Origin of the sequence: Streptomyces sp. L-9-10, from assembly GCF_004151105.1 — a bacterium.
In the GTDB taxonomy this organism is placed as follows: Bacteria; Actinomycetota; Actinomycetes; order Streptomycetales; family Streptomycetaceae; genus Streptomyces.
On sequence record NZ_PHRF01000115.1, the window covers coordinates 34,436 to 91,221 of the forward strand.

General features: G+C 69.9%; 57 protein-coding genes and 1 pseudogene (1 of these 58 cut by a window edge). 25 read left to right on the top strand and 33 right to left on the bottom strand.

What is annotated here, in order from left to right:
• Positions 1–318: hypothetical protein (locus CU044_RS27175; protein ID WP_129771464.1), on the bottom strand; the 318-nt coding region annotated here is incomplete at its 3' end.
• A gap of 15 nt (positions 319–333) precedes the next feature.
• Positions 334–894 (bottom strand): hypothetical protein, encoded by a 561-nt coding sequence (locus tag CU044_RS27180; protein ID WP_129771399.1) that lies wholly within the window; start codon positions 892–894, stop codon positions 334–336.
• Between the two features lie 187 nt (positions 895–1,081).
• Between CU044_RS27180 and CU044_RS40085 the strand changes: the two genes are divergently transcribed.
• Together CU044_RS40085 and CU044_RS27185 are read left to right on the top strand one after the other, a co-directional pair.
• Positions 1,082–1,207 carry a hypothetical protein gene (locus tag CU044_RS40085; protein WP_275670227.1) on the top strand — a complete coding sequence of 42 codons (126 nt, stop codon included), beginning with the start codon at positions 1,082–1,084 and terminating at the stop codon, positions 1,205–1,207.
• Positions 1,208–1,258: 51 nt separating this feature from the next.
• Positions 1,259–2,650, top strand: coding sequence for an LCP family protein (locus CU044_RS27185; protein WP_240045866.1), 1,392 nt, complete (start codon positions 1,259–1,261; stop codon positions 2,648–2,650).
• Positions 2,651–2,726: 76 nt separating this feature from the next.
• Here CU044_RS27185 and CU044_RS27190 read toward each other — a convergent pair whose 3' ends face one another.
• From CU044_RS27190 to CU044_RS27240, 11 genes are all read right to left on the bottom strand, one after another.
• Positions 2,727–3,950: a serine hydrolase domain-containing protein gene (locus CU044_RS27190; RefSeq protein WP_240045867.1), complete on the bottom strand. Its 1,224-nt coding sequence runs from the start codon at positions 3,948–3,950 to the stop codon at positions 2,727–2,729.
• Positions 3,947–4,870, bottom strand: coding sequence for a hypothetical protein (locus CU044_RS27195; RefSeq protein ID WP_129771400.1), 924 nt, complete (start codon positions 4,868–4,870; stop codon positions 3,947–3,949). The genes CU044_RS27190 and CU044_RS27195 overlap by 4 nt, the downstream gene beginning before the upstream one ends.
• Positions 4,871–4,970: 100 nt before the next feature.
• A complete protein-coding gene (locus tag CU044_RS27200) occupies positions 4,971–5,708 on the bottom strand; it encodes a hypothetical protein (protein WP_129771401.1) in 738 nt (245 codons plus the stop codon).
• Positions 5,705–5,887, bottom strand: a complete 183-nt coding sequence (locus tag CU044_RS27205) for a hypothetical protein (RefSeq protein WP_129771402.1) — start codon at positions 5,885–5,887, stop codon at positions 5,705–5,707. Before CU044_RS27205 ends, CU044_RS27200 begins: the two co-directional genes overlap by 4 nt.
• Positions 5,888–6,004: 117 nt before the next feature.
• Entirely contained in the window at positions 6,005–7,846 is a 1,842-nt protein-coding gene (locus CU044_RS27210; RefSeq protein ID WP_240045873.1) for an APC family permease, read from the bottom strand.
• A 661-nt stretch (positions 7,847–8,507) separates the two neighbouring features.
• Positions 8,508–9,473 (bottom strand): ABC transporter substrate-binding protein, encoded by a 966-nt coding sequence (locus tag CU044_RS27215; protein WP_240045874.1) that lies wholly within the window; start codon positions 9,471–9,473, stop codon positions 8,508–8,510.
• Positions 9,474–9,585: 112 nt separating this feature from the next.
• Positions 9,586–10,338, bottom strand: a complete 753-nt coding sequence (locus CU044_RS27220; protein ID WP_129771468.1) for an amino acid ABC transporter ATP-binding protein — start codon at positions 10,336–10,338, stop codon at positions 9,586–9,588.
• A 74-nt stretch (positions 10,339–10,412) separates the two neighbouring features.
• On the bottom strand, positions 10,413–11,411 hold the full coding sequence (locus CU044_RS27225; protein ID WP_129771404.1) for an amino acid ABC transporter permease: 999 nt from the start codon (positions 11,409–11,411) through the stop codon (positions 10,413–10,415).
• Between the two features lie 16 nt (positions 11,412–11,427).
• Positions 11,428–12,393, bottom strand: a complete 966-nt coding sequence (locus CU044_RS27230) for an ABC transporter substrate-binding protein (protein ID WP_240045868.1) — start codon at positions 12,391–12,393, stop codon at positions 11,428–11,430.
• Positions 12,394–12,397: 4 nt separating this feature from the next.
• Positions 12,398–12,928 carry a GNAT family N-acetyltransferase gene (locus CU044_RS27235; protein WP_129771405.1) on the bottom strand — a complete coding sequence of 177 codons (531 nt, stop codon included), beginning with the start codon at positions 12,926–12,928 and terminating at the stop codon, positions 12,398–12,400.
• A complete protein-coding gene (locus CU044_RS27240; protein ID WP_129771406.1) occupies positions 12,928–14,061 on the bottom strand; it encodes an LLM class flavin-dependent oxidoreductase in 1,134 nt (377 codons plus the stop codon). Before CU044_RS27240 ends, CU044_RS27235 begins: the two co-directional genes overlap by 1 nt.
• Before the next feature lie 621 nt (positions 14,062–14,682).
• On the opposite strand from CU044_RS27240, the gene CU044_RS27245 reads away from it, so the two are divergent.
• Both CU044_RS27245 and CU044_RS27250 read left to right on the top strand, forming a co-directional pair.
• Positions 14,683–15,738: an amino acid ABC transporter permease gene (locus CU044_RS27245; RefSeq protein ID WP_129771407.1), complete on the top strand. Its 1,056-nt coding sequence runs from the start codon at positions 14,683–14,685 to the stop codon at positions 15,736–15,738.
• 116 nt (positions 15,739–15,854) lie between these two features.
• Positions 15,855–16,388 (top strand): type 1 glutamine amidotransferase domain-containing protein, encoded by a 534-nt coding sequence (locus tag CU044_RS27250; RefSeq protein ID WP_129771470.1) that lies wholly within the window; start codon positions 15,855–15,857, stop codon positions 16,386–16,388.
• Between the two features lie 99 nt (positions 16,389–16,487).
• On the opposite strand, the gene CU044_RS27255 is transcribed toward CU044_RS27250, so the two are convergent.
• Entirely contained in the window at positions 16,488–16,868 is a 381-nt protein-coding gene (locus CU044_RS27255) for a VOC family protein (RefSeq protein ID WP_129771408.1), read from the bottom strand.
• Between the two features lie 153 nt (positions 16,869–17,021).
• On the opposite strand from CU044_RS27255, the gene CU044_RS27260 reads away from it, so the two are divergent.
• A complete protein-coding gene (locus CU044_RS27260) occupies positions 17,022–17,399 on the top strand; it encodes a hypothetical protein (RefSeq protein ID WP_240045869.1) in 378 nt (125 codons plus the stop codon).
• A 101-nt stretch (positions 17,400–17,500) separates the two neighbouring features.
• Here the strand turns inward: CU044_RS27260 and CU044_RS27265 are convergent, their stop codons facing one another.
• Complete coding sequence (locus CU044_RS27265; protein ID WP_240045870.1) at positions 17,501–18,025, bottom strand: DUF5709 domain-containing protein; 525 nt, start codon at positions 18,023–18,025, stop codon at positions 17,501–17,503.
• 237 nt (positions 18,026–18,262) lie between these two features.
• On the opposite strand from CU044_RS27265, the gene CU044_RS27270 reads away from it, so the two are divergent.
• From CU044_RS27270 to CU044_RS27290, 5 genes are all read left to right on the top strand, one after another.
• Positions 18,263–19,585 (top strand): NAD(P)/FAD-dependent oxidoreductase, encoded by a 1,323-nt coding sequence (locus CU044_RS27270; RefSeq protein WP_129771409.1) that lies wholly within the window; start codon positions 18,263–18,265, stop codon positions 19,583–19,585.
• An 82-nt stretch (positions 19,586–19,667) separates the two neighbouring features.
• Positions 19,668–21,518: a transketolase gene (locus tag CU044_RS27275; RefSeq protein ID WP_129771473.1), complete on the top strand. Its 1,851-nt coding sequence runs from the start codon at positions 19,668–19,670 to the stop codon at positions 21,516–21,518.
• A 441-nt stretch (positions 21,519–21,959) separates the two neighbouring features.
• Positions 21,960–22,253: a WhiB family transcriptional regulator gene (locus tag CU044_RS27280; RefSeq protein ID WP_240045875.1), complete on the top strand. Its 294-nt coding sequence runs from the start codon at positions 21,960–21,962 to the stop codon at positions 22,251–22,253.
• Between the two features lie 239 nt (positions 22,254–22,492).
• Positions 22,493–23,902 (top strand): NADP-dependent succinic semialdehyde dehydrogenase, encoded by a 1,410-nt coding sequence (locus tag CU044_RS27285; RefSeq protein ID WP_129771411.1) that lies wholly within the window; start codon positions 22,493–22,495, stop codon positions 23,900–23,902.
• Between the two features lie 36 nt (positions 23,903–23,938).
• A complete protein-coding gene (locus tag CU044_RS27290) occupies positions 23,939–26,344 on the top strand; it encodes a phosphoketolase family protein (RefSeq protein WP_129771412.1) in 2,406 nt (801 codons plus the stop codon).
• A 50-nt stretch (positions 26,345–26,394) separates the two neighbouring features.
• On the opposite strand, the gene CU044_RS27295 is transcribed toward CU044_RS27290, so the two are convergent.
• On the bottom strand, positions 26,395–26,739 hold the full coding sequence (locus CU044_RS27295; RefSeq protein ID WP_129771413.1) for a tetratricopeptide repeat protein: 345 nt from the start codon (positions 26,737–26,739) through the stop codon (positions 26,395–26,397).
• Between the two features lie 115 nt (positions 26,740–26,854).
• On the opposite strand from CU044_RS27295, the gene CU044_RS27300 reads away from it, so the two are divergent.
• A complete protein-coding gene (locus tag CU044_RS27300) occupies positions 26,855–27,820 on the top strand; it encodes a pirin family protein (RefSeq protein WP_129771414.1) in 966 nt (321 codons plus the stop codon).
• A gap of 568 nt (positions 27,821–28,388) precedes the next feature.
• The gene (locus CU044_RS27310) at positions 28,389–29,417 is read left to right on the top strand and encodes an AbrB family transcriptional regulator (protein ID WP_275670228.1); all 1,029 of its coding nucleotides are present in this window, start codon (positions 28,389–28,391) and stop codon (positions 29,415–29,417) included.
• A 355-nt stretch (positions 29,418–29,772) separates the two neighbouring features.
• Here the strand turns inward: CU044_RS27310 and CU044_RS27315 are convergent, their stop codons facing one another.
• On the bottom strand, positions 29,773–30,111 hold the full coding sequence (locus CU044_RS27315) for a recombinase family protein (RefSeq protein ID WP_205124111.1): 339 nt from the start codon (positions 30,109–30,111) through the stop codon (positions 29,773–29,775).
• Positions 30,112–30,120: 9 nt separating this feature from the next.
• Between CU044_RS27315 and CU044_RS39235 the strand changes: the two genes are divergently transcribed.
• Positions 30,121–30,462, top strand: a complete 342-nt coding sequence (locus CU044_RS39235) for a hypothetical protein (protein ID WP_205124112.1) — start codon at positions 30,121–30,123, stop codon at positions 30,460–30,462.
• Here CU044_RS39235 and CU044_RS27325 read toward each other — a convergent pair.
• Positions 30,435–32,141, bottom strand: a complete 1,707-nt coding sequence (locus tag CU044_RS27325; protein ID WP_240045871.1) for an FAD-dependent oxidoreductase — start codon at positions 32,139–32,141, stop codon at positions 30,435–30,437. The two genes, CU044_RS39235 and CU044_RS27325, sit on opposite strands and share 28 nt — an antisense overlap.
• A 382-nt stretch (positions 32,142–32,523) precedes the next feature.
• On the opposite strand from CU044_RS27325, the gene CU044_RS27330 reads away from it, so the two are divergent.
• From CU044_RS27330 to CU044_RS27340, 3 genes are all read left to right on the top strand, one after another.
• Positions 32,524–32,844: a hypothetical protein gene (locus CU044_RS27330; RefSeq protein WP_129771416.1), complete on the top strand. Its 321-nt coding sequence runs from the start codon at positions 32,524–32,526 to the stop codon at positions 32,842–32,844.
• A 144-nt stretch (positions 32,845–32,988) separates the two neighbouring features.
• Positions 32,989–33,447 carry a MarR family transcriptional regulator gene (locus CU044_RS27335; RefSeq protein WP_129771417.1) on the top strand — a complete coding sequence of 153 codons (459 nt, stop codon included), beginning with the start codon at positions 32,989–32,991 and terminating at the stop codon, positions 33,445–33,447.
• Positions 33,448–33,465: 18 nt separating this feature from the next.
• Positions 33,466–34,260 carry an ABC transporter ATP-binding protein gene (locus tag CU044_RS27340; RefSeq protein ID WP_129771418.1) on the top strand — a complete coding sequence of 265 codons (795 nt, stop codon included), beginning with the start codon at positions 33,466–33,468 and terminating at the stop codon, positions 34,258–34,260.
• Here the strand turns inward: CU044_RS27340 and CU044_RS27345 are convergent.
• Together CU044_RS27345 and CU044_RS27350 are read right to left on the bottom strand one after the other, a co-directional pair.
• Positions 34,257–34,493, bottom strand: a complete 237-nt coding sequence (locus CU044_RS27345) for a ferredoxin (RefSeq protein WP_129771419.1) — start codon at positions 34,491–34,493, stop codon at positions 34,257–34,259. The two genes, CU044_RS27340 and CU044_RS27345, sit on opposite strands and share 4 nt — an antisense overlap.
• Entirely contained in the window at positions 34,490–35,683 is a 1,194-nt protein-coding gene (locus tag CU044_RS27350; RefSeq protein WP_129771420.1) for a cytochrome P450, read from the bottom strand. Before CU044_RS27350 ends, CU044_RS27345 begins: the two co-directional genes overlap by 4 nt.
• A gap of 183 nt (positions 35,684–35,866) precedes the next feature.
• Here CU044_RS27350 and CU044_RS39765 point away from each other — a divergent pair.
• Positions 35,867–36,052: pseudogene (locus CU044_RS39765) on the top strand (helix-turn-helix domain-containing protein); the annotation flags it as partial.
• Positions 36,029–36,541, top strand: a complete 513-nt coding sequence (locus tag CU044_RS39770; protein ID WP_345790157.1) for a MarR family transcriptional regulator — start codon at positions 36,029–36,031, stop codon at positions 36,539–36,541. The pseudogene CU044_RS39765 and the gene CU044_RS39770, both read left to right, overlap by 24 nt.
• Before the next feature lie 128 nt (positions 36,542–36,669).
• Here CU044_RS39770 and CU044_RS27360 read toward each other — a convergent pair whose 3' ends face one another.
• Positions 36,670–37,536, bottom strand: coding sequence for a helix-turn-helix transcriptional regulator (locus CU044_RS27360; protein WP_129771422.1), 867 nt, complete (start codon positions 37,534–37,536; stop codon positions 36,670–36,672).
• A gap of 986 nt (positions 37,537–38,522) precedes the next feature.
• Here CU044_RS27360 and CU044_RS27365 point away from each other — a divergent pair.
• Positions 38,523–38,978, top strand: coding sequence for a hypothetical protein (locus tag CU044_RS27365; protein WP_129771423.1), 456 nt, complete (start codon positions 38,523–38,525; stop codon positions 38,976–38,978).
• Between the two features lie 164 nt (positions 38,979–39,142).
• On the opposite strand, the gene CU044_RS27370 is transcribed toward CU044_RS27365, so the two are convergent.
• A complete protein-coding gene (locus tag CU044_RS27370) occupies positions 39,143–40,126 on the bottom strand; it encodes a phosphotransferase (protein WP_129771424.1) in 984 nt (327 codons plus the stop codon).
• 513 nt (positions 40,127–40,639) lie between these two features.
• On the opposite strand from CU044_RS27370, the gene CU044_RS38765 reads away from it, so the two are divergent.
• Positions 40,640–40,792 carry a hypothetical protein gene (locus CU044_RS38765; RefSeq protein WP_165371981.1) on the top strand — a complete coding sequence of 51 codons (153 nt, stop codon included), beginning with the start codon at positions 40,640–40,642 and terminating at the stop codon, positions 40,790–40,792.
• A 54-nt stretch (positions 40,793–40,846) separates the two neighbouring features.
• Here CU044_RS38765 and CU044_RS38770 read toward each other — a convergent pair whose 3' ends face one another.
• Complete coding sequence (locus tag CU044_RS38770) at positions 40,847–41,011, bottom strand: hypothetical protein (protein ID WP_165371982.1); 165 nt, start codon at positions 41,009–41,011, stop codon at positions 40,847–40,849.
• 180 nt (positions 41,012–41,191) lie between these two features.
• Between CU044_RS38770 and CU044_RS27375 the strand changes: the two genes are divergently transcribed.
• Both CU044_RS27375 and CU044_RS27380 read left to right on the top strand, forming a co-directional pair.
• Positions 41,192–43,024: an alpha/beta fold hydrolase gene (locus CU044_RS27375; RefSeq protein ID WP_129771425.1), complete on the top strand. Its 1,833-nt coding sequence runs from the start codon at positions 41,192–41,194 to the stop codon at positions 43,022–43,024.
• A complete protein-coding gene (locus CU044_RS27380) occupies positions 43,021–43,623 on the top strand; it encodes a hypothetical protein (protein ID WP_129771426.1) in 603 nt (200 codons plus the stop codon). The genes CU044_RS27375 and CU044_RS27380 overlap by 4 nt, the downstream gene beginning before the upstream one ends.
• A 23-nt stretch (positions 43,624–43,646) precedes the next feature.
• Here the strand turns inward: CU044_RS27380 and hisG are convergent, their stop codons facing one another.
• From hisG to CU044_RS27415, 7 genes are all read right to left on the bottom strand, one after another.
• Positions 43,647–44,549: an ATP phosphoribosyltransferase gene (hisG, locus tag CU044_RS27385; RefSeq protein WP_129771427.1), complete on the bottom strand. Its 903-nt coding sequence runs from the start codon at positions 44,547–44,549 to the stop codon at positions 43,647–43,649.
• Between the two features lie 9 nt (positions 44,550–44,558).
• The gene (locus tag CU044_RS27390) at positions 44,559–45,263 is read right to left on the bottom strand and encodes an SDR family NAD(P)-dependent oxidoreductase (RefSeq protein ID WP_129771428.1); all 705 of its coding nucleotides are present in this window, start codon (positions 45,261–45,263) and stop codon (positions 44,559–44,561) included.
• A complete protein-coding gene (locus CU044_RS27395) occupies positions 45,250–46,005 on the bottom strand; it encodes a phosphoribosylaminoimidazolesuccinocarboxamide synthase (protein WP_129771429.1) in 756 nt (251 codons plus the stop codon). Before CU044_RS27395 ends, CU044_RS27390 begins: the two co-directional genes overlap by 14 nt.
• A gap of 83 nt (positions 46,006–46,088) precedes the next feature.
• Entirely contained in the window at positions 46,089–47,246 is a 1,158-nt protein-coding gene (locus tag CU044_RS27400; protein WP_205124113.1) for an adenosylhomocysteinase, read from the bottom strand.
• A gap of 87 nt (positions 47,247–47,333) precedes the next feature.
• The gene (locus tag CU044_RS27405; RefSeq protein ID WP_129771431.1) at positions 47,334–48,539 is read right to left on the bottom strand and encodes an MFS transporter; all 1,206 of its coding nucleotides are present in this window, start codon (positions 48,537–48,539) and stop codon (positions 47,334–47,336) included.
• On the bottom strand, positions 48,536–49,612 hold the full coding sequence (locus CU044_RS27410; protein WP_129771432.1) for a hypothetical protein: 1,077 nt from the start codon (positions 49,610–49,612) through the stop codon (positions 48,536–48,538). The genes CU044_RS27405 and CU044_RS27410 overlap by 4 nt, the downstream gene beginning before the upstream one ends.
• Positions 49,606–50,769 (bottom strand): NAD(P)-dependent oxidoreductase, encoded by a 1,164-nt coding sequence (locus CU044_RS27415; protein ID WP_129771433.1) that lies wholly within the window; start codon positions 50,767–50,769, stop codon positions 49,606–49,608. Before CU044_RS27415 ends, CU044_RS27410 begins: the two co-directional genes overlap by 7 nt.
• 726 nt (positions 50,770–51,495) lie before the next feature.
• Here CU044_RS27415 and CU044_RS27420 point away from each other — a divergent pair.
• Complete coding sequence (locus CU044_RS27420; protein WP_165371983.1) at positions 51,496–52,458, top strand: LacI family DNA-binding transcriptional regulator; 963 nt, start codon at positions 51,496–51,498, stop codon at positions 52,456–52,458.
• A 50-nt stretch (positions 52,459–52,508) separates the two neighbouring features.
• On the opposite strand, the gene CU044_RS27425 is transcribed toward CU044_RS27420, so the two are convergent.
• Positions 52,509–54,041, bottom strand: a complete 1,533-nt coding sequence (locus tag CU044_RS27425; RefSeq protein ID WP_129771435.1) for an ABC transporter permease subunit — start codon at positions 54,039–54,041, stop codon at positions 52,509–52,511.
• Positions 54,042–54,153: 112 nt separating this feature from the next.
• Here CU044_RS27425 and CU044_RS27430 point away from each other — a divergent pair, with 112 nt between their 5' ends.
• Entirely contained in the window at positions 54,154–55,320 is a 1,167-nt protein-coding gene (locus CU044_RS27430; RefSeq protein WP_129771436.1) for an ATP-binding protein, read from the top strand.
• Positions 55,317–55,988, top strand: coding sequence for a response regulator transcription factor (locus CU044_RS27435; RefSeq protein WP_129771437.1), 672 nt, complete (start codon positions 55,317–55,319; stop codon positions 55,986–55,988). The genes CU044_RS27430 and CU044_RS27435 overlap by 4 nt, the downstream gene beginning before the upstream one ends.
• On the opposite strand, the gene CU044_RS27440 is transcribed toward CU044_RS27435, so the two are convergent.
• Both CU044_RS27440 and CU044_RS27445 read right to left on the bottom strand, forming a co-directional pair.
• Positions 55,958–56,461, bottom strand: coding sequence for a hypothetical protein (locus tag CU044_RS27440; RefSeq protein ID WP_129771438.1), 504 nt, complete (start codon positions 56,459–56,461; stop codon positions 55,958–55,960). The two genes, CU044_RS27435 and CU044_RS27440, sit on opposite strands and share 31 nt — an antisense overlap.
• Positions 56,445–56,786, bottom strand: partial view of an RNA polymerase sigma factor gene (locus CU044_RS27445; protein WP_129771439.1) — the 3' portion only. The gene runs 150 nt beyond the window's last position; the window shows 342 of its 492 coding nt (coding positions 151–492); the start codon falls outside the window, past its right edge; the stop codon is at positions 56,445–56,447. Before CU044_RS27445 ends, CU044_RS27440 begins: the two co-directional genes overlap by 17 nt.

Below are 56,786 nucleotides of genomic sequence, written 5' to 3' on the forward strand. Positions count from 1 at the left end.
CAGTTGGCCGACATCGACATAGCGGTAGACCAGCAGCAGCGCCAGGCCACCGGCCGCCACAGACCACGCGAAGAGGTCTCCGGGCAGCCGCTGCCAGACCAGCACGAACAGCGCCGCGAGCGACGCCAGGCCGGCCTCGATACGGAAGAGGTCGCCCTGGCTGATGGTCGCGGTGACCACGTCGTACTGGTCGGCCAGATAGGCGTGCAGATAGGCGTCCCACGCCAGAGCGGCGGCGGCCAGCAACCGGGCCGTTCCGCGCAGCAGACGGAGTTTCCGGCCGGAACCCGAGCGGACGCCGGAGGGCGCTGAGGACATCACTTCTCCCGGGGTTTAGTAGCCGCCGCCGGTGTTCTGCTGCGGAGTGGTGTTCTTCTTGCCTGATGTGCCGAGGACGTACCAGGTGTCGTGGGACCAGAAATCGCCCTGGCCGTTGGTGTCACCGGGCTTGTGGTCGCCCGTGAACCGGTACAGGGGGTGGCCGTTGTAGGTGACCTGCTTCGCCCCGTTGTCGCGCGTGGTGGTGGAGAGCAGGTTCCCCTTCACCCCGCCGGTTCCCGCCTCGGGCTTTCCGGTGACGATCAGGGGCGGCCAGATCTTCACACAGTCACCCGTACAGGTGGACTTGTTCCGCTTGTCCGCCTCGAAGAGATAGAGGGTCCGCCCCTCGCCGTCGACCAGGATCTTTCCGAGGGACGTGGACCTCGCGGACACCTTGCCGACCGCCGTGGCCGAGGGGGACGGGCTCGCGGTGGCGGACGCGAGTCCCTCGGGCGCCCCGCTCGTCCTCGCCGGCGTACCGGCGCCGCCGGCGCCGCCCGAACATCCGGCGACCGCCGCCGCGCACAGCAGGGCCAGGGCCATCGCGGTGGCATGCCCGGTGTTGGTCCCCATGAGACTCCTCGGATCCGGCCGCTCCTCGGGCGGCGGACCGCCCGCCCGTTCACGGCGGTACCACCCACTACACGCCACGCCCCGCCACGTGGCCACCGGACAGAGCCGTCCGCATGTACGGGGCGAGGTGCGGTGGAGAGGCGCGTGGCGTGACGCGTCTGAGGTACGTCGTGAGGTACGCCGTGAGGTGCGTGGCGACGACCGCGCCGCCTGCCGGACGACGACGTCCGGCACGAAGATGCCCCGGATGGCCGTGCCCAGCGGGCCGGGTCCGCTGTTCACCACACGGGAGTCCGACGGCGCGCCGCTCTGATCCGGACCCCGGGGACCGATCCCCATCCTCGTCCGAAAGGGGCTTGACGCCGTGAACGCAGCAACCATGAGCCCGAGGGGCCGTCCCGCCCCCTCACCACGTGGCCGGCCGAGCAGGCGGGACCAGTACCGCCGGGCCGGCCGCTGGCTCGCCCTGACCGCCGCCGCCCTGGTGCTGGGCACGGCCGCGGCGGGTGGCTGGTTCTACACCGCGCTGAGCGGAAACATCCGTGGCGCGGGCGTGGACGACGCCCTCGGCGACAACCGCCCCCGGGCCAGCCGGGGCGAGAACGTCCTGATCATCGGCTCCGACAGCCGCGAGGGGCAGGGCGGTGCCTTCGGCAGGAACCTGACCACCATGCAGTCGGACACGCTGCTGCTGCTGCACATCGGCGGCAGCGGAGAGTGGGCCACCGTGGTGTCGTTCCCCCGTGACTCGTGGGTACGGATCCCCGCGTGCGGCCAGGGAGACGGCGCCGTCTCCACGCCCCATCATTTCAAGATCAACCAGGCGTTCGCGATCGGTGGTTCCACGGGCGACACCGCCAAGGCCGCCGCCTGCGCGATCAAGACCGTCGAGCAGAACACCCGTGTCCGTGTCGACCACTTCATGATCGTGGACTTCCGCGGATTCACCGGCATGGTCGACGCCCTGGGCGGCGTCGAGGTCTGCCCCCCGGTGCCCATCCACGACACGAAGGCCCATCTCGACCTCCGCGCGGGCTGCCAGACGGTGAAGAACGGCGAGGCCCTCGGCTACGTACGCGCCCGCTACAGCCTCGGCGACGGAACGGACATCGGACGGATCGGCCGCCAGCAGGAGTTCATGCGCGCCCTCGCCACCAAGGCCAGGGCCCAGCTGTACCAACCGCGGGCGCTCTACGGATTCCTCGACTCGGCCACCGAATCGCTGACCACCGACCCCGAACTGGCCGGCCTCAAACCCCTGTACGACCTGGCGTCCGGCATCAAACGCATGCCCACGGAACGGATCACGTTCCTGACCGTCCCCCACTATCCCCGGGCCAGGGACGTCCCCGGCGACACGGCCAACGTCGTCTGGAACCCGCCCGCCGCCCAGCAGTTGTTCAACGCCCTCATCCACGACCGGGAGATGACCAGTGCCCGCCTGCTGGAAGCGGCGGAGCAACTGCCCCCGGCGGCCGGCACCGTCCAGGTCACCGTCCTCAACGGCACCGAGGTCCCCGGCAAGGCCCGCGAGACCGCCGAACAGCTGCGCGCGCTCGGCTTCCGGATCAGGGCGACCGGCAACGCCCCCGCCCCGGCCGGGCGGAGCACGCTCGTCTACCCCGAGGGCTTGGCGGAACAGGCCCGGTCCCTGGCCGCGAGACTCCCCGGCCTCGACCCCGTCCCCTCGGCGGGGGCCGGGCACGGCACGCTGACCCTCACCATCGGCCCCGATCTGCCCGATGTCAGGGGGTGACCCGCGACTCCGCCGGTCAGAGGGTGCCCCACGACACCGCCGGCCAGGGAGGTGACCCGCGACTCCGCCGCGCTCGTCAGACGGGCCGCGGCAGTGACAGCAGCGCGTGGTACGCGCCCTGGATGAACGTCTGGCCGGCGGCCGGGCTCACGTTCGTCAGCGCGACCAGTGCGGTGCGGTGGCGCGGGCTGAACCCGGCGAAGGAGCTGAATCCGCGGGTGCCGCCGGAGTGGTGGTAGACATCGCCGTCCGGACGGACGCGGATGTTCCAGACCAGCGCCAGCCGCTTGCCGCCGTCGCGCAGGGCGAGCCGGGGGCGGACCACGTCCACCAGCGCGGTACGCAACGTGTCCGGCACCGGCAGCGGCGCCGATGGCGCGGCACTCGACGGGACGTCCGGCGCGGCGTCGGGCGCGGCGTCGAGCACGACGTCGAGGAGCCTCAGCAGATCGCGCGCGCTGGACCGGAGCGCTCCGGCGCCCGCGAGCCCGGGGATCAGCCACGGCGGCCTGGCGCGTCCGTGCCAGTAGCCGGTGGCCTGCGGAAGGTCGGGCCCGCAGCTGGTGCGGCTCAGCCCGAGCGGGCCGAGCACCCGGGCCGCGAGGAGGTCCCCGTACCCCGGTCCGTCGCCGGGCGCGGCGCGGGTGAGGAGATGACCGAGCAGCCCCACACCGAAGTTGGAGTACCGCACTCGCTCGCCGGGGCGGGCGTGCGGACGTGTCCTCGCCAGGGCGCGCAGCAGATCGGCGGTGGAGAGATGGGCGTACGGATTGGAGAACCAGTCCGCCGCCGCGCCGCCGAGGAACCCCGGGGGCAGCCGGGGCAGCCCCGAGGTGTGGGTGGCCAGATGAAGCAGCGTGATGGGTCCGCCGCGCGGCCGGGGGAGGGCTCCCGGCGGCAGGAACCGGTCCAGCGGATCGCCGTACGCCACCTCGCCCCGGGCCACTTGCTCGGCGAGCAGCAGCGCCGTGAGGCACTTCGTGAGGGAACCGATCTCGAACCGGGTGTCCGCCGTGACGGGGATCCCGCCGTGGTGCGAGGTGCTGCCGTACGTCACGACGGCCCGCCGGTCGCCGTGGCGCAGCGCGACCGCGACCGCGCCGGTGCGCGGCGCCGCCGCCCTGATGGCGTCGGCGGGACGACGTGCCCAGTCGGGCGGAAGCGGCCCGCCGTCGGCGTTCGCCACGTACATCGCGGTCCCGCCCGCCCCGGCGCCCTCGCCCGTCCCCGCGGTCTCATCCGTCCCCGCCGGCCGCGCCGTTCCGGTCGCCTCCTCCGCCCCCGCCGCGCCCAGCGTCACGACCGGGCGCCGAGGGCACGGGAGACGGCGAGGGTCCCGGCGACCACCGCGACCACGGTGGTGTGGTGGTGCGCGGCGAAGCGCTCGGCGGGATCGTCACCGACGGGGTGGCCGTCACGGGGCATCAGCCCGTCCTCGTGCTGGATCACGGCCAGCCGCTCCCACGCCGCCGGATCGCGGTGCGGCTCGGGGAGACAGTCGCCGACGATCAGCAGCTCGGCGACCAGGTCCCATTCGCCGATCTCGAGCCAGATGTCGGTCCAGGCGGGCAGCCAGCGAGTGAGGTACTGGGCGACATCGCCCGGCAGCCCCGAGGGCAGCCGGCCCCAGTCGGTGAGATGGAAGACCGTGTGTGTCATGCAGTAGGCGGTCATCCAGTCGATGAGCCAGGGCTCCGGGCACGCGCCCAGCCAGGTGGCGCGGGACAGCGTGGCCCAGTCGGTGGCGAGGCCGCCCCGGTCGAATCCGCCGATCCGCGCCGCGTTGGCGACGGCGAGGCGGCGGTTCGGCAGCATCTCCGCAGCCCGCGCCGAACGCAGCGAGGTGGTGTGCGTCAGCAGCCGGTCCAGTGCTTCATGGCGGTAGCCGCAGCGGGCGAAGTGGGCGTACGTCTCCAACGGGTCGGTCATCAGCGGATAGCGCAGCAGCCGCTCGTGGAGCATGGCACCGCCCCCGAGCTGCTTCCAGCTGAAGTCCAGCAGCTCGCGGGCGAGCCGTAGTTCGGCGGAGCCGGCCACGCCCTCGCGCAGGACGAGCGAGGCGGCGAGCGCGGTCTCGCCCAGCGGCTTGTACACGCTGTCGGGCTCGGCGAGTTCGGCGGTGGTGTCGGGCGGCAGGGCGCCGTGCTCCCGCTGGGTGTGGAGCCAGGTCAGCGCCTGGGAGGCGATCCGGTGGGCGGATTCTGTGACGGGCATGGCCATCGGGTCTCGGTCCGATCGGGTGTGAGTGCGGGATCCGGGTGGCTTGTGCGGAGGATCAGAGGGGCCGGAAGGTGAGCGGGGACAGGGGGCCGGGGCCGGGTCACATGGCGATCAGCCGACGGGAGATCGCCGTGTCGAGCGCCAGTCGCTCCCCGCAGGCCAGCAAGCCGATGTGCTCCACCAGCGGAGCCGCGTCGAGCGGCAGTCTCAGGCCGTCCGAGCGCAGCCAGGCGAGCCAGCGCGCGATCCGGGCGGCGGTGGGGTAGTCCCGGCGCAGTACGGCACGGGTCGCCCCGCGCGCGAGAGCCAGCGGTGATCTGCGGGCGGCGTCATGCACAGGACCGTCCAGCCCTGGCAGCGCCAGTGTGGACAACTGCCCCATTCTGACGGACCATTCGGCCCACCCCGCCGCGTCGTCGGCCGGCGCGGAGTCCGCCGGGTGGGCCGGCCGCGGCGCCGTCAGCCGCACGCCGTCACCGCCCGTGAGCACGGTCAGCAGGGTGACGGTGCCCCAGTCGCGCCAGGCCATCAGCCAGGGGCCCTCCGGTCCGGCGGGCGGCGGGAGCGGCGCGTCCATCGCGGGCGGCAGCGCGGCGAACGCCAGGGCGATGGCCTGCGCGTCCTCGTGGTGGAGCGGGGCACCCGCCAGCACGACCGGCGCGAAGGTATCGGCGCCGAGGATCCGGATGGCGGCCAGCGCGGCCCCGGGGTCCTGGGCGCTCTCGACATGGGCGGCGACCATGGCCGTGCCCTCGGTGCCCCGCAGGGCACCGAGGGCACGTCGTGCCAGGCCGGCCGCTGATTCCTGATAAGCGGTCCGCGACCGGTCGGGGTTCACAGGCCCTTCGGCTCCTTCGGCTCCTTCGGCGAAAGGAGCGCCAGCAGGAGCAGCAAGCCACCCGCTTCCGGCGCGTAGGCAGGAGCGTCGCTGAAGGGTGCCTCGGGTTCTGCCATCGCCATGGTCAACGCGTGGTGGTCCAGAGTGATTTCTCTCGGCCGGACGGTCTGAGAAAGCATCGATGGGCTCCTCATGTAGATGCCTAATGCCCTGTCTGGGCAATGCACCGCCCACGCTAAGTGACAGGTCACAAACCGGCCAATTGGGATGATGGATGGTCATTCCGCACCCATGACTCAGACATGGAACGGAACGGTGGTCACCACGATCTTCGGGAGCGACCGGAGCGCGCGCCGCAGCCGTCCCGCCAGCGGGCTGTGGAGCAGACGGTGCCACCAGTGCCGTTCGACGATCTCCGGCAGGATCACCGTGATGGTCAGATCGGGGCGCTGGTGGTGCAGGGATTCGAGGTAGCTGATGAGCGGCGCCACCGTAGCCCGATAGGGGGAGAGGACGATCCGCAGCGGAAGATGGTCGCCCCACAGCTGCCAGGCCTCGCGGAACCGCTCGGCGTCCTCGTCGCTGGGGCTGACATGCAGCACCAGGAGGGGCTGCTGGAGGGAGGCGGCGTACGCCAGCGCGCGCATGCTCGCCTGATGCAGCGCGTCGACCGGGACGACCGAGAGATGGCGGATCTCCTCCGGTGTCTCCTCGGTCTCCGGGTACTTCGTCCTGGCCGACGGGGCCTCGGCACCGGACGGCGGCTCCGCGCACGGCTGCGGTGTGATCGTCCGGCTGGGGACCTCGATCGTCTGGGGATGCAGCCGCAGCGCCTCCGCGACCTGGTCGTAATGACGCCGGATCCGCGTCGTCACCAGAAGGAACAGGGCGACGGTGAGAATCGCGAGCCATGCTCCCTCGGTGAACTTGGTGATTCCGGCGGTGATGAAGACGACCGCCGAGAGCAGCGCGCCGGTGGCGTTGAAACAGAGGCTCTTGCGCCAGTGCCGGTCGCGCCTGCGCCACCAGTGCATCACCATCCCGCTCTGCGACAGCGTGAAGGCGAGGAACACCCCGACGGCGTACAGCGGAATCAGCGAGGCCGTCTTCCCCTCGAACGCCACGTAGACGCACACCGCCGCCACGGAGAGCAGGATGATCCCGTTGCTGAAGGCCAGCCGGTCGCCGAGACGCAGAAAGATCCGTGGTGCGTGGTTGTCGCGCGCCAGCAGGTACAGCACCCGGGGGAAGTCGTTGTACGCCGTGTTCGCCGCCAGCAGGAGCACCAGCGCGGTCGCCGCCTGCGTGAAGACGTACATGGCGCCCGAACCGAAGCTGCGATGGGCCAGTTGGGACAGCACCGTCTCCTGCGACTCCGGGATCACACCCTCCAGATAGACCATCGCCATCGTGCCGGCGAACAGTGCGATGAGCAGCCCGATCATCCAGGACAGTGTCGTGCGCGCGTTGCGCCAGGAGACCGGTTTGAAGGCGGGCACCGCGTTCGAGATCGCCTCGATGCCGGTCATCGCCGTCGACCCCGAGGCGAAGGAGCGCATCACCAGCAGCAGACCGACACCCTCGACCGCGTGCAGCGGCGGGGTCGGTACGGGTTCGAAGTCCCGGCCGGCCGCGTCGTACACACCGACGGCGACCAGCGCGGCGATGGCGATGATGAAGGCGTAGGTGGGCGCGGCGAACAGCGCCCCTGCCTGCCGGACACCCCGTAGATTTCCCGCCAGCAGTACGGCGATGACCAGCACACCGATCAGCACGGCGTCATCCGCCAGCCCGGGGACCGCGGAGGTGACCGCCGCCATCCCCGAGGAGACCGAGACGGCGACGGTCAGCACGTAGTCCGTCATCAGACCGGCCGCCGCCACCAGCCCCGGCACCCGCCCCAGGTTGTCCGTGGCGACGATGTACGAGCCGCCCCCGTGCGGGTACGCCCGGATCGTCTGACGGTACGACAGCCCGACGGCCAGCATCAGGAAGATGATCGCGAGGGCCACCGGCACCGAGTACGCGAGCCCCGCGGTACCTCCGAGCACCAGGACGGCCAGCAGCGCCTCGGGTCCGTACGCCACGGACGACAGCGCGTCGGCGGAGAGCACCGGCAGCGCGATCAGCTTGCGCATCCGCTCCCGCGCGATGGCCGTGCTCTTCAGCGGCGCCCCCAGAGTCACCCGCCGGACGAAGGCGCCGAACCGGCCGAGAGGCGTGACGATCTCGCTGTCCGCGGCCTCGGACGGCGGCGCGCTGAGCACGGGCACCTGCACGAAACGGCCGAAGCGGGCCGGGACGATCTGCGCCGGCTCCGGATAGCTGCCGGTATCGGGGTCCACGGGCAGCACACGACGCCAGGCGTCGGGGGTGGCGGACACCCGCTCCCACTCCCGCCCGACCAGCCGCAGCATCGTGGACTGCTCGGCGTCGAGCTCCGGCACGGAGAGCGGCGCGGGGGAGGTGTCGCCCTGGTCCTTGCCCCCACCGTCCGGGCCTTCGTGCCCCTGGGGTCCCTGGGTATCCGTCACACCCGCGAGTCTCTTCGGCGGACCGTGCCACCGGCCCCACCCGCGCCGGACGACACACGGCAGGGGACGGCGACAACCCGTTCGGACGTACGGCCCGGCGCGGCCACGGTGTGCTGGCGACGTGCTTCGGACGTGCTTCGGACATGCCGAGCGGGCCGGGGCATCCCCGCCGGCCGCCCCGGTGAGGATGCCCCGGCCCCGGTGGGTCCCGCACCGAGCTGTCTCCCGTCAGCGGATCCGGGACCGGTATGAGGAGGCCGTCCGGCTACGGAGCGGTCTTCGGCAGTCCCTCGGGGTTGAGCTCGGAGGAGGGCACGGCCTCGTTGCCCAGCCCCCACCGCTCCAGCACCTTCTGGTACGTACCGTTCTTGATGACGGTGTCGATCGCCTGCTGGAACGCCTTGACCAGGCCGTTGTCCTTCTTGGTGGTGGCCGCGATCTTGCCCTGGACCTCGTCCCCGGCACCCGAGAACGTTCCGATGATCTCGGTCTCGCCGGTCGAGGCGGAGTGGTACGCGGCCACCGGGTTGGGGCCGAGGTACGCGTCGAGACGGCCGGAGCCGAGCGCCAGGTAGTAGTCGCTGGAGTTCTGGTAGATCTTGATCTCGGTGGGCTTCAGGCCCTTCTCCGCATTGGCCTTGCTCCAGTCGACCAGCAGCTTCTCCTGGTTGGTGCCCGAGGCGACCCCGATCGTCCTGCCCGCCACGTCCGCCGGGCCCTTGACCCGCCAGTCGGTGCCCTTCTTGGCCTCGAACGCGATGTTGTCCAGCCGGTAGGTCGCGAAGTCGTACTTCTCCTTGCGCTCCTCGGTGACCGTGATGTTGCTGAGGCCGAGGTCGTACTTGCCGCTGTCGAGACCGACGAAGATGTTCGCCCAGTCGACGGTGTTGTAGTGCGGCTTCAGGCCGAGGACGTTCGCGATCAGCGAGGCGAGGTCCGGCTCCACCCCGATCACGGTCTTGTCGTCGGTGGCGTAGAAGTCGAGCGGGGGCACGGAACCGGCCGAGTTGACGACCTCAAGGGTGCCGCGCTCACGGATCTCCGCGGGGACGAGCGCGGCTATGGAATCCACCGTGGGTGTGGTGATCCGCTTCTGGTCGGGGCCCAGATTGATCTGGACCCCCTTCTTGTCGCCGGCCTCGGGCACCGCCTTGTCGGTGCTGCCGTCGGCGGAGTTGCCGCAGGCGGCGAGCGAGAACGTGGTGACGAGGCCGAGCAGGGCGGCGGTGATACGGAGGGGACGGCGACGGGGCGGCACGGAGGACTCCTCGGCAGGGTGGCGAAACGCAAGGACGGACGGATGACGGTGTGGACGGACGGATGGAGGGACGAGCGGAGGGACGTCACAGGACCTTGGACAGGAACGCCTTCGTACGCGCGTGCCGTGGGCGGTCGAGCACATCCGTCGGCGGACCCTGCTCGACGATCACCCCGTCGTCCATGAAGACGACGGTGTCGGCGACTTCGCGGGCGAAGCCGATCTCATGGGTGACGACGATCATGGTGGTGCCGGTACGGGCCAGGTCCTTGATGACATCGAGGACCTCACCCACCAGCTCGGGGTCGAGCGCGGAGGTCGGCTCGTCGAAGAGCAGCACCTTCGGTTCCAGCGCCAGGGCGCGGGCGATGGCCACGCGCTGCTGCTGGCCGCCGGAGAGCTGACGCGGATAGGCGCCGGCCTTGTCCGCGAGGCCCACCCGCTCCAGCAGCCGTCCGGCCTGCTCCACGGCGACTTTGCGGGGCCGGCGCAGCGCCGAGATCGGCGCCTCGATGATGTTCTCGACCACCGTGAGATGCGGGAACAGATTGAAGTTCTGGAAGACGAACCCGATGTGCAGACGCTGCTTCAGCACCTCCCGTTCCTTGAGTTCGTGCAGCTTGGAGCCCGCACGGCGGTAGCCGATCAGCTCGCCGTCGATACTGATGTATCCCCGGTTGAGCTTTTCGAGATGGTTGATGCTGCGCAGCAGCGTCGACTTTCCGGAGCCCGACGGGCCCAGTACGACGGTGACTTCGCCGGTGCGGACCTGGAGGTCGACCCCGCGCAGTACTTCGAGCGCGCCGAAGTTCTTGTGGACGCCGCGCACCTCGACCATCAGACCGCCGTCGGCGGACGGACCGGCGGGTGCGGCCGTGGCGGCGGTGCCGGTGACCGATTCGGAGCCGGTGCTCATTTCTGGATACCTCCGGTGGCGGCAGCGGCCCGCATCCTGCGGGTGAAGGCGCGGGCCCGCTGGAGCGGTGTGGGCGGGGGCGTACGCTCGGCGCCGCGCGCGAAGTGCCGCTCCACGTAGTACTGGGCGATGGTCAGCAGGGTGGTCAGCAGGATGTACCAGGCGGTCGCGACCATCAGCAGCGGTACGACCCGCCCGTTGCGGCCGTAGATCACCTGTACCTGGTAGAACAGCTCCCCGATCGCCATCACCGAGACGATCGAGGTCCCCTTGAAGAGGGAGATCACCTCGTTGGCGGCGTTGGGCAGGATGCCGCGCATAGCCTGGGGCAGCAGGACGCGGCGCAGCTGCCGCAGCCGGGGGATGCCCAGGGCCGCCGCCGCCTCCAGCTGCCCGGCGTCGACCGAGATGATGCCGCCGCGGACGATCTCCGCGGCGTAGGCGGCCTGGTGCAGCGCGAGCCCGATGACAGCGGCGGACAGCGCGCTCACCAGGTTGAGCGTCTCGAAACTCCACAGGACGGGACCGAAGGGGATACCGATCCCCAACTCCTTGTAGAGATAGGCGAGATTGAACCAGAACAGCAGCTGCACGATGAGCGGGATCGAACGGAAGGCCCAGATGTACGTCCACGCCACCGTCTGGAGGATGACGCTCCTGCTCAGCCGCATGAAGGCGAGGACGACGCCGAGCGCGAAGCCGAGCGCCGTGCCGTACACGGTGAGCTGGAGCGTCACCCAGACGGCGTTCAGCACGGTGTCGGCGGACAGGTACAGGAAGAAGGTGTCCCAGTCCCAGCCCGGGTTGGTGATCAGACCGTGGCTGAACTGGGCGACCACGACAAGCGCGGCCGCGCCCGCCACCCAGCGCCAGTAGTGGCGCGCGGGCACGACCTTCAGCGCGGCGAGATCATCCCGGTCCGGGACCGCTCTCCGCGGTGGTACGGCGTGTCCGGGCGGTGGCGCGGCCTGCGCGGCGCCGGTTGCGGTGTCCATCAGTGGCTCCTGCCGGCTACTTCTTCTCGGGCGGACTGATCTGCGACTCCTCGATCGCGGAGTCCTCCGTTCCCCACTTGTCGAGGATCCGGCGGTAGGTGCCGTCGTCGATCAGCTGGTTGACGGCCCCCTGGAACGCCTTGAGCAGCGGGGAGCCCTTGGCGAAGGCGAAGCCGACATCGAGCCGGTGGAACTCGCCGAGGAACCTCACCCCGGCCGCCGGCTGGGCCGCCTGGTAGCGCAGGCCGTTGATCGTCGACATGACCACATCGACCCGGCTCTGCTGGAGGCTGGTGAGCAACGCCCCGTTCTCGGAGTACACACTGACCTTGTACGGCTTCTTGCCCGCGTCCGCGCAGACGCTCTTCCGGGAGTTGAGGGTGGCCTCGAAGGTGGTGCCCGCCCCCACCCCGACGGTCTTGCCGCACAGTTGGTCGAGCCGGGTCACCTCGTCGAGGCTCTTGTCGTCCGCGCGGACGGCGAATCCCTGACCGTCATTGATGTAGGTGACGAAGTCGATCGTCTTGCGGCGGACGTCGGTGACCCCGAAGTTGCCAGTGCCGACGTCGTACTTGCCACTGCCGAGCGCGGGCAGGATCGCCTCGAAACTCGCCTCCTCGCGGCCCAGTCGCACCCCGAGGACCGTGCCGACCGCGTCGGCGATGTCGATGTCCAGTCCGGCCGGGCGGCTCGTCGAGGCGTCGGGGTAGTAGGCGCTGGGCGGCGCTCCCACGGACGAGGCGATCCGTACGGTCCCCCGCTTCCTGACGTCCTCGGGGAGCAGGGCCGCCAGCGACGCGTTCTTCTTCAGCGAGGCGGTGACATCGTCGGCGGGCGCGGGTGCGGCGGCGCCGGCCGCCCCCTCGCCGGAGGCCACGTCCGACCCACAGCCCGCGAGCACCGGCAGCAGCAGGGCGGCCACCAGCGCGGCGGCCAGCTGGTGACGCACGGGCCGCGCACGGCCCGGAATCAGGATGCGCACGGGGTCACACCTCTCTTTCGGAGGAATCAGGGGAGCCGGCGGGCTCGCCGGTGAGGTACTTCTCGAAGGGGAGCGGACCGATGGTCTCCGGATCCGCCCCGGTGTCGAACAGCGGTGTGTAACCGGCCGTCAGATACAGCTCCCTGGCCTCCGGCTGGCGCGGCCCGGTCGTGAGGTGGACGCGGCGGTAGCCCCGTGCGCGGGCGACCCGCTCCAGCTCCGCGACGACCCGCTTCGCCAGCCCGCGCCGCCGGTGCGCGGAGTGTGTCCAGATCCGCTTCAGCTCGGCCGTGGTGGCGTCGTAGCGGCGGAACGCCCCGCCGGAGATGGGCTCGCCGTGCTCCAGCAACAGCAGCAGGACCCCGTGCGGCGGGGCGAACTCCTCCGCGGGATAACGGGCCAGCTCGCTGTGCGCGTCCTTGCCGTAGCGGGTGGAGTACTCGTGTCCCAGCTCGCGCAGCATCGGCTGTGTCAGCGGATCGGATACGGAGGTCGACACCCACGTCAGACCGCCGGGTTCGGCGACGGAGGTCATCAGCCGGCCTCGACCAGGGTCTCCGGGCCACGGGCCGCGCCTGCCGCGTCGCGCCTGGCGACCTCTTCGCGGACCAGCGGGATGACATGGCGGCCGAAGTCGATGGCATCGCCGAGCAGCTCGTAACCGCGTGCGGAGAGGATGTCGACACCGAGGTCGTAGTAGTCGAGCAGCGCCCGCGCGACCGTCTCCGGCGTACCGACCAGGGCGTTGGAGTTGCCCGCGCCCCCGGTGGCCGCGGCGGTGGGGGTCCACAGCGCCCGGTCGTGGCGCTCACCGGACCGCGCGATCGAGATCAGCCGCTGCGAGCCGGTGTTCTCCGGATCGCCCCGCCGGTGATGGCGCACCACGGCAGGCTCGCCGTTCTCCTTGCGGGCCTTGATCGCGTCCACCGTACGGTGCGCCTTCTCCCAGGCGAGCTCCTCTGTCGGGGCGATGATCGGCCGGAAGGCCACCTGGAAACGGGGCGGGGTGGTACGGCCCGCCGCGCGCGCGGCGGCCTTCACCGCCTCGATCTGCTCGGCGGTCTTCGCCAGCGGCTCGCCCCAGAGCGCGTAGATGTCCGCCTCGGCGCCACCGGCCGCGTACGCGGCGGGCGAGGAGCCGCCGAACGAGACATCGGGCCTGGGCTGCTGGACGGGGAAGACATCGCTGACGAAGTCGTGGAACCGGTAGTGCTCGCCCTCGTGGTCGAAGGGCTCGTGCGAGGTCCATATCCGCTTGACGATCCCGATGTACTCACGGGTGCGGGAGTAGCGCTCGTCCTTGGTGAGTGTGTCCCCCTCACGCCCCTGCTCGTGATCGTTGCCACCGGTGATGAAATGCACCGTCAGCCGGCCGTCGCTGATCCGGTCGAGCGTGGCGAATGTCTTGGCGGCGAAGGTGGGATACGAGACATTCGGCCGGTGCGCGAGCAGGATCTGCAACGTGTCCAGCCGGGAGGCGATGTACGCGGCGGCCGGAGCGGGGTCGGGCGAGCCGGAACCGTACGCGAACAGCACCCGGTCCCAGCCGTGGTCCTCGTGTGCGCGGGCCAGCTTGAGTGTGTATTCCTTGTCAAACGCTGCGCCGGATCGGGGACTTGTCTCCGATCCGTTGTTGGTGGCGGCTATGCCGAGGAACTCCACAGGCATGACGGACCTTTCGTGCGGGAGATGGGCGTGCGCCGGCGGGAAGGCATGCCGAGGAAGACCCCGGGGACCGTGGACGCGGCGGACGCCGGGGACCACCGGCCGTACGGGGCAGCCGGGCGGGACGGTGCGAGGGCGCGATGACGGGAGGGAGACGAAGGCGCGATGACGGGAGAGACGTAGAGCGCCTCAGGGAGGGAACGGCAGCGAACGCCCGGTGAAATACGGGAAATCGGCCCACGACGGGGTCACCGAAGGGACGGGGTCACCGAGGGAGGGAGGGGCCGGTCAGGCGGCCCGCTGCCGGGTCAGGCGCAACAAGAAGCGGACCACACTCGACCGAAGTCTATGTGGCCGCGGATGACCAACGGCAGCTGCTTCTGCATGGAGCCAATTGAGCACGGGACGTTCACCGAAGTCAACAGCCTCTCGCACTGTGGGCGGCGTCCGCGGTCCTGCCCCCTTGACAGCCGTCCGGCGTGCGCCCGTACGATCGGGGGGTGTGCGGCTCCGGTTCCCGTGTGAACACCGGTCCGCACCGGCCGTGTTGAGGGACGCGGTACGCGTGATGACACCTGCCGCCCGGTCCACGCCGCCGACCGTCTCTCCCGCCGGAGCACCCCCATGTCCGTATCGCCCTCGCTCGATGGACCGCGCGCCTCCGCCGCGGCCTCCCGGAAGACACGCCCCACCGACCCCGCGGACACCGTCCCGCCGGGGACTCCGGGCGCCTCCCCGCTCTCCCCGCCAGGACCCGACGAGATCTCCCGTATCGTTCCCCGCCGCCACCCCGGCCGGTGGCTGTCGGCGGCGGTGGCGCTGCTCGGCCTCGCGATGGTCGTCAATTCCGTCGTCCGCAACGAGAGATTCCAGTGGAGTGTGGTGAGCCAGTACTTCACCACCCCCGCGGTGCTCGACGGCCTGCTGCTCACCCTCTGGCTGACCGCCGCCGTGATGGTGCTGGGCTTCCTCATCGGTACGGTCCTCGCCGTCATGCGGCTCTCCGTCAACCCCGTACTGCGAACCATCAGTTGGGGGTACGTATGGATCTTCCGTTCGACTCCGATGCTGGTGCAGCTGCTGTTCTGGTTCAACATCGGAGCGCTCTATCCGACCCTGGGGATCGGCATCCCCTTCGGCCCCGAATTCCTCACCTTCAAGACGGTGAACCTCTTCGGCGCGGGTCTCACGGCGTTGATCGGCCTCACCCTGCACGAGGCGGCCTACGCGGCGGAAGTGGTGCGCGGCGGCATCCTCTCCGTCGACGCCGGCCAGACGGAGGCCGCCGCGGCGCTCGGTCTGAGCCGCAGGCGGGTGCTGCGCCGGGTCGTCGTGCCGCAGGCGATGCGCTCGATCGTCCCCACGGCGGGCAATATGCTCATCGGCACGCTCAAGGGGACCAGCATCGTCAGTGTCCTCGCCGTGCAGGACCTGCTGTTCTCGGTGCAGCTGATCTACAACCGCACGTACCAGATCATCCCCCTGCTGATGGTGGCGACCATCTGGTACATCGCCGTCACGACCGTCCTGTCCGCGGGCCAGTTCTATGTCGAGCGCCACTACGCCCGTGGCGCGGCCCGCGAGCTGCCTCCCACGCCTCTCCAGCGCCTGCGCCTGCAGACGGCGGCCCTGGGGGCAAGACTCCGTACCGCGAGCGCCTCCGACGCGAAACCGCTCTGAGACCGCGGGAACCACGTGCCGCCGGGCCGGCAGGTCCTGGATCGCCCTCGCCGTGCCTCGGCGCTCCCGATGGACGAGAATCTATGGGACACGGTATGAGGAAGGGCGTGAGCCGCATGCGAGTGGCATTTCTGGTAGCCCCCGAAGGCGTGGAACAGGTCGAGCTGACCGAGCCCTGGAAGGCTGTGAAGGACGCGGGCGGCGAACCCGCGCTGATCTCCACGGAACCGGGACAGGTTCAGGGGTTCAACCATCTCGACCGGGCCGACACCTTCCCCGTCGACCGTACGGTCTCCGCGAGCACGGCCGGTGACTATGACGCGCTGGTCCTGCCCGGCGGCGTAGCCAACCCCGACGCGCTGCGGTTGGACGCCGGAGCCGTGGCGTTCGTGAAGGACTTCTTCGAGGCGGGCAAACCCGTCGCGGCGATCTGTCATGCCCCGTGGACGCTGATCGAGGCCGATGTGGTGCGCGGCAGGACACTGACCTCCTGGCCCAGTCTGCGCACCGACCTGCGCAACGCGGGCGCCACCTGGGTCGACGAGCAGGTCAACGTGTGTACCGCGGCACCCGGCACACTGATCACCAGCCGGAAGCCGGAGGATCTCAACGCCTTCTGCTCGGCGTTCCTCAAGGAATTCGGCAGCTGAGCGGACGGCCGACAGCCGACAGCCGACAACCGGACACCGGACAGCCGGACAGCGGGACAGCCGGAAGCCGGACGGCGGCTGTGGTCCGGCTGCGGTCCGTCAGGCGCGGACGGCGAGTGTGAAGGAGTGCCCGGCCGGATCCGAGTAGACGCGCACATCGCGCGGGCCACCGTTGTGTTTGGTGTCCAGGGGCCTCGCCCCGAGGCTGATCGCCTCGCGCTCCGCCTCGTCCATCTCGTCCTGTGACACCAGGATCCGCAGATGCGCCTGCTGCGAGCTCTCCGGCCGCGGCCAGCTCGCGGGCGCGTGGCCGTGGTCCCTCCGGATCGCCAGCCGCACACCGTGGTGGCCGACGATCTCCACGAAGTCCGGATCGGCGCCGAGACGGGTCTCCGCGCCGAGGAACTCCGAGTAGAACAGGGCCAGCTCCGCCGGTTCGGCACAGTCGAGGACGAGAACGCTGCTCTTGGTGACGGTCATGTGTGTGCGTCTACCCGCTCTTCCCGGCGGCACGCGGCGCACCGGCGGTGGTGCGGGCGCGTCCTGTTGACCGCTTCGGCTCGCACACTCCGGGTACCAGGGGGAGTCTGGAGACGGACCGGTTCGGAGCGGCGACGGAGAGGAAAGATCCACGTGAACAGTGCGGACCAGCCCGCGGCGGACGTTGTCGTGGCGCTCACTGGTGACGAGAAGGAAGACGCGCGTGTGGTGTTCGGCGCGCTCCGTACAGCCTTCGCCTGCGACCGCGCGGCGGACGATGTCCCGCAGGCGGCGGCCGGGGGCCGCCCCACCGTATGGATCGCCACGTTCAATGTGTCCGAGGTACGCGCGGAACCCCGCCCGGCGAGGCTGAGGGCGCCGGTGGCGGTCACCCTCCAGGGCGGCTACACGGCGGTGGACAGTCTCCGGAAGAGCCTGGCCTCCGCCTTCACCGTCCGCATGATCGGTACGGCCTCCGGCGATCAGGAGGAGGAAGTCCAGCTACGCCTGGAGAACCGCGAGAACCGCTGAGCGCTGTCCGGGACCCACAGAGCCCTGGCCGGGGCCCGCTGAGCCCTCCTGACCGGCGGTCCCGCTCCGGAGCACGCGTTCCCGTGTCGTCCCGGCGGGGCTCACTCCCACTCGTCCTGTTCGGCGACGAGATGCACCGCCGCCTCCTCCGCCGAAGCCGCGGCACCGTCGATCCCGACATCGCGGGCGATCATGTCCTTCTCGGCATCCTCGTGAGCGCCCTCGTCGGGAGCCACCAGCCGGCCCGAGCGCCCGTCGCCCACCTCGTCGTCCAGCCGCTCACCCTCGCCGTACGGCAGGTCCCCGATACCGTCGCCGACGACGGCGCCCTGGTCGGGAGTCTCCTCCGCGAGCCGCTGGTCGAGCGTTTCCCCCGCCCGCTGCTCGGCGGCCGTCGTACCGACGTGTTCCACACCGAGCGGGCGTTCCGGAGGCGACCAGCCCTCGTCGAAGGGGTCCGAGCCCCGGTCGAGGAGGGTGTCCTCGTCGTCGAGGATGCCCTCGTCCTCGCCGATGTCGGCGCCGTCCGGCTGGTAGACCTCGTCGCCCATCGACTCGCCGTTGTCGCCGCTCACGTGACTCTCCTCGCCTCCGTGCGCCCTGCCGTCGTAGACGAGAGCTTTCATGGTGCCTCTGCCTTCGCTCGCCTTCCGGTGCGTTTCGTCGTGACGTCCTGCCGGCGCTCGGCTCATCCGCTCCGTCCACCTTCCCACCAATCACTGCCGTGTCAAACGGCAGGTGAGGCCCCCTGCGACAGGGTGCGCCGGGGGGCCTGCGCGCGATCCCCGTGTTTGTCACCGCTGTCGTCGGGCACGTGACCAAACGACCCGTACGACCCGAAATGCAACCCTCCGGAGTCGAACGTGAGCCGAGAACGCATAGTCATCGTCGGTGCCGGATTCGCCGGCTACCAGGCGGCCCGTACCCTCTCCCACCGGGTCAGGGGGGCGGCCGAGATCGTGCTGCTGAACCCCACCGACTACTTCCTCTACCTCCCGCTCCTGCCCCAGGTGGCCGCGGGAATTCTGGAGCCACGACGGGTGACGGTCTCCATTCCGGGCACCCTGCCACGGGTACGGCTGGTGCTCGGCGAGGCCGACCACATCGACCTGGAGGAGCGGCGTATCGGTTACACGGGACCGGAGGGCGACCGGGGCGAGCTGCGGTACGACCGGCTCGTCCTCGCCGTGGGCAGCGTCAACAAGCTGCTGCCGGTCCCGGGGGTGGCGGAGTACGCGCACGGCTTCCGGGGGCTGCCCGAGGCGCTCTATCTGCGTGACCACGTCACCCGCCAGATAGAACTGGCCGCCGTCAGCGGCGACCGGGCGGAGAGCGCCGCGCGCACCACCTTCGTCGTGGTCGGCGCCGGCTACACCGGCACCGAAGTGGCCGCCCAGGGCAAGCTGTTCACCGACGCGCTGGTCCGTAAACAGCCCGCGTGGCGCCGGACGGGCAAACCCCGCTGGCTGCTCCTCGACATCGCCCCGCGCGTCCTGCCGGAGCTGGACCACAGGCTGTCTGACACCGCCGAGAGGGTGCTGCGCGAACGCGGTGTGGACGTACGGGCCGGTACCTCCGTCAAGGAGGCGCGACCGACCGGGATCACACTGGACAACGGTGAGTTCATCGAGACCCACACGCTGGTCTGGTGTGTGGGGGTACGGCCCGACCCGCTGGTCACCGACCTCGGACTGCCCGTCGAGCACGGCCGGGTACTGGTGGACCCGGAGCTCAGTGTGCCCGGCCATCCCGAGGTGTTCGCCTGCGGCGACGCCGCCGCCGTACCGGATCTCACCAGGCCGGGCCGGTTCACCCCGATGACGGCTCAGCACGCGGGCAGGCAGGGCAAGGTGGCGGGCCGCAATGTGGCCGCCTCCCTGGGATACGGGGAGCGGCAGACCTACAAACACAACGACTTGGGGTTCGTCGTGGACCTCGGCGGAGTCAAAGCCGCGGCCAACCCGCTCGGAGTGCCGCTGTCGGGACCGCTCGCGGGCGCTGTCACACGCGGCTACCACCTGGCGGCCATGCCGGGGAACCGGGTGCGGGTCGCCGCCGACTGGATGCTCGACGCGGTGCTGCCGCGGCAGTCCGTCCAGCTCGGACTGGTCCGCTCGTGGACGGTGCCGCTCGAATCGTCTTCGCCCGAACTGGCGCGGGTTCCCGGCGCGCCCGGTAAGGAGTGACATGAACAGCCAACGCACGAACAGCCGACACCCGGAGGGCGGGCACGCGAAGGGCACGCGCTCGAAGGGCAGGCACCATCAGCTGAACAGCGAACAACTCACGGAGCTGGGGCAGCAGTTGCGGGTGGACTCGGTACGGGTCGCCGACGCGGCCGGATCGGGCCATCCCACCTCCTCGATGTCCGCCGCCGACCTCATGGCGGATCTGCTCGCCAACCATCTGCACTACGACTTCGACCGGCCGGACCATCCGGGCAACGACCGGCTGATCTTCTCCAAGGGACATGCCTCGCCGCTGCTGTACTCCATGTACCTGGCGGCAGGCGCGGTGGACGAGAAGGAGTTCCTCACCTATCGCACCCTCGGCAGCAGGCTGGAAGGCCATCCCACCCCGCGACTGCCCTGGGTCGATGTCGCCACCGGATCGCTGGGGCAGGGACTGCCCGTCGGCGTCGGCATGGCGCTCGCCGGCCAGCGGCTCGGCCACACTCCTTACCACGTCTGGGTGTTGTCCGGCGACAGCGAGATGGCCGAGGGCTCCGTATGGGAGGCGATCGAGCACGCCGGGGACCAGCATCTCGACTCGCTGACCCTCATCATCGACGTCAACCGGCTCGGCCAGCGCGGACCCACTCGCCATCAGCGGGATCTGGACGCGTACGGCCGCAGGCTGCGCGCCTTCGACTGGCACACCATCGAGATCGACGGCCATGACCTCGACGCGGTCGACGCCGCCTTCAACGAGGCCCGGTCGACCTTCCGCAAGCCGACCGCGATCATCGCGGGCACCCGGAAGGGCCGTGGCGTCGCCTCCGTCGAGGACCGCGAGGGCATGCACGGCAAGCCGCTGCCCGACGCGGAGAGCGCCATCGAGGAACTGGGCGGCCGGCGCTCCATCCGGGTGTCGGTGGCGAAGCCCGCCGAGCCCGAGAGCCACCCCCGCGGCGCCGGACGGCGGGCCGCCATCGCGCTGCCGCGGTACGACGTCGGCGACTCGGTCGCCACCCGCGACGCCTACGGCAGGGCGCTCGCGGCCCTCGGCACGGCCCGGGAGGACGTCGTCGTCGTGGACGGCGAGGTCAGCGACTCCACCCGCTCGGAGTTCTTCGCCAAGGAGCACCCCGAGCGGTTCTTCGAGTGCTATATCGCCGAACAACAGATGATCGCCGCCGCCGTCGGCATGCAGGCACTGGGACATGTCCCGTACGCGTCGACCTTCGCGGCCTTCCTGACCCGCGCGCACGACTTCCTGCGGATGGCGGCCGTCAGCAGGGCCTCGATCAATGTCGTGGGCTCGCACGCTGGTGTCTCGATCGGCCAGGACGGCCCGTCCCAGATGGGCCTGGAAGACCTGGCGATGTTCCGTGCCATACACGGCAGTACGGTGCTCCACCCCTGCGACGCGAATCAGGCGGCGCGGCTCGTGGCGGCGATGTATGAACTGCCCGGCGTCTGCTACCTGCGTACGCTCCGGGGCGCGACACCGGTCATCTACGGCCCCGACGAGCGGTTCCCCATCGGCGGCAGCAAGGTGCTGCGCCGCTCCGACGTGGACCGCGTGACGCTGATCGGCGCCGGAATCACGGTCCATGAGTGTCTCAAGGCGGCGGATCTGCTGGCCGGGGAGGGCTTCCCCGTACGGGTCGTCGACCTGTACTCGGTCAAGCCCGTCGACGAGCACACGCTCCAGGCGGCGGCCGACGAGACCGGCTGCCTGGTCACGGTCGAGGACCACCACCCGGAGGGCGGTATCGGAGACGCGGTGGCCGCGGTGTTCTCGGACGGGCGTCCCGCGCCGAAGCGGCTCGTACGGCTCGCGGTGGGGAACATGCCGGGCTCGGCGACCCCGGCGGAGCAGCTCAGGGCGGCCGGCATCGACGCGGACTCGATCGCGGCGGGGCTGCGGCTGCTGGCGGAACAGACCCTCCGCTGACTCCGCTGACTGCGGGGAGTCACGCACAACGCGACTCACGCACACCACGAATCGCGCACAACGCGAGTCACACAGGGCGGAGACACACGAAGGAACCGGACCCACGAAGGAATCGGACACACGGAAGAACCGGACGTACGGAAGAACCGGACGTACAGCGAAGAGAGGGAAGACGGCATGAACACCCATCCCGGCCCGCGGCCCGTCCCGGCCGCGACACACCGGCCGACCGAGCGCGAAGGACGGATACGTACCTGCGTTCCGGCGCGGGTCACCCCGCGCGAGCGCCGGGCCAGAGCCGGCCACGAGCGACAGGAGACGGCCGATCAGGAGTGGAACGTAGTGCGTGGAGAGGACTGAATGACTGTGCGGCTGACGACAGCCCGACTGAACAACGGCCCGGACGTGGAAGCGGGCCAGAACGCGGACACCTGGGAGTGGCTGCGGCACGCGGCCTGCACCGGTGTCGACCCGGAGCTGTTCTTCCCGGTGGGGGAGACGGGACCGGCCGCCGAGCAGGCCGAGCGCGCCAAGCAGGTGTGCCACAGCTGCCCGGTGGAGAGCCAGTGCCTCGAATGGGCGCTGGCCACCGGCCGTACCTCCGGTGTCTGGGGCGGAACGGACGAGGAGGAGCGCCGGCGGCTGCGGCGGCGTGTCGAGCGGCGCAGGGCCCCGGACGGCCCCCCGGCGCGCCCGCGCGGGTCCGCGGCGCCCGGCAGGCCCCGGCGTCCCTGAGGCGTGCCCCACGTGAGGGCGTGCCCACGTAAGCATGTCCATGTGAGCGTGCCCGCGTGATCCCGGCCCACGGCACGAGCGTCCCGTGATGCGGGGCCGGGCGGCCCACGGCACGAGCGTCGTCCCGTGTTGCGGGGCCGGGCGGCCCACGGCACGAGCGTCGTCCCGTGTTGCGGGGCCGGGCGGACCACGGGAGGGTCGGACTGCCGAATCGAGGCGAACCGAGGAGGAATCGCCCCATGCCCATCGCGACGGTGAATCCCGCCAGCGGAGAGACGCTCAAGACCTTCGACGCGCTGGGAGCCGAGGAGATCGAGAGCCGGATCGCTTCCGCCGCCCACGCGTTCCGGCGGTACCGGCTCACCGGATTCGACGAACGCGCGCGGCTGCTGAACCGCGCCGCCGACCTGCTGGAGCAGGACGCGCCGGAGATCGCCCGGACCATGACCACCGAGATGGGCAAGCCGGTCGCGGCGGCCCGCGCGGAGGCGCTGAAGTGCGCGAAGGCGATGCGCTGGTACGCGGAGCGCGCCGAGGAACTGCTCGCGGACGAGCACCCCTCGGCCGCCGACGTACGGGACGCGGGCGCGGCACGGGCGAGCGTCCACTACCGGCCGCTGGGCGTGGTCCTCGCGGTGATGCCGTGGAACTTCCCCCTCTGGCAGGTCGTACGGTTCGCCGCGCCCGCCCTGATGGCCGGCAATGTGGGGCTGCTCAAGCACGCCTCGAACGTCCCGCAGACCGCCCTGTACCTGGAAGACCTGTTCGCCAGGGCCGGTTTCCCGGCCGGCTGCTTCCAGACGCTGCTGGTGGGCTCCAGCGCGATCGAGAACATCCTGCGCGACCCCCGGGTGGCCGCCGTGACGCTCACCGGCAGCGAGCCGGCCGGCCGGTCCGTCGCGGCGATCGCGTCCGACGAGGTCAAGAAGTCCGTCCTGGAGCTGGGCGGCAGCGATCCGTACGTCGTCATGCCCTCGGCGGACATCGAACGGGCGGCGCGTACGGCGGTCACGGCCCGCGTGCAGAACAACGGCCAGTCCTGCATCGCCGCCAAACGCTTCATCGTGCACGAGGACGTCTACGACGGCTTCGCCGAGCGGTTCACGGCCGGGATGCGGGATCTGACGGTCGGCGACCCGATGGACGAGACCACCGACGTGGGGCCGCTCTCCAGCGAGCGGGGCCGCGCCGATCTGGAGAGGCTGGTCGACGACGCGCTGAGCCGGGGCGCGATCGCGCTGTGCGGCGGACAGCGCCCCAAGGAGCACGAGCGGGGCTGGTACTACGCGCCCACGGTGCTCGCCGGCGTCACCGCCTCCATGCGGATCCACCGTGAGGAGACCTTCGGTCCGGTCGCCACGCTCTACCGGGTCTCCGGGCTGGACGAGGCGGTGGCGCTCGCCAACGACACACCCTTCGGGCTGAGTTCCAACGTCTGGACGCGTGACGAGGAGGACGTGCGCCGCTTCGTACGGGATCTGGAGGCGGGCGGGGTCTTCTTCAACGGGATGACGGCCTCGCATCCCGCCCTCCCGTTCGGCGGTGTGAAGCGATCCGGTTACGGGCGTGAGCTGTCGGCACACGGCATCAGGGAGTTCTGCAACATCACCACGGTGTGGCACGGCGCGGAGCCTGACGACGGCTCCTGAAGCGGGCCGCGGGACCAGCAGGGAGACGAGGCGGGTATGCGCAAGGCGACCACGACCACCGCGGGGGCGTCGGCCGGGCTCACCGAGGCAGAGCTCGCCGCCCTCGACGCCCACTGGCGTGCCGCCAACTATCTGGCCGTCGGTCAGATCTATCTGATGGCCAACCCACTGCTCCAGGAGCCCCTGGCGCCGGAGCACATCAAACCCCGCCTGCTCGGCCACTGGGGGACCTCACCCGGTCTGAACCTGGTGCACACCCATCTGAACCGGGTGATCAAGGCCCGGGATCTCGACGCGCTGTGCGTCTGGGGGCCGGGACACGGCGGCCCCGCCGTACTCGCCAACTCCTGGCTGGACGGTACGTACTCCGAGACCTATCCGGATGTCGGCCGGGACCGGGAGGGCATGGAGCTGCTCTTCCGCCAGTTCTCCTTCCCCGGCGGGGTCCCCAGCCATGTCGCCCCCGAGACACCGGGCTCGATCCATGAGGGCGGCGAGCTCGGCTACTCCCTCGCGCACGCCTACGGAGCCGCGCTGGACAACCCCGGGCTGCTGGTCGCCTGTGTGATCGGTGACGGAGAGGCGGAGACGGGGCCGCTGGCCGCGTCCTGGCACTCGAACAAGTTCCTCGACCCGGTGCACGACGGCGCGGTGCTGCCGATCCTGCATCTCAACGGGTACAAGATCGCCAACCCGACCGTGCTCGCCAGGGTGCCGGACAGTGAACTCGACTCCCTGCTGCGCGGCTACGGCCATGAGCCCCTCCATGTCACCGGCGACGATCCGCTGACCGTTCACCGCGCCATGGCCGCGACGATGGACCGCGCCCTGGACCGCATCGCCCAGATCCAGCGGGACGCCCGCGAGGGCCGGACCACCGACCGGCCGGACTGGCCCGTGATCGTGCTGCGTACGCCCAAGGGCTGGACCGGCCCCCGTGAGGTCGACGGACTGCCCGTCGAGGGGACCTGGCGCGCGCATCAGGTCCCGCTGAGCGGCGTACGGGACAACCCCGACCATCTGCGCATGCTCCAGGCGTGGCTCCGCTCCTACCGTCCCGAGGAGCTGTTCGACGCGACGGGCACGCCCCGGGCCTCCGTACTCGACTGCGTACCGGCGGGAACGCGCAGGCTGGGCGCCAATCCGCACGCCAACGGCGGTCTGCTGCTGCGGGATCTGCCGGTCCCGCGGCTGGAGCGGCACGCGGTACACGTGGACAGGCCCGGCTCGGTCCTGCACGAACCCACCCGGGTGCTCGGCTCGTTGCTGGAATCCGTCATGGAAGCCACCTCGGGACGGCGCGACTTCCGTGTCTTCGGCGCCGACGAGACGGCGTCCAACCGGCTGGACGCGCTCTACGAGGCCACGGCCAAGGCCTGGCAGGCCGCGACGCTCGACACGGACGAACATCTCGCGCCCGACGGCCGGGTGATGGAAGTGCTCTCCGAGCATCTGTGCCAGGGATGGCTGGAGGGCTATCTCCTCACCGGCCGGCACGGCCTCTTCTCCAGCTACGAGGCGTTCGCCCATATCGTCGACTCCATGGTCAACCAGCACATCAAGTGGCTGAGAACCTCGCGGAGGCTGCACTGGCGCCGCCCCATCGCCTCCCTGAACTACCTGCTGACGTCACACGTCTGGCGCCAGGACCACAACGGCTTCTCCCACCAGGACCCCGGCTTCGTCGACCACATCCTGAACAAGAGCCCCGAGGTCGTCCGGGTCTATCTGCCACCGGACGCCAACACCCTGCTCTCCGTGGCCGACCATGTGCTGCGCAGCCGTGACTACGTCAATGTGATCGTCGCCGGCAAGCAGCCGAGCTACGACTGGCTGACGCTCGACGAGGCCCGCGCCCACTGCGCCCGGGGCGCGGGGGTCTGGCAGTGGGCCGGTACGGAGAGCGCCTCCAAGACCAGCTACCGCGAGCCGGACGCCGTCCTGGCCTGCGCCGGGGACGTACCGACCCTGGAGACACTGGCCGCCGCCGACCTGCTGCGGCGGTATCTTCCCGAACTGGTCGTGCGTGTGATCAACGTCGTCGACATGGCGCGGCTGCTGACCCATGACGAACACCCGCACGGGATGACCGACTCCGAGTACGACGCCCTGTTCACCGTCGACAAGCCGGTGATCTTCGCGTACCACGGCTATCCCTGGCTGATCCACCGGCTCACCTACCGCCGCCGGGGGCACGAGAACCTCCATGTCCGCGGCTACAAGGAGGAGGGGACGACCACGACCCCGTTCGACATGGTCGTCCGCAACGACCTCGACCGGTACCGGCTGGTCATGGATGTGATCGACCGGGTGCCGGGTCTGGGGGTACGGGCGGTCGCCGTACGCCAGGCGATGGCGGACGTACGCACCCGCCACCACGCCTGGATCCGCGAACACGGCACGGACCTGCCCGAGGTCGCGGACTGGACCTGGACGGGCTAGGAACGCCCGTCCAGGTCCTGCGGCTCACGGCCTCACAGCGCGTACGGAGCTCACGACGTGAACTCGCCGGTCAGCGCGGCGGCCATGCGCAGCTGCGGCGCGGCCTCCTCGGCCCTGCCCTGCCGCTCCAGCGTGCGGCCCAGCATCAGCCGGGCGTAGTGCTCCACCGGGTCGCGCTCCAGGACGGCGCGCAGCTCGGCCTCGGCCTTCGCCAGCCGCGCCGAGTGGTAGTAGGCGCGGGCCAGCAGCAGCCGCGGGGCGACCTGCTCCGGGACCTCGTCCACCAGCCCGGTGAGGATACGGGCGGCCGTGCCGTACTCCTTGGCGTCGAAGAACAGCTGCGCGCGGTCCCAGCGCTCGGCGGCCGTTCCGTACTCGTAGTACGTGGTCTCCACGTGCCCTCCTTCATCGTCTTCGTACACCGTGAACACCGTAATATGGTTGAACATTCCACTATCGATTTCGTGTGGGTACTGCCCGACCGGGCACCACGGGAATAGGTTGTCCGCCATGAGCAATCTTGATCGTCAGGCATCCGTCGCCGTCTGCGGCGGTCGCGGCTTCGTCGTCGCCGAACCGGTTCGTGAGTTGCTGAGCCCGCGCCGGGTCCAGCTGGGGGAGTCCACCGAGGTCCGCAGGCTGCTGCCCAATCTGGGCCGCCGTATGGTGGGCGCCTGGGCCTTCGTCGATCATTACGGGCCCGACGACATCGCCGACGAGCCTGGCATGCAGGTGCCGCCCCACCCGCACATGGGCCTCCAGACCGTCAGCTGGCTGCACGACGGCGAGGTGCTGCACCGCGACAGCCTGGGCAGCCTTGAGACGGTACGCCCACGGGAACTGGGCCTGATGACCTCCGGCCGGGCGATCTCCCACTCCGAGGAGAGCCCGCGCTCGCACGCGCGCTTCCTGCACGGCGCCCAGCTCTGGGTGGCGCTCCCGGACGCCCACCGGGAGGTCAGTCCCCACTTCCAGCACCACACCGACCTGCCGGTCGTCACCGCCCCCGGCCTGAGCGCCACCGTCATCCTCGGCGCCCTGGACGGCGCCGTCTCGCCCGGCACCACCTACAGCCCCCTCGTCGGCGCCGACCTGTCCCTCGCCCACGGCGCGGAGACCCGGCTGCCGCTCGACCCCGACTTCGAATACGCCGTACTGGCCATGTCCGGCGAGGCGGAGGTCGACGGCGTACCCGTACTGCCCGGCTCCATGCTCTACCTCGGCTGCGGCCGCACGGAACTCCCCCTGCGCGCCGAGTCCGACGCAGGTCTGATGCTCCTCGGCGGCGAGCCCTTCGAGGAGGAGATCGTCATGTGGTGGAACTTCATCGGGCGTTCGCACGAGGAGATCGAGGAGGCACGGCGAGCCTGGATGGAGAGCACCCGCTTCGGCGAGGTAACGGGCTACGACGGCGCCCGGCTGCCCGCTCCGGAACTCCCGCCGGTAGCCCTGAAACCACGTGGCCGGGTGCGCTGATCTGGCCTGATCGATCCTGTCGCGGCCCGCCGCGTGGCCTTCGCCGTGCCCCCTCACCAGCCTGGTGAGGGGGCATGGTTGTGCCGCTGTTGGGCGCCGTGCGAGGAGCAGTCCCTTTTCGCCGTCCTCGGCAACGTCCACACCGAAACCCTCGGCGCGCAGCCCGCGCTCGACCGCGGCGGCGATGTGCGGTTCGTCCTCGACCACCAGTACCCGCACCCGGATCTCCTCGTGCGTCGATCGGCGGGCACCAGCAGGAAGGCCGATCACCCCTTCCCGAGTGTAGGGAAAACCGAGGCCAAGGGCCCTTTCTGCTGGTCGGCCCGCGCACTCTCAGTGTGCTCTCAGGGGCGCCTCAGTATTCGCTCAGCCGCTCTCAGCGGCCGCACAGGCCGGACCCCGCACCGTGGAAACCCGCGACGCCCGCGGGGCCACCCGCGAGCCCTGTCACCCCACGGCGAAAGGCGGCACTGTGACTCCCACGTCCGTGCACGAGCGGGAAAACGGAGATACGCGGGAACTCCCTCGGGCCCCCGCGCCGAAACCGGCCGGCGTACGACCGCGTTCCGTGCCAGGGCTGCGCTGGGCACTGATCATCGCGGGCGGGTACGCGGCGGGCGCCGTGGGCTCTGTCCTGGGTGTTCCCTCGCCGTATCTCCTGGCCTCCTTGCTGGTGGGCGCCGTCCTCGCGCTGTCGGGCCGGGTCCGCGACCGCCTTCCCGGACCCGCGAACCGGACGTCCCAGGCACTGGTCGGCGCGCTCATGGGCAGCCATCTGACGTCCTCCGCCCTGATGGCGGCGGCACCGTCCGCGCTGCCTCTCACCGCGGTCACGGCGGCCACGATCGGACAGAGTGTGGCCATCGCGTCGTTCCTCGCACGCAAGGGACGGATCAGCCGGCCGAGCGCGGTCCTCGGCATGATGCCGGGCGGTTCATCCGGGATCGTGACCTGCGCCGATGAACTCAAGGCCGATGTACGGCTCGTCGCCTTCAACCAGTATCTGCGCGTGGGGCTCGTCGCGACGACCGCGCCGCTGCTCGCCCACTGGATGGCCGGCGGCTCGTCATCGGGGCCGGCCGGCGACGGACCGGGGTCCTGGCCGGGCCCCGGCCTGTTCCATCTGGTCGCGGGGCCGGACCAGCCGACCGGTCTGCTGACGCTCGCCGCCGTTTCGGTGGCCGGCGTCCTGGCCGGGCGTCGGCTGCGCCTTCCCACGCCCGCGTTGATCGGGCCCATGCTCATCGCACTCGTCGCCACCATGAGCGGCGTCATCCCGGCATTCGCGCCCGCCGGAATTCTTCAGGATGTCGTCTTCGTCCTCGTGGGCATGGACGTCGGGGTGCGCTTCACCCGCGACACGCTCCGACGCGTACGGGGACTGCTGCCGTCGATCCTCGCCGCGATGACGGCCGTGTGCCTCGGCTGCGCCGGGATGGCGTGGATCTTCGCCAGGGCGACGGGCACCCCGCTGATGGACGCCTATCTGGCCACCACCCCCCCGGAGGGATCAACGCGGTCCTCGCCGCGGCGGTCTCCTCCCACGGGGATGTCTCCCTGGTCTCGACCGTGCAGAGCCTGCGGCTCCTGGTCGTGATGCTGGTGACGCCCATGATCATCCGACGGCTGACACCGGACCGGCCGAAGCCCGCCGGCACGACGGCGCCGGCGGGGGACCGGAGCCGTGTCCGGCGCTGAACGTCGGGCGACCGTGTGTGCATCCCATGCCATCGGAGGAGGAGGCGCTGACGAGGCCGTACCGCTGTAGGTACGCATTTCTGATGCCCCTTTCTCGTTGACGGTGGCCTTTCTCTGACCCAAGGGACAAGCCAGTGAGACGAACTCCCGTCTGATTGTTCGATTCGGCACGAATTCCGAGACCCTGCACGCGGCTGACTGTGCTGCGAGGCGACCGCCGATCCTCGGCGTCTGGCAGCCCGGCTACGCGATGCTCACCCACGCTGGTAGGCGGGGCCGTGCCGACGTCGGTGGGAAGGGCCAGGCGGGCTGACCAGCTCGGCCGCGCTCCTCGCAAGACGCTTGAGCTCGTGCACCGTGAGGGTGACGGGCCTCTCCGGGGCGGCCTCCTCGCATTGCTGGGCCGGCGCGAGGGCCTTCTCCAGCTCGGGCCGGATCTTGACGCGGGTGCTGATCTGCTCCTTGAAGACCTTGTGGCCCTTCGCGCGGTGAAGGGCTTCGAGCTGGCCGACCACAACCGCGGCCATGCCACCGGGCAGCCGCTGCGCATCGATCTCCACACCGGGCGGGCCCAGCTCGCCGACGTCGGTCACGCCTGACCAATGCGCATGCGCGAAGGAGTGGCGGAGACGATCATCTGCGAGGTGGACCGTCCCTTCGGGCTGTCCGTGCGCGTACCCCAGCCCAACCACGTCCAGAACCCCGATCCGCGCCCCGGGGAACATCTGCGCATGCTGACCGACGGCATGCTCGAACACCACGGAGAGAAGGTCGACCTGTCTGCCCTGCTGGAGAGGACCCGGGAACCGCATCCACGGGAGACCGCGCTGACCCTGACATCCGCAGTCCTGCCGGACGGGCATGGCATCGCCATCGCCTCCTTCGTCCTTCTCGTGATCTCATCGCCCGCCATTCGTCATGCGAGCCACGCGGACTCCTTGTGACGTATGCGTGGGGAGACGTCCGAGCCGCCCCCGGCAGCGGACGTGCCCGTGGTGCCGGGGGCGGCCGCGTGCTCCAGGTGCCGGTGCACCAAGTGGATGGCCATCGCGCCCTCACCGGCCGCCGAGGCCACCCGCTTTACCGAGCCGCTACGGACGTCCCCTGCCGCGAAGACCCCGGGCAGGCTGGTCTCCAGAGTCATGCACGAGCGCCCGTGCTCGTGCCACACCTCGGGGTAGGCGCAGGTTTCCTGGGCCTCCGGGCCGGTGAGGACGAAACCGCGGGAGTCGAGGGCGATGATGCCGGCGAGCCACTCGGTGTGGGGGTCGGCGCCGGTGAAGACGAACAGGCCCCGTACGGCGAGCGGGCGGTGCTCGCCCGTGCGGTTGTCGACCACGCCGACCTCCTCCAGCACCTCCTGGCCGATGACCTCGGTGACCTCGGTGACCTCGGTGTGCAGCATGACCTCCACCTGCGGATGGCGCTCGACCTGGTCGACCAGGTAGCGGGACATGCTGGCCTCAAGGCTGGGCCCTCGGACCAGCAGGTGCACCTTTGGCGCGTACCCGGCGAGGAACAGCACCGCCTGGCCCGCCGAGTTGCCTCCGCCGACGACGGCCACCGGGTCCGTGCGGCACTGCTGGGCCTCGTAGACGGTCGCCGAGTAGTGCACGCTCGTTCCCTCCAGGCGTTCGATACCGGGCACCTGGAGTCGGCGGTAGCGGGCACCCGTGGCCAGGACGACGGCGCGGGCGGCGATCTCGCTGCCGTCGGCGAACGCCACCACGTAGTGGTCCTCGTCCTTGGGATGGAGACCGGTCGCCTCCATCGGAATGCTGATCCTGGCGCCGAACTTGTCGGCCTGGAGCACGGCGCGTTCGGTGAGTTCGGCGCCGGAGATGCCGGCTGGGAAGCCGAGCGGATTCTCGATGCGGGACGACGTGGCGGTCTGGCCGCCGGTGGCCATCGCCTCCACCACCGTGGTGCTCAGGCCCTCGGAGGCGGCGTACACCGCGGCAGCGAGGCCGGCGGGTCCGGAGCCGACGATGAGGACGTCGCCGTGACGGTTTCCGGCGGGCAGTGACGGCAGGCCGATGAGCCGGGCCAGTTCCGCGTTGCTGGGGTTGCGCAACAGGGTGGTGTCCCGCCAGATGACGAGCGGTGTCTCCTCCGGGCCGACGCCGAAGCGACGCAGCAGTTCCTCGGCCTCCTCGTCGGTCTCCAGGTCGATCCAGCGGTGCGGCAGCCGGTTGCGGATGGCGAACTCGCGCAGCCGCCGGGTGTCGGGCGAGTAGCGCGAGCCGATGATGCGGAAGCCGGCGCCCTGTCCGACGAGCAGCGCGCGACGGCCCAGACAGGCGCGCAGCACGACGTCCCCGACGGTGGAGTCCTGGGACACCAGGCGGCGCAATTGGTCCAAGGAGACGGCGAGGACCTCGCCCGGCTCCCTGGCGACAGCGGTGTAGAAGGCCACCTGTCCGTGCAGCAGCCCGAGTTCGCCGATGAAGCGACCGGGGCCGTGCACGCGCAGCACGCGCTCCTCGGGAGTGCCGTAGTCCTCGACGACGGCGACGGTACCGCTCAGGACGACGAAGAACGTCTCGCAGCGCTCCCCCTCCTGGATCAGCAGTAAAACGCGCCGCCGACCAGGCCCTGGGGACGAACGCGTGCCCGCCAACATCGTCCTGCTGCTGCAGACCCTCAACGTGCCCGCCCTGGTGTTCAAAATGCGCTGCGTCCGGTGTGCGCCTCGGGTCGCACCGGGAGGACGCCTTCGTTGGTGATCTCGATTCGTCCCTCTTCTCGTACAGCTCCGGCCAAGCGGCCTGTACGAACCTCACTGCCAGGTCCTCCGTGTGTTCCGCCGATGGGTGCGCGTGCGCGGGGCCGGAAGCTGTGCCAGAACCCGTGATCTGTGAAGTTCTGCGACAGTGGACCGGGTAGATCCAGTGCGGCTCCCGGCAGTCACTTGAGGCTCATCAGTTTCCTCGCTTGTGCAACCGACGTCGATGCCCCGCCGTCCAACTCCGTGACAGACTGCTGCCGATCACCCGGGAGGGCACGTGGCGAAGAAGGACGGGACAATGGACGCGGCGAGGGAAGAGGACCGCGAAAAGTGGATGGCGCGTTTCCAGGTGCGACTGGCCATGCAGCCGGGCGTGGACCGGGCAGTAGTACTTCAGGCGGTCAAGGATGTCACCGCGCACTGCGCGGAGACGGGGGAGCACCCGCGGGCTGCTTTCGGTGACCCGGACGCCTATGCCGTGCAGGCCGCCGAGCGGCTGGTGCCGGCGGACCGGGCGGCGCGCGCGAGGCGGCAGGACGGAGCGGTGGACGCGCTCGGGTCCGTGCTGAAAAGGGTCAGGGACGCCACGGGTTTGTGACCGGTCGAAGCGACTTCCGTCATGGCCCGGCGCGCGGGTTCTGACGCGGCTCCCATTCGTCGGGGCTGTTGGGGCGAGCTCCGGCGAAATAAATCCTTGACGGCTCAAGCATAGTGATATGCTTGAGCAGTCAAGGAGGTGGCAATGAGTGATGTGCTGGATGTGTCGCTGCGTCTCGTGCGGGCCCAGGTGTCCCTGGTGAAGCGGTTCGACGCGAGCCTGTCGGGGCTGCACGGCGTGAGCCTGGCCGACTTCACGATGCTGCTGCGTCTGGGGGAGGCGCCCGGCGGCCGGATGCGCCGGGTGGACCTGGCCGAGAAGTTGGGGCTGACCGCCTCCGGGGTGACCCGGGGACTGGCTCCGCTGGAGCGGATCGGGCTGGTCATGCGCGAGACGGATGCTCGCGACGGACGTGTGGCCTATGCCGCACTGACCGACACCGGACGCGAACGCCTGACGGACATGCTCGCCACCGCCGAGCAGATCGCCGCCGAGATCTTCGCCGCCCCTCTGTGGAGCAAGGAGGACGTCGGCCACATGTCCGTCCTGCTGACCCGCCTCGGAGGCGCCGGGCTCCCCGGTCACGGAACCCCGCCCCCGTAACTCCGTAGGAGCTCCCCCATGAAAACCGCCCCCGCCACCCACCCACGGCCCGTCACCCCGGCCGACACCGCAACAGCCATCCGCACGGAGGGCCTGCGCAAGGTCTATCGGCGCGGGCAGGACGGCCTCGTCGCCCTCGAATGCCTTGATCTCACGGTCAGCCAGGGCGAGTTCTTCGGCCTGCTCGGCACCAACGGTGCGGGCAAGTCCACCACCATCGGCATGCTCACCACCCTGGTCACGCCCACCGCCGGAAACGCGTGGGTGGCGGGCCACGAGGTCAGCGCCGACCCGGTCGGCGTGAAATCCCGCATCGGCGTCGTCTCCCAGGCCAACACCCTGGACCGCGCGCTCACCGTGCTGGACAACCTCGCCTTCCGTGGACGCTACTTCGGAATGTCCGCACCGGCTGCCCGTCGTCGGGCGCTGGAACTCCTGGAGCAGTTGGCTCTCGCCGACAAGGCCAGTGCGAAGACTCATCAGCTCTCCGGCGGCCAGGCCCGCCGGGTCATGATCGGCCGGGCCCTGATGCACCTGCCCGAGGTGCTCTTCCTGGACGAGCCGACCGCCGGCGTCGACCCCCAGGCACGCGAGGACCTCTGGCAGATCATCGGGAGTCTCCACGAGGGCGGCCAGACCGTCGTGCTGACCACGCACTACCTCGACGAGGCCGAGGCCCTGTGTCAGCGCCTCGCCGTCATCGACCACGGGCGTCTCCGTCCTCGGGGGCAGCGCATCCGAACCGGTGATCCCGTCAGGGCCGCCGCCCGGCTGAGCGGCGGCGCCGATGGGTCACAACGTCGTGTGAGCTAGCGGATCACCGGGCGGACCGGATCGGAGCCCGGCTCGTGAAGGGTGATCGCCGCGGAGGGGCAGACGCCGGCGGCCATCTGTGCGGTCGCGCGGTGGGCGGCATGCGGCTCGGCGTGCAGCAGGAGCACGAGGCCGTCGTCCGGATCCTGGTCGAAGACGTCGGGGGCGGTCATGGCGCACATGCCGGCGCCGATGCAGCGCTCACGGTCGACGCTCAGGTACGGCGTGCTCACTTCGTGTCCCACGTGACCGGGAGGCGCTTCACTCCGAAGATGTCCGCGGTCTCCGGGCGCAGACCGACCTCCGCGGCCGGCACGGCCAGGCGCAGGGTGGGGAAGCGGTCGACCAACGCACGGAACGCGACCCGCATCTCGACGCGGGCCAGCTGCTGCCCCAGGCACTGGTGGATGCCGTGGCTGAAGGCCAGGTGCCCGGCGGCCTGCCTGCTGAGGTCGAGCGTGTGGGGGTCGGTGAAGCGGTTGGGGTCGCGGTTGGCGGTATTGTACGAGAGGACGACCGTCGTGCCGGCCCTGACGATCTGGCCGCCCAGCTCGACGTCTTCCAGCGCCGTCCTGTGGAACGTCTTGGCGACGCTCAGATACCGCAGCAGTTCCTCCACGGCCCCGTCGGTGAGTGCGGGATCGCCACGCAGTGCCGCGAGTTGCTCCGGGTTCCGCAGCAGCGCGAAGGTACCGAGGGACAGCATGTTCGCGGTGGTGTCGAATCCGGCCGCCAGAAGGATGAGGCTGATTCCTTTCAGCTCCTCGTCCGTCAGATCGCTGTCGGTGAGTTCGCTGAGAACGTCGTCGGTGGGCTTGGCCCGCTTCGCGGCCACCAGCTGTGCGAGGTACTCCTGGGTCGCGGTGTAGGCCGCGATCAGCTCCTCGTCGCTGACCTCCCCGCCCATGAACGCGTCGATCTGCTCCTGGAAGGAAGCCCGGTCCTCGTACGGCACGCCCAGGATCTCGCAGATCACGATGGTGGGGATGGGCTTGGCGAACGCTGTGACCAGGTCCGTCGGCGGCCCGGCCTCTCCCATGGCGTCCAGGCAGTCCGCGGTGATCTGCTCGATCCGCTCGGTGAGCATCCGCATCCGCCGCACGGTGAACTTGCCCACCAGGGGCTTCCGGTAGCGGCTGTGCTCCGGCTCGTCCATGAGGAGGAACTCGCCGGGCGGCGCCGGAGGAAGCTCGAAGTCGACGACGTTCATGAGTTCCTTGCGCGAGCTGAACCGGGGGTCGGCCAGGACGGATCGCACCATCTCGTATCCGGTGATCACCCAGCCCTGCTTTCCGCCGGGGTGGGTGTAGCCGCTGATGGGCCCGTGCCGCAGGGCATCGAGCAGCTCGGCCGGCGGGTCGAAGGGGCAGCCGCTCCCACGCTCCGCCGGCAGAGTCGTGACGGCGTGTACGGACTCGCTCATGACGACCATTCCCCGTTTCGCGATATGACGTGTTTACTGATGCTCGAACGCTACGTCGCCTCCGCGATGCCGTCAATCATGTGAATCCATAACACCAGCTGGGAGACGGTAAATTGACGCAATGATTGCAGTCGAATGCAACGGTGCGTTGCAATGACTGGAGATGAAGGCAATACTGGCGGCATGCCAGGAGGACGGTTGACCCAGCAGGAACGCCAGCGCATCGCGGCCGGCCTCGCCGACGGCCTCTCCTATGCCGAGATCGCCCGCCGGCTTGAACGTCCGACCTCGACGATCAGCCGGGAGGTGACACGCAACGGCGGCCCCGGCGGCTACCGGCCCCAGTTGGCGCACAAGGCGACGGCTCAGCGGGCGCGGCGTGGCACAACGGCACACGCCCACGCGGACCGACCTTCGGGCGGCACGGCGGAGGACAGGATCATCGAGCTGGCGGTCAGGTCGGGGATGCCGAGGATGATGGCACGTGTGCACGTCGACCTGTTGCTGTCCGAGGACGGAAGGCGCACGGCGGCCGAGCTCGTCCGCAGGCTGAAGGTCAGCCCGGCCTCCGTCTCCGTGGCCGTGAACTCCCTGGTCCAGTACGGATATGTCCGGCGTGAGCGCGATCCGCAGCGGCGGCGCGACATCTACGTCGTCGACGACGAAGCCTGGTACCACTCGATGGCGATCAGCGCGCAGCAGACACTCGAGTCGGCGCAGGCCGCGATGGCGGCAGCCGAGACGCTCGGACCCGACTCGCCGGTGGGGCAGCGGCTTCTCAGGGCGGGTACGTTCCTGGAGCGGGTTATCGAGGATCTGAAGGAATCGGCCGACCGCTGGCGCACCCTCCTGATGTGAGGGGGTCTCTGATCACCCTCTCCATCGCGCCTCTCCGCCTCTCCGCCTGTCCGCGCGCCCGGCGGCGGCACTCGGGCCGCTCGGGCCGCTCGGGAAGACGCTGAACGCGGCGCAGGCCTATGTCGCGCTCACCGTTCCGGGGTGGCCGGGTGCCTCATGGCGTGTGCGATGGCGGCCAGGGCTGCCTCGGCCGGTGACGCTGGATCGACGGTGTAGGCGATGAGTGTCTGGTCAGGGGCCTCGGGCAGGCGCAGCGCCCGGAAGGCGAGGGTGAACTCTCCGGCGGCGGGGTGGTGCAGTCGGTAGGTGCCGATGTCCTTGTCGCGGACAGGGTGAACTTCCTGCCAGAGTCTGCGGAAGTCGGGATGCTTGGAAAGGTCCGCGATCAGTGTGGCGAGTAGTGGGTCGTCAGGGTGGCGTGCCGCGTCCAGGCGGAGGAACGCGACGATGTCGTATGCCTTGGCAGCCCAGTCCCGGTAGGTCGTGAGGCTGTGCGGATGCTGGAACACCAGCCGGGGCATGTTGCGCCGGTGGGGCGGTGAGTGCCGGAAGAAGATCTCTTCCGCGATCGCGTTGCAGGCGAGCACTTCGCCCCGGCGGCCGACGACGTACGCGGGAGTATCGGTGAGGGAGTCGAGTAACTGTTGCAGGCCGGGCCGCAGTTCCATGGAGCCGGTCGGGTCGGCGAAGTACGTGTCGGGCGTGTGACGGCGGCCGGGCCGGGCCAGCAGGTGAAGATAGCGGCGTTCGACGTCTGTCAGGCACAACGTGCGGGCCACCGAGTCCAGTACGGCGTCGGAGACTCCGTTTTTGCGCCCCTGCTCGAACCGCAGGTAGTAGTCCACGCTGACACCCGCGAGGTGGGCGACCTCTTCGCGTCTCAGTCCGGGGACGCGGCGCCGGCCCGTGCCGTATGAGCGCAGTCCTACCTGTTCGGGGCTGATTCTGGCCCGTCGAGAGCGTAGAAACGCGGTCAGTTCCGTACGTCGGTCCATGGGCGTCAGTCTGCATGAGGCCAGGTGTGCCGCACAGAGTTCCGTCAGCCACTCTGTGGCGCTAACGCTTCTCGGCTGGTGTGTCAAGGGTCTTGTCCGACCCCTGCACGGGGTGGCAGACGGCGGGGGACAGTGGTGACCGTTCCGCCACCGCCCCCTTCTCCTGTCGCCCCGTCCCGTCCCCCACTTCCGTGTGCCAACAGGGCGCCAGGCCAACCAGGTTGTCCAGAGTGACGGAACGCGCCCGCCGGTCAACTCCGGGCCGCGGCCGGTCCCGGCCGCCGGACCTCTGACCGGCCGGCTTCCCCGGACGGCACCACCAGAGGGAGATTCGCCATGTTGGAGCCGCGCATCCGTTCCGTCACCGTGATGGCCGTCGCCCTGATCGCCGTCTCTGTCCCGGCCGCCGCCGGGTCGGCCGCAGCGGCGCCCGCCCGCGTCCGCTGCCGGCACGGAAGCAGCCCCCGTATCGCGGAAAGGCGTCGCCCGAGGGGGAATCGCTTGACCTCGTGTCAGTCCATGCAAGATCACCGCAATGAGGAGAAACACGTGAAACGAATAATTCCTCTCGCTGCCGTGGCCGGCGTCACCATAATGCTGGTCGGCGCGATACCCGCGAGCGCGAGGAACGATGTTATCGGACCCGCCAGCGTACGCAAGAGCACCTGGGTTCACTACACAACACAACGGACTGTGAGTGATTCCGGAACGAACATATACGTTCGGAAATCGAATGGACCCGAGCTGGACGTCAGGTGGCGCAGGTGTGCGGGAGGACAAACAGGAACGGCGGTAAGACTACCGAACACCGACCCGACCAGCGCCATACGTATCGGACGTGACTTCCTGGCCGGAACCGTGTTCTGTCTCTCCGCTTACAGCCGAGGGAACAACGAAACGGACACGTGGGAGGGCATCATCTACTGGGATGTCCGCGAGGCCCCGTGAAACACCGGCGGATCGTGGCCGCGGCGGGCCTCAGTCTCATGACCGTCGCGGCGTGCAGCCAGAGCCCAGCCTCCCCACCGGTCTCGCCGATCACGCTGAACCAGGCGGGTTACGCCACGGAACTGAGGCAGTCCTTTGGCCAGTACCACTGGCCACCTGACTACCGACCGGATACTGACCGCCTGATCGAGGCGACCCAGCCGCTCGCGGACGAGCGTCTGTCCGCCGGGGTCACCAAGACCGTGCTCGACATCGTGAACAGCTGTGCCTGGTACCTGTCGTGGGATGCCGCAACAGCGCGCGGAGACCGCGTGGCGAGCGAAAGCGCTCTGAGGGTCATGGCCGGGAAACTGACGAAGTACCCACCGGCCGAGGACCTGAGAGGCAAGGAATTCGTCACGCGCGCCGCTGAACGCGCCAGGGTGGGAGATCCTGAATTGGCTCGCCAGTATGTACAAGCCAACTGTGAAACGGTCAGGTGGATGGGGAAATGAGGGGAAGGCGCCTCCCGAGTCGGGCCCGCAGGGGGGACGGGCCCGACTCGGCAGGCGCTCCGAGAACTATGGGGCTTTCGCATCCCGATGGTGCGGAGCTCCACGCAGACCACGCTTCTGTGGTTGCTCCCGTCGTTCCTCCACAGCTCTCTTGTGGTTCTTCCCTACGAGGATCGAGTCGTGGGTGGGTTGAGGACGTACTCGCCCGGTGCGCTACGGGCCAGCGCGGCCACGATGTCGGCGTTGGACCGTACTTCGTCCCAGCGGCGTTGGAAGGCGCAGTAGGCGATGGCGTCGAGGCCGATATGGATGAGGTAGGCGTGGAGGCGCTCGCGCAGGTGGGTCGGGAGCGGGCCGGTGGCGCGCCAGTGGGCCGGCAACGCAGCGCGGATATCGACGTCGCGCCACTGCGGGTACCACGGCCACCAGTAGATGAGCCAGGCCGCGTCATAGAGGTTGTCGCCGTACAGGGCGTTGCCCCAGTCCAGCACGGCGGTGACGGTGCCGTCGGCAGCGAGGACGTTGTGACTGAGCAGGTCGCCGTGGATCATGTGGCGCTCGTCGGGCAGATACGGCGTCAGTGCGGCGAGCGCGGCCAGCCCGGCTTCCACCGGCCCGAGCCCGAACTCGGAGTTGGCCAGCGCTGCTCTCCAGCCGGGCACTCGGGCCGTCTCGGTGCCGATGGCCAGCAACGCGTCCGGCCAGGAGTCGTACGGAGCGTGCCCGTCCGGGCTCCAGATGCCGTATCCGGCGGTGCCGGCCAGGTCGATTCCGCCGATGGCGTCGAGCGTGGTCAGCAGGCTCGGCAGCGTCAGCGCCACGTCGGTGGCGGGCAGGTCGTCGAGCCCGATCCCGTAAGCGCGTCTCGAGATCGCGTAGTGCCAGGTGTCGACCACGCCTCGGGCCAGCACCGGCGGTACGAGCAGGCCGGGCCCGGTGTAACCGGCGGCGAGTTCGTCTTTGGCGAAGTCCGTACCATGCGCGCCGATGCGCAGGACCGCCTCCGCACCATCGATGGTCAACTCGAACGCCTGAGACCAGGCGCCGGCCGCCAGTTGCCGTGGTTCGGTCGCGCGCGGCCCGAAGGACGTGTGCACCAGCCGTCGGGCGAGGTCCAGCAGTACGGTGGAGGCAGGTTCGTTGGGCATCCGGGCATGCTAGGGCCCCTCGTGCGGATCAGGCCGCCGCTCGCGTGCCCGCGGTGACATCAGCCGCTGCCGCGGCGGGCCGTGCCTCGCCGCGTTGGAAGACCCTGGTGTTGTGACGCTTTCGCCTGGGCCGCCGAAGCCGGTGTCGACGGTGTGAACCCACACGCATCCGCCAGGACCGGACGTGGAGCACGGCCGGAACCTCTCCACAACACGGCTTTGCCGCCCTGGGGCAACTTTCAGTCACCAAGGCATCGGCGACGCTGCGGCACGGTTCGTGTGATGACCTGGACACGTCATCGAGTGCGGAGGACCCCGAAGCACCCCTCGATCGTCAACACACCACAACAGGACGAATGGGTGCACCCGCGCACGGTGTGACCGTGATGAGTCTGGCCAGAAACGACTTGCCCGGCTGGGTGTTACGTATAACCTGGCTTCGCTGGCCATGTCGTCGGCTGACGAATGGCTCAGCCGGAAAGTCCATTCTTCCGACTACCCCAAGGGGAAATCGTGAACGACATCACCGCCTTCATCAACGAAGACGCGCGCCTCGACGAGGTCCCGATCGAGCGGGCCGAGGGCACCGTACTGGTAGAGCAAGGTGTCACCGTGCTGGCGACTCCGTCGGCGAACTGGTGCGTTACGTTCGCCATCGGGGAATGAACCGCGGGGCCAACACACTCGACTCCGTGCAGGTGGACCAAGTGGCCGAGCTCATCACTCAAGTGACGAGTCCATCACCCTGACGGAGACCGAGATCTCCACCGACGCGAGCCGGGGCACACGCCGGCCGTGCTCGCGTCGCCGGCCGCGTTTCTCAGCGGCGTGGCGGTGTTCTGTGCCGTGGTCGGCGGCCTCGACGACGGCCAGGGACTGATCCAAGGGGCATGGCGCCGTGTCCCCGCCTGACGCACGGAACTCTGCCGGGCCGGAGACCGCCTTCCGGCCCGGCGGAGCGGGCAGCCCGGTCATGGAACGAAGACCAGTTCATCGGTGAAAAGTCAGGAGGCCCTCGTGAAAGTGTTCACCAGAATCGTGTCCACACTGACCGGACCGATCCCTGTGACCCGATCACAGGCCATCGGAGTCTCGGAGCGCCTGTCCGCCGTCACCTCGCTGACCTCCTCTCTGGAATATCTGACCCAGCGGAAGCAGACCAGGCCGGGCGGACTCCACCACTGGCCCACGATGGCCCGTGACAGGCATGGACCCCCCTTGACCCGCAAGTTCCTCGACGTCATAAGCGGGGAGAAGGCCACGGCGGCGGTGCACATGGCCCGGGTCGCGGTCAGTGCGGGACTGCTGTTGCCAGGTCGGGCGCGCTGGCGGGGGGCGGGCAACATCTTCCTCGGTGTCACCACCGCCGCGCTCCACGCGCGGCACCGGTACGGCAGCGACGGCTCCGACCAGGTGTCGGTGCTGGTGCAGACGGCCACCGGTATGGCACGCCTGTCCACGCGTCCGCAGACCCAGGACGCCTTGCTCTGGTACGTGGCACTGCAGGCCAACACCTCGTACGTCATATCCGGTTGGATGAAACTGCTGAGCAGGTCATGGAGGGACGCCTCCGCGCTCAGCGGCATCATGCGAACGGCGACGTACGGCCACGAGCCCGCCTTCAGGCTGGCGGAGAAATACCCGAAGGCCGCGGTGTACCTCACACACGGTGTGCTCGCGCTTGAGTGCCTCTTCCCGGTGGCCTACCTGGCCGGCGGAAAACTCGCCCGGCCCCTGATCGCCGGCGCGGGCGCGTTCCATGTCGCGAACGGCCTGGTCATGGGACTGGGCCGGTTTGTCACCGCGTTCATCTCCATGCACCCGATGGTCGCCTATACCTCAACCCCGAGGACGCATCCGTCGGTGGCCGGCCGTGACGACCGCGCCCTGTACGCCGGTGCGGCGCTGCTGGCCGGAGCCGTGTCCATTGCCGGTGTGGTCGCGGTCCAGCGACGCATGCGCACGCTGGAAGGCTGTTCACACTCCGCGTACCTGACGACACGTCATCAGAACGAACTCCAATACGAGCGAAGCGAGGGTGACGACCCCGCCCTCCCGGTCCTCGTCTTTGTCAACGGCATGGTCTCCACATCAGAGCACTTCACCTGGATCACGGAGAAGATCGCCTTGGAGAGCGGGTACGGCGTGGTCACCTACGCCCGTGCCGGATACGCCGGCAGCAGGTACCGGAGCACCTCTGCCTATGATCTGGCGGAATCGGTCGATGACCTGGTGGACCTGACCCGCGGTGTTGTCCCAGAAGATCGCAAGGTCGTGCTGGTCGGTCACTCGCTCGGCGGTGAACTGGCCCGCCGGGCCGCCGCGGACCTGGGAGACCGGCTGCAGGGCGTCGTCTATCTCGACTCCTCCCACCCCGACGAGTTGAACCGGTCGAACCAACAGAGCACATCTGCCGAGGGCCTTGTCCTCGTGATGAACACGATGGTGCGGTCCCTCAATGCCGGACTCGGCATTCTCCTGGCACGGCCGGCCTGGGTGCAGGCACTGCCCGCCAACTGCCGTACCCGTGTGTTCGCCCAGTACACCGACGTACGTCTGTGGGAGGCCGGCCGCCGTGAATGGGAAGCCGTCGAGCGGGAATTCCGGGCCTTCGACGGGAAGCTGCCCACCATCGAAGCCCATGCTCTGGTGGTCTCCGCACAACAGACCGTCGACCGGGACCCGGAGCAGTTGTTGATGCACAACGAACTGGCCGAGACACACCGGGGAGAGGGACGTCACGTGAAGAGCTTCGTGCTGGAGGGCGCGGACCATGACTCGCTGCTGACCGGCGGCCGGTTCGCCACCGAGGTGGGCCGCCGGATCATCGCATTCCTCGACGAGACCCAGGCAGCCGACGCACCGCGGGTGCGCGTCGTGGAAGAGGCAGCGCAGTGAATCAGATTGTGAAGAGCGCCTTCACCGGCACCGGTGCGATCGCGCGGATAACGGGCGCGGCCATGCTGATCGGTACGCTCGCCGTGCAGCACCCGAACCCGATGTTCAACCGACTCCAGCGCAAGGACACCTTCGCGCTGCTGCCGAACTGGCGATTCTTCGCCCCGGAACCGGCGGTGCACGACTACCACTTCTTCTACCGCACACTGAACACCGCGGGCGAGACCTCTCCCTGGCGGGCGGTCGATCTGATAGCCGGGCGGCGGCTCCACCAGATTTTCTGGTTCCCCAGCCGACGAACAGAGAAAGCGGTGTTCGACATCAGCAGCGAGATGCTGCAGATGCTCGACAAGGGTTTCTCCGAGGTGATCCGTACGCCTGCCTACCGGGTGATCACCGCGTATCTGCGGGAGCGGGTACACACGGAAACCACGGGTGGTGTCAGAGGGTTTCAGTTCGCTCTCGCACGTGCCACCGGCCACGACACCTCCACCACCCCTGAGATGCTCTTCGTCTCGCCGTACACGCCGATGGACCCGGCCCCGGCCCCCGCCACCGCCCGCCCCCGCATCCGGGGCGGATCACTCCGGGTCCGATGACCTGAACACCCACGGTGGATCGGTCATCGTAAGGGTGTCCGGGGGAGCGCCGACGTGGTCATTCCGCCGTCGGTCTGGGTGACATCAAGTGCGCCTGCTTCCAGCAGGCGGTCGATGACGTCGGGCAGCCCGGCGCGCTGTGCCAGCCCTTGGACGACGACCAGGTCGGTGCCGTGCAGGCCGGCCCCGAGCCGCCAGGAACGCTCGGGCATGGAGCGGGTTACCCGGTCCAGACAGTGCGCGGGCACGCGTACGGTCAGCAGCGCGTTGGTGGACCTCGCGTGAGCGGCGTCCAGCAGCCGGGCCATCCCCTGGATCCTTCGTTGTCGGCCGGCGTCGCACCACGCCTGCGGACTGGCGATGAACCACGGGGTGCAGGTGCGGATCGTCTCGATGATCCGCAGGCCGTTGTGGTCGAGCGTGGAACCCGTCTCGACGACGTCCACGATGGCATCGGCCAGTTCCGGGATCTTCGCCTCGGTCGCGCCGTACGAATGGATCACATCCGCCTGGATTCCCGCGTCCTGGAGGAACCGGCGGGCGATCGTTGGGTACTCGGTGGCGATCCGTATGCCCTGGCCGAGATCCTGCACGGTCCGCGCCGCGTGCTCGGCCGGAACCGCCAGCACCACCCGCCACGGCGAGTCCGTGGCCTTGGAGTAGGTGAAGGACACCACGCTCTCGACCTTGGCTTCGGTTTCCTCGACCCAGTCGGCACCGGTCAGCCCGGCATCGAACGACCCGTCCGCGACGACCAGAGGGATTTCCCGTGGCTTGAAGAAGGCGACCTGTATCGGGCCGCTGTAGGCGATGGTGCCCCGGTAGGCACGTTCGGAGGGCCTGGTCACTTCCAGGCCGGCAGCGGCGAACAGACCAAGGGTCCGCCGCTCGAGCGAAGACCCCTTGGGCAGTGCGAGGGAGAGCATGCGGTCCTCCTAGACGTGCAGCAGCCGGTCGATTCCGGTGACAGGGGGTTTGGGCAGCGATGCAGGTCTGATCTCGATCTCACCCACCAGCAAGTCTTTGGGAAAATCGTCGATGATCGAGGCGATGCCCTTGGCGACTGCCTGAGTTGTCATCTTGTGGGGATCCGTGTCCCCCTCCAGGTTGGCGATCGCGCCCGGCGAGATCAGGCATGCCCGCACACCGTTGTTCCGTTCCTCCAACAGCAGCGTCTCCACGAAGGCCGCCAGAGCGGCCTTCGTGGCACTGTAGGTGGCACCGCCTTCGAAATACCGGGTGCCGGCGTGGCTTCCCATGAAGACGATCAGCCCGTTGCCGGATCGCAGGGCCGGTAGCACAGCCTGGGTCAGATGGAGGTTCGCGCTGAGATTCACCGCCAGAGACCTGTCCCAGTCCGCCTGGCGGATGTCGGCGATCGGTTCCAGGAGGCGGTCGACCGCGTTGGAAACGCACACGTCGAGCCGGTCCGTCGCCGCGAGCACCCGGGCGACGCAGTCCCTGATCTGCTCGGGGTCCGCGAGGTCGCATCGCTGTTCATGGAGCCAGTCCTCGCCGGTCGGCGTGCGGTTGAGGGAGAAGAGGCGGTAGCCCCGCTCATGCAGCTCCTGGGCGAGGCTTCGGCCGGTGCCGCGGTTCGTCCCGGTGAGCAATGCCACCGGGCGGTCAGTCGAGCCCATCGAACAGCCTCCGCCATTGCGAAGTGATCGTTGCCTGGGACGCCCCGCCGCGGAAGAGATCCTTGTCCAATGGGGATCCGTCGGGGTGGCGCAGGCGCATGCAGTCCTGCGACACCTCGGATATCAGCACGGGCTCGCGGTCGTCCGTGATACCGAAGATCAGGCAGAAGTCCCACAGTTCGACAGGGCGCAGCCAGTCGCCCAGGATGGTGTTCACCGCCAGCGCCTGCCGGCGCAGTTCCTCGACCGGCAGGCCCAGCGCGCGCAGATAGTCCTCACCGATCGGCTGGTCCTCGGGGTCGACCCGGTAGTCGAACTTCACCACCGGCGTGGGCAGCGGCTGGTTCTCCTCGAACAGCCCCGGATACTTCACCAGCGTGGAGCCGACCGCGCGGTTCTTGACAATGACCTCGAACGGCGGCGCGGGGTGGTACTCAGCCACGTAACAGGTGGCGGAGAGGCGGCGGGAGAACGCGGTACGGATCCCCGCACCCGCCAGTTTCGCGGCGGCCCGTTCATAGAAGTCGAGCCGCAACGGGCCAGTGTCCTCGACCAGTTCGTCCCGGGCGTAAGTGAAGCTTCGCAGCGAGGGGATGATCTCGACGACGCACAGGCCGTCGGGCAGCAGCCACAGTTTCTTGCTGCGCCCCTCGATGTCCGCGGGCCTTCCCTGCTTCCAGGAGAGAAGGTCCCCATCGGGGGAGTCGCTCACACCGTTGTCAGTCTCCACAGGTTGCTTCATTACAACTCCTCTGTGCAGTACGTACGTTGATGAGGTGGCTGGGAACGACCACGGTCGCGGGAATCATGTGCTGCTTGTGCCGGTCACCGGGTACTCACTGGACGCTCCCCGCCGGCCAGGGCCACATACGCCCGCGCAACCTCGGCGTCGATCTCGGGCGGGACAGGGACGACACACCGGTCAGCGGGGACACGGCCGACCGCGATGGCTTCCAGGCAGCGGGCCTGCAGGGTGAATCCGAGGTCCATGGACTCAACCGAATTCCCCAGGGGGCGCGGCCCGTTCAGATTCACCATGTGGCCCTCGGTGAGGATGTTGACGCGGGCGCCGCCGCTCAGAGTCAGGGTCTGTAATCCCTCGGTCGGTTCGGTGCAGTTCAGGACGGCGGGGTGGGCGAGCAGTCCGGGTACGTCGATCTCCCACGGGAGGTGACCCGCGTTGACCAGGATCACGCCGTCGGACAGCAGGGGGAGGTCATCCGCGGTGAGAATGCCGGGGTTTCCCGTGGACGTCACGATGATGTCCGCCGATGCGAACGCCTCCTGCCGGCCGGGGACCGCGTAGCCGTCGAACATGGCCTCCAGGCGACGGACGGGGTCGTTGTCCCACACGGCGACCCGGGCATGCGCGTTGGCGAAGTTCCTGGCGATGCCGCGCCCACAGGCGCCATAGCCGACGACGGTGACACGCCGTCCGTTGGTGGCCCGGTTGGTGATGCGCAGAAACGACTCCAGCACGCTCTGGCCGACCGCATGGGTGTTCTCCGCGAACTGCTTGATCGGACTGTCGTTGATCACCAGCACCGGGCGCTTGATCCGGGCACGTACCGGCATCAGCCGTGCCCGCCCCGATGTGGTTTCCTCCGTCCCTCCCAGCAACCCCTCGTAGGGCGCGTCGAGGTAGCGCAGGAACAGGCCGCCGCCGTTGTCCAGAAGCAGGTTGGGCCGGGTCGCGAGGACCTGGCGCAGACACGCGTCCTCGGTTTGCGGGTCGCGCGTGCGGTCACCGATGACCGTGATCCCCTGCTTCCTCAGGAAGGTCAGGGTGGCGCCCTGTGTAGTCCTGAGGTTTCCCGTCGCGACGACATCCGCCCCACCGCGTGCCAGCACCAGGAGCAGGGTCGCCGTCTTGGGTTCGAGATGGATCGCCGCGCCGATCCGCAAACCCGCGAAGGGCCGCTCCCGCTCGAAATCGACCGCTGTCGAGGCCAGCAGGCGACAGCTGCTGGCTACCCATTCCATGGTTGGCATCCGGACCATCCCCCTGTCATCGTCAACCTGCTTCCAAGATCATCGCCAGCGTGACCGTGGCGTCGGGCAACGGGCAGGTCATGCCGTGGACACAGCCGACGCCGTGGCGCCCGCACGCTGTTCCGCATCCAACCGTGACTGCCCGGCCAGGAGGATGAGGACGCTGACCGCGAGCCCCAGCACGCCACACACCGCAGCCCATCTCGGACCGCCGTGCTCCAGGACCAACCCCACGACGGCGGACCCCAGCGCCGAGCCCGAGGTCATCAGTGTGACGAGCCAGGCGAACGCCTCGGTGACGGTGCCCGCCGGCGCGAGCTCTCCGACCAGGACGAAGGAGACGGTCAGTACCGGTGCGAGGAACAGCCCGGTCAGCAGCATCAGGCAGGACATCAACGGAGGCGCGGGCAGGAGGCACAACAGCGCATAACCCAGCCCCAGGCCGACTACCAGCAGCAGGGTCCGCCGCGCGGGCGGGACCGGCCAGCGGCGTACGGCGCCGTACGCCAGTCCCCCGACCAGGGCACCGAGGGCGTTCAGGGCCAGGAGCGTCGGGGCACCCCCGGGCAGCCGGTGTTCCTCGGCGTAGGCCACGACGATGACATTGAGCGTGCCGATGGCAACGCCCACACCGGTGAGGCTGACCAGCAGGACGACGAGACCACGGCTGCGCAGCGGGCCGAGCCAGTCGGCCTGGCGGGCAGGGGCCTGCCAGGCCCGGGTGGGCGCCGCGGTGGCGACGACGAGGACCCCCGCGAGCCCCAGCAGCGCGGCGGCCCAGAGGGCTTCCACGGGTGAGGCGGCGGCGACACAGCCGGCAACGATCAACGGCCCGCCCACGAAGATCAGTTGCTGGGAGGCGGAGTCCAGAGCGTAGGCCGACTCCAGTTTCTTCGCGTCGACGACCGCCGGCCACAGCGCCCGCAGGCAGGGCTCCAGCGGCGGGGTCGCCGCTCCCGCCAAGGCCGCTCCGGCCACGACGGCAGCCTGCCGGTCGGGGGCCGCCGCGATCACAAGGAACCCGCAGCCCGCCAGCACGGCTGTCGCCAGCAGCACCACGGGCTGGCCGACATGGTCCACCAGGCGGCCGAGCAGGGGCCCTCCCACCGCCGCGGCGATGGCGAACGCCCCGATGGCAACCCCGATGAACGCGTATGGTGCGCCTGCGTTGCGCAGCGCCAGGGGGATCGCGACAGCGGCCATCGCGCTCGGCAGCCGACCGACGAGAGTGCCCACCAGCAGCCGGGTCGCGTACGGACTCCGCAGGAGGCTCACATAACTCATGAGGCACCCTCGCCGCTGAGGGAAACCGGGGCGTCCTCGGTCAGGTGCAGTTGCAGCGCGGCCGGTCGGCCCTCGCACAGGCGCACCTCGATGTCACCGACGGCGGTGAGACGACGGTGGACGGGGGTATCGACGATGCTGATCCACACGTCGTTGGCCTCCGCGTCCAGCAACCACTCCCGTCCCGCCGCCGTGTTCCAGGCCCGTGAGCGCTGAGCGTGAGGCACGCAGCGAGTGAGCACCTCCGGAGCACCCAACAGGTCCACCTCCACGGGCTGTCCCTGTTCGTCGAAGGCCAGCCTGACGCGTCCCCGGAAGCCGATGCGTGTCACGGTGCCGTCGGGCCACGGCTGCGGCGCCACGGCCAGGAAGCGGGTGAGCGGATCCCAGCGGACCCGGGTACCGCCGGGGCGGGACACGGTCTCCTCGTTTCCCCATTGCGAACGGAACTCGGCGGCGAACCGGTGCAGTTGGAAGGCACGCTCGGCGGCCAGGCGCCGGGCCGGCTCCGTGAGCATGTCCTTCTCGAGGTGGACCAGCTTCTCGTACAGATGGGCCAGCACCGACGACGTCTCGCCTTCCGCGTACAGCTCTTTCAGCTGGGCGCCGGGCTCCCACAGGGACTCCCCGAGCAGCCCGCCGAACGCGAAGGCGCGTCCGATGCCGACGGCGCCCATCGCGTCGAGGTTGTCCGCGTCATGCACCGCGGCGGCGATCACGTCCTCTCCGTCGAGATCGTCACCGCCGAAGCGGTAGCGCCCGGTCAGCTCGACGGCGCGCAGGATCGTTCCGTGCAGCTCCCGCGGGACCTCGCACCGTACAAGCACGTCCAGTACGGCGGTACGGGCCTCCTCGGGGCGGATGGGCCGCCGCCCCTGCCTGGCCTCCTCCACCCGGTGGTAGTCGTGGACGTACGCGGCGACCTGGGCGGACAGTGGATCGGCGGACAGACGGGACGCGATGTCCCCGGCCAGGGCCGCGACCCGGTCGAGGTGGTTGATGTCGTGCGCCGGGTCCGCGGCGGCGAAGTCGGCCCGCACATGGGCGCGGACCCGGTCGAGGAGTGTCACCACTGTCGCCCGTACTCCTCGCGCCACTGCTGGGCCAGTTCCTGCTGCATCCGGGGGTCGAGGCGATGCAGTCCCGGACTCCACGCGCGGCGGGCCAGCTCGCGCGTGCACAGGTACAGCTCGGTGTAGACCAGGTCCAGTACGGAGCCGAGGATGCTCTGCTCCAGAAAGTTCACCGGCTTGCCCTGATTGAGCAAGTACACCGTGCGGCCGGCGACCTGCAACTCCATGACCTCGTCGGTTTCGACGAGCGTGTCGGCGTTGTGGCACAGCCCCTCGACGTCGAACTCGACCTGCTTGGAGCTGCCGCTGGCCAGCACCACGCCGTCACGCAGCAGGGGCAGATCCTCGGTGGTGAGCGCGCGGTGCCCCGAGACACCGACGATCACCTCCGCCCAGCCCAGCAGGTCCTTCCGCGCCCCCACCCGGAAGCCGTGCACCACCGCGGCCGACATCCGCACCTCGTCCGGGTCGTAGACCGCGACCTGGGCACCGGTCCGCCGCAGGTGTTCGGCCAGGGCCGTACCGATGCCGCCATAGCCGAGCACCAGCACCCGCCGCTCGCTGAGCAGCCGGTAGAAGCGCAGTCGTAACAGCCGCTCGACGCTGTAGGCCACCGAGCGGCCCACCTGGACGTCCTCCAGTGCTTTGAGCGGGCTGTCCGCGATGGTGAACACGGGCAGTGGTAACGGCATGTTTCTCTCGTACCGCCATTGTCCCTGTTTGGTGTCCTCCACGATGCCCCGCACGCTCGGGGACTGGGCGAGCTCGCCGACCGCGTCGGCGCAGTATCCGCCCACCTCCTGTACCACCACGGGGAGTTCACTCTCGCGGGCCGCGCGCACGGCGTCGCGCACGGCGAACGTTCCGACGTCCCCGATCGATTCGGGCACGGTGACCGGAAGGTCATCGAGCCGGGAGAGCGCTTCGGGCTGCACGCTGTAGGGGACGGGCACCACCCCGACCAGATCCATGCACCGGTCGAACAGCCGTACGTAGGGAACGGCGGTGTCGAGGAGGTGTGTGACGAGTACGAGGCGAGCGGGCGGCATGGGCCAGCGGGTCTGGGCGCTCTGCAGCACCGGCAGGTCTCCGGCGCGAGCTGCGTGACCGGCGCCCGAATGGGCGACGGGGGCGGCCGGACTGAGGGTGTTCGTCACTGAATGCTCCTGTCGGTGGAAGGCGGCGGGTGGGGCGATAACCGTGGCCTGGGCGGTTCGCCGTCCTGGCTCCGCGGGGCGGCCAGGGCGGCGAAAGGACACGGTGGTGATGGCGTCGAGAGGGTCAACTCCTCACAGCAGAGGGGTGCGTCGGACTCAGGAGTCGCGCGCGACCACGGGGCCCTCGGTGCGGCTTCCGGTCGCCCGCGCCCCGCTGGCGGGCGAGTGAATCGAATGATGTGGTCCGAGGAGCTAGGTTATACGTAACACGCCGCTGGGCAAGCCGTTTCGAGCCAACCTTGCCATCGGTCACACTGTGCCGGAGGTGTACCCATTCGCCCCGCGTGGGACATGTGGCGGGAGCGACGGTGCTCCGTGGTCCTCCCTGGTTGGACGGCCCTCCGTATGCGCGCCGGCATCAGCCGATCGGCCGCACCACACCGGTACTACGAGCCCCTCGGGGCGCTCCGCATCTGATGCCTGAAGGTGCGCGGACAGCCTGGGGGCTTCGGATCGGGCGGTAGCATCTACTCGCGGCGTGGCCGCACGTCACCGACTACAGCATGCCCTGCGGCACGTGCGCAGCGGCCTCCCCTTGGAAAGGTGTCCATGGCCTCCGGTTCCCGTCGCGAGGGCGTGCCCGACCAAGACCGCCCGGATTCCGAGGCAGTCACACCGTCCGAGCGAGGCACCACACCGACGCCCCGACGGCCCACCTCTCGCGACGTGGCGCGGCTCGCGGGGGTCTCCCAGGCCAGTGTGTCCCTGGTGTTCTCGGGAAAGGGCAGTAAGCGTGTGTCCAAGGCCACGGAGAAACGGGTGCGGGACGCCGGCGAGCGGCTCGGCTACCGGCCTCAGGCGGCGGCCCGTCAACTCCGCCTGGGACGCACGGGGTTGGTACTTCTGGCCGTGCCCAACATCCGGGGCCCCTTGTTCGCGCAGGTGCTGGCCAGCGCTCATGACGCGGCCGAGGCCCATGGCCTGACGGTCGTGGCCAGTTCCAGCTGGAACAGCAAGACGATGGCACGGGTCCTCTCCGCTAACCAGTTCGACGGCTTGATGATCTGTTCGCCGAACGACCGCCAGATCGGCGAACTGCCGCCCCTGGTGCCCACCGTCCTCATCGACTCCGACCCGGCGCTGTCCGCGCGGAACCGACTGGTCGTCGATCTCGACGTGGCGGGCGGCATGCGCACGGCCGTCGGGCACCTGGTGGACCTGGGGCACCGCTCGATCGGCCACCTGCGCTACCGGCGGACCTCGTACAGCTTCCGGTCCCGGCAGGCCGGGTTCGAGGCCGCCGCGCGGAACCTGCGCGTCACTGAGTTCTCCATACCTCTCACAGAGGCGCTCGACCCCACACTGGACACGGCACGCAAACTGCTGAGCGATGGCACACCGCCCCGCGCGGTGGTGTGTGACGACGATGTCGCCGCGGCCGGTGTCTACCACGCCGCCGCCACGCTCGGCATGCGGGTGCCCGATGACATCTCCGTCGTGGGCATCGACAACACAGACGTCGCGGGCCTGTTGCTCCCCGGCTTGACGACGGTCGATCTGCACGGCGAGGAGCTGGGCAGACTGGGGGTCGACGCGATGGCGGCGATGCTGCGCGGGGAAACCGTGGAGCCCTTGAAGCAGGTGTCGACGGACCTCGTGATACGGCAGTCCACCCGCCCCGCCGGATGACGACCGCTTGACGCCACCTCGTGCCCGGTGGTGGTGGATCGTCTCACGGGTCACCTCCAGCCCACCGGTTGCCCGGCCCGCTCGTCGCTGTGCGGCAGACGGTTCAGCGCCAGCCCCAGAAGCATCACCGCGTACGCGCACAACACAGCGATCCCGGCCCACCACGGAAGCGGGAAGTAACCGGTGGAGGGCACGTAGTGGGCGACGACCTGCGGATATGCGATGAGGGTCTGCTGGGCGGCGAAGCCGGCGGCCGGAGTGACCCGCAGCAGCCACTGTGACAGGCCGTCGGCCAGCAGCGGGAAGGAAGTCACCACGTACGGGACCGCGATCGCCAGGACGCCGGCAAGGATCGCGAGCCAGGCCCGTCGGAGCAGGGCACCGAGCGCGACCGCGAGTACGGCGGTGAGAGCGAACACGGCGGCCGTACCGACGACGACCCGCACTCCGGTGAACACGGACACGCCGATGACGGGGATCCCGTTCCCTCTCACGATCGCCACACCGACAGGGATCGTGATGCCCACGGCGAGGAGACCGGTCAGGAACGTCACGGCTCCGGCGACAACCGCCTTCGCCGCGAGCGTCCGCCGGGTGACCGGCGGGCCGTACGCGGCCTCGCGGCGGTACTCGGAGGTGACGAACCGGACGGCGACCACGAGCACGACGAGGAGTCCGAGGGCCAGACCGCCGAGCGTACGTTCCACCGGGCGGCCGCCGCCCTCGGCATCTCCCGGTCCTATGTCACCGGTGCCGGTGACGGATATCGTGCCGCCCTCCTCCACCGCCCCGGACGCCTTGTGGTACTTCTCCCAATCGGTCCGGTTCATCTCGCCGACGGCGTCCCCGCTCCAACGCCCGCCGGATGGCGCCCCCTTGAGGACGACGTTGTCGAACGTTGCGCCGGCCTGCGTGAAGCGCACCTCTTCCGTGGCGCCGCCGAGGCCGACAGGCCGCAGCGTGAGGTCGCCCGGAGAGGTGGCGAACAGCCCGACCCGCACGGTCCTGGGCAGCCCGGACAGCCGCGCCGTGCCGACCTTCGCCCACCGCTCGCCGTCGGCCGACTCGTAGCCGGTGATGGTGTCGCCCGCCCGCGTCAGCCGCAGCCAGCGCGGCGACGTGGCCGAGACCCCTCCGTCGCTGCCCGCGATGTCATGGCGGTAGTCGTACTGCATCCGCACGCCGTGGTCGCCGGTGAGCATCAGCGCCGCGTACGAGGATCCCTGGCGGACACCGTCCTTGATGATGATCCCCGCCTTCGCCCATGGCACCAGGCCCGGCACGATCTGGTCATGGTCCGGCGGCGGGTAGGTGATCGTGCCCGTCATGGATGTCATCCGGACCGTGATGCTGCCGTTCTCGCCCAGATCGCGATGCAGGAAGGCGAACTGGTCGTTGACGAGGGAGCCGTCCGGCCCGGTTGGTTCGGCCGGGCACGATCCGTCGCAGGACGCGTGGTTGCCGAACGCGTAGAGCAGACCGATCGTGACGACGGCCAGCGCAGCCGCCACCATCGCGATCAGCCGGCCCGGACGCCGGAATCCTGTCCACTCCCGACGGAGTAGTTCACTGGTCGTAAGCATGAATCAGGTCTACGGACTCGACCATAACGAGGTCCGAACCACCCCTGTCATGCCGCTGTTAGGTGCGGCGGGGCATCCTGAGTCCGGCCGGACCTGAGCGGGGGAGAGAATCATGGGCAAGCCGCGGAGCGGAACCGTCGGACGGCGATTCACGATCTTGTACGCCGCGGGGTTTCTCGGGTCCGCGATCGTGCTGCTCACCCTGACGTACCTGATGTCCGGTGGTGGCCGGGTGACCAGCGTCGCTCCTGAACAGCCCCCGGCCGGCCGCTCCGGCCTCGCCGCCGCCGAGCAGCAGATCCGGGTTCTGGAGCGGCAACTGTCGGACGTGCACGCGCAGCAGAACCACCAGTTGCTCGTCGGCTCGCTGATCGCGCTGGTGGTGATGGTGGGCTTCTCGCTCCTGCTCGGCCGGGTCCTCGCCGGCCGGGTGCTGCGCCCGCTGCGGCTGATCACCGCGGCGACACGGCGGATCTCCGCGGAGAACCTGCATCAGCGGCTCGCCGTGGCCGGACCCGTCGACGAGGTCAAGGAGCTCGCCGACACGGTCGACGGCCTTCTGGAACGCCTCGAAGTCTCATTCGTCGCGCAGCGCCGGTTCGTCGGCAACGCCGCGCACGAACTGCGCACGCCGCTGGCGACGATGCGGGCGTCGCTGGACGTCGCCGTCGCCAAACCGGAGCCCGCGGCACAGACCGTCGCGCTCGCCGGCCGGTTGCGGACCGAACTCGACCGGGTGGATCACCTGCTGGAGGGCTTCCTCGTCCTCGCACGGGCACAGCACGGCACCCTCGCCGACCGGACCCGTGTGTCGCTCGGCGAGCTGGCGCGTGAGGCGCTGACCGTCCGGGCCGCCGACATCGCCGCGAAGACGCTGACCGTCGACGGAGAGGCGCGTGCGAACGCCTGGACGCGGGGGAGCCCGGCGCTGCTGTCCCGGATGGTGGAGAACATGGTCGACAACGCGATCGTGCACAACCAGGGAGGCGGCTGGATCCGTATCTCCACCGAACACGACGACATCGAGGCACGCCTCGTCGTCGAGACCGGCGGGCGCGTCCTCGACCAGGGCCAGGTGGACCGGCTCACGGAGCCGTTCGAGCGGCTCGGCGCCGACCGGACGGGGCCGGAGGGGAGTTCCGGCCTGGGGCTGTCGATCGTGGCGGCGATCGTCGCGGCGCACGGTGGCCGACTCGCCCTGCTGGCCCGGCCGGAGGGCGGCCTGCGCGTTGTGGCGGCGCTGCCGCCGGCGGCCGGTTCGCAAGAGGGCACACCGTGAGGGTTCTGGTCGTGGAGGACGCGCGCTCGCTCGCCGAGGTCGTCGCCGAGGGACTGCGGGACCAGGGGATGGCCGTCGACGTCGCGCACGACGGTCTCGCCGCCGCCGACAAGCTCGGCGTGAACGCGTACGACGTCGTGGTCCTCGACCGCGACCTGCCCGGCATCCACGGCGACACGCTCTGCCAGATGATCACCGAGCGGGACGATCGCGCGATGGTGCTGATGCTGACCGCGGCCGGAGCGCCCGGCGACCGGGTCAGCGGTCTCACCCTCGGCGCCGACGACTACCTCGCCAAGCCCTTCCACTTCCCGGAGTTGATCCTGCGCATCCGGTCCCTGGCCCGCCGCAGGCCCGCCGCCCGGCCCCGCGCGCTGCGCGCCGTCGGCCTCGAACTCGACCCGGTACGCAGGACCGCCCACCGTGACGGACAGCCGCTGAAACTGTCCGTGAAGGAGTTCGCCGTCCTGGAGGCGCTGCTGCGCGCCGGCCCCGGTTTCCTGAGCGCCGAGGACCTCCTGGAACAGGTGTGGGACGAGAACGCCGACCCGTTCACCAACACGGTGACCGTCACCATCGGCCGGTTGCGCCGCAAGCTGGGCAGCCCGCCGGTCATCACGACGACGCCCGGGGTGGGCTATCGCATCGCCGACGACCCGACTGTCTGACGGGGCTCTGACCGTGGAGGGTCACGCCGGCCCGAATCCCTCGGGCCCTCGTCACTGCCCTGGGTGCTCGCCCGGTCCGTATCCCGCGCAGGGCCCTTCTTCTCGGACGGCGGCTCGGCGGACGGCCCGGCCGTGGTGTCGGGTCTGGGAGTGACGGGTGCGGGCGGCGTCGGCGGGGTCTGCGGGGGCGGTGGGAGCGAGGGGCCGCGCATCGGCGGTGGGGCGAGGGGGACTGTCGGGGACGCGGGTGACCCCGGTGCGGCCAGGCGGAGCGGAAGGACGATGAGGACGGCGACCACGCCCACCATGCCGGCCCTGGCCGCGGTGCGCAGCAGCCGGCGGCGGACCGCGGCGCGGCGGATCGCCTCGTATCGGCCGACGGGCGGGCCGAGGGTGTCGGAGGAGGACCGGAGGATCACGGCGAGGGGGTCATCGGGCTCGAACTCCGGGCCGTCGTCACAGCGTGTGGTCAAGGCTTCTCCTCAGGTGGGCGCGGAGCAGTTCTCGGGCCGCGTGCAGGTCGGCCTTGACGGTTCCTTCCTTGCGCCCGGTCAGTACGGCCACCTCCCGTATCGGCATGTCGGCGTAGTAGTGCAGCAGGATCGCCACACGCAGTCGTTCCGGCAGTGACTGCACGAGGAGGCGTACCGATGGGTCCTCCTGTTCGGGATGGGGGCGGACGGCGGCTTCGGTGGTGGCGCGGTGCATGGCTTTCCGCTCGCGCTCCAGTTTGCGCCAGTGGTCCCGGACGAGGTTGGCCGCGGTGACGTAGAGGAAGCCGCGGGGCTCCTCCACGGA

Bases quoted from the DNA above. Each gene is read 5' to 3' on its own strand.
- CU044_RS27390 (WP_129771428.1), bottom strand. From the start codon at position 45,263: ATGGGCTCGACTGACCGCCCGGTGGCATTGCTCACCGGGACGAACCGC.
- CU044_RS27220 (WP_129771468.1), bottom strand. From the start codon at position 10,338: ATGGTCGAGGTGCGCGGCGTCCACAAGAACTTCGGCGCGCTCGAAGTA.
- CU044_RS27430 (WP_129771436.1), top strand. From the start codon at position 54,154: ATGGGCAAGCCGCGGAGCGGAACCGTCGGACGGCGATTCACGATCTTG.
- CU044_RS27405 (WP_129771431.1), bottom strand. From the start codon at position 48,539: ATGAGTTATGTGAGCCTCCTGCGGAGTCCGTACGCGACCCGGCTGCTG.
- CU044_RS27235 (WP_129771405.1), bottom strand. From the start codon at position 12,928: ATGACCTCCGTCGCCGAACCCGGCGGTCTGACGTGGGTGTCGACCTCC.
- CU044_RS27195 (WP_129771400.1), bottom strand. From the start codon at position 4,870: ATGGCCATGCCCGTCACAGAATCCGCCCACCGGATCGCCTCCCAGGCG.
- CU044_RS27370 (WP_129771424.1), bottom strand. From the start codon at position 40,126: ATGCCCAACGAACCTGCCTCCACCGTACTGCTGGACCTCGCCCGACGG.
- CU044_RS27225 (WP_129771404.1), bottom strand. From the start codon at position 11,411: ATGGACACCGCAACCGGCGCCGCGCAGGCCGCGCCACCGCCCGGACAC.
- hisG (WP_129771427.1), bottom strand. From the start codon at position 44,549: ATGCTCTCCCTCGCACTGCCCAAGGGGTCTTCGCTCGAGCGGCGGACC.
- CU044_RS27240 (WP_129771406.1), bottom strand. From the start codon at position 14,061: ATGCCTGTGGAGTTCCTCGGCATAGCCGCCACCAACAACGGATCGGAG.
- CU044_RS27365 (WP_129771423.1), top strand. From the start codon at position 38,523: ATGACCGTCGCGGCGTGCAGCCAGAGCCCAGCCTCCCCACCGGTCTCG.
- CU044_RS27180 (WP_129771399.1), bottom strand. From the start codon at position 894: ATGGGGACCAACACCGGGCATGCCACCGCGATGGCCCTGGCCCTGCTG.
- CU044_RS27395 (WP_129771429.1), bottom strand. From the start codon at position 46,005: ATGAAGCAACCTGTGGAGACTGACAACGGTGTGAGCGACTCCCCCGAT.
- CU044_RS27245 (WP_129771407.1), top strand. From the start codon at position 14,683: ATGTCCGTATCGCCCTCGCTCGATGGACCGCGCGCCTCCGCCGCGGCC.
- CU044_RS27290 (WP_129771412.1), top strand. From the start codon at position 23,939: ATGCGCAAGGCGACCACGACCACCGCGGGGGCGTCGGCCGGGCTCACC.
- CU044_RS27205 (WP_129771402.1), bottom strand. From the start codon at position 5,887: ATGCTTTCTCAGACCGTCCGGCCGAGAGAAATCACTCTGGACCACCAC.
- CU044_RS27400 (WP_205124113.1), bottom strand. From the start codon at position 47,246: ATGGAATGGGTAGCCAGCAGCTGTCGCCTGCTGGCCTCGACAGCGGTC.
- CU044_RS27425 (WP_129771435.1), bottom strand. From the start codon at position 54,041: ATGCTTACGACCAGTGAACTACTCCGTCGGGAGTGGACAGGATTCCGG.
- CU044_RS27210 (WP_240045873.1), bottom strand. From the start codon at position 7,846: ATGCGCAAGCTGATCGCGCTGCCGGTGCTCTCCGCCGACGCGCTGTCG.
- CU044_RS27335 (WP_129771417.1), top strand. From the start codon at position 32,989: ATGAGTGATGTGCTGGATGTGTCGCTGCGTCTCGTGCGGGCCCAGGTG.
- CU044_RS39235 (WP_205124112.1), top strand. From the start codon at position 30,121: ATGCGCATGCGCGAAGGAGTGGCGGAGACGATCATCTGCGAGGTGGAC.
- CU044_RS27300 (WP_129771414.1), top strand. From the start codon at position 26,855: ATGAGCAATCTTGATCGTCAGGCATCCGTCGCCGTCTGCGGCGGTCGC.
- CU044_RS27325 (WP_240045871.1), bottom strand. From the start codon at position 32,141: ATGTTGGCGGGCACGCGTTCGTCCCCAGGGCCTGGTCGGCGGCGCGTT.
- CU044_RS27285 (WP_129771411.1), top strand. From the start codon at position 22,493: ATGCCCATCGCGACGGTGAATCCCGCCAGCGGAGAGACGCTCAAGACC.
- CU044_RS27255 (WP_129771408.1), bottom strand. From the start codon at position 16,868: ATGACCGTCACCAAGAGCAGCGTTCTCGTCCTCGACTGTGCCGAACCG.
- CU044_RS27360 (WP_129771422.1), bottom strand. From the start codon at position 37,536: ATGGACCGACGTACGGAACTGACCGCGTTTCTACGCTCTCGACGGGCC.
- CU044_RS27340 (WP_129771418.1), top strand. From the start codon at position 33,466: ATGAAAACCGCCCCCGCCACCCACCCACGGCCCGTCACCCCGGCCGAC.
- CU044_RS27350 (WP_129771420.1), bottom strand. From the start codon at position 35,683: ATGAGCGAGTCCGTACACGCCGTCACGACTCTGCCGGCGGAGCGTGGG.
- CU044_RS27265 (WP_240045870.1), bottom strand. From the start codon at position 18,025: ATGAAAGCTCTCGTCTACGACGGCAGGGCGCACGGAGGCGAGGAGAGT.
- CU044_RS27250 (WP_129771470.1), top strand. From the start codon at position 15,855: ATGCGAGTGGCATTTCTGGTAGCCCCCGAAGGCGTGGAACAGGTCGAG.